This window comes from Pseudomonas sp. UBA7500 (assembly GCF_002478435.1).
GTDB classification, from domain to species: domain Bacteria; phylum Pseudomonadota; class Gammaproteobacteria; order Pseudomonadales; family Pseudomonadaceae; genus Aquipseudomonas; species Aquipseudomonas palmensis.
In genome coordinates, this window is the sequence record NZ_DLNW01000004.1 from 57,106 (window position 1) to 114,776 (window position 57,671).

General features: G+C 65.7%; 50 protein-coding genes (2 of these 50 only partly in view). 26 read left to right on the forward strand and 24 right to left on the reverse strand.

Annotation, left to right across the window (positions count from 1 at the left end; genetic code table 11):
• Together B4I46_RS04540 and B4I46_RS04545 are read right to left on the reverse strand one after the other, a co-directional pair.
• Positions 1-274: the start of an RNA ligase RtcB family protein gene (locus B4I46_RS04540; protein WP_286898798.1), read on the reverse strand. Its footprint begins 863 nt before the window's first position; only the first 274 of its 1,137 coding nucleotides appear in the window; the start codon lies at positions 272-274; the stop codon falls past the left edge of the window.
• Positions 275-673: 399 nt separating this feature from the next.
• On the reverse strand, positions 674-1,465 hold the full coding sequence (locus B4I46_RS04545) for an AraC family transcriptional regulator (RefSeq protein WP_043863700.1): 792 nt from the start codon (positions 1,463-1,465) through the stop codon (positions 674-676).
• Between the two features lie 87 nt (positions 1,466-1,552).
• On the opposite strand from B4I46_RS04545, the gene panB reads away from it, so the two are divergent.
• The 11 genes from panB (at position 1,553) to B4I46_RS04600 (ending at position 13,163) form a co-directional block, all read left to right on the forward strand.
• Positions 1,553-2,374, forward strand: a complete 822-nt coding sequence (gene panB, locus B4I46_RS04550; RefSeq protein WP_043863699.1) for a 3-methyl-2-oxobutanoate hydroxymethyltransferase — start codon at positions 1,553-1,555, stop codon at positions 2,372-2,374.
• A 77-nt stretch (positions 2,375-2,451) separates the two neighbouring features.
• Positions 2,452-2,910, forward strand: coding sequence for an Lrp/AsnC family transcriptional regulator (locus tag B4I46_RS04555; RefSeq protein WP_054915967.1), 459 nt, complete (start codon positions 2,452-2,454; stop codon positions 2,908-2,910).
• A 247-nt stretch (positions 2,911-3,157) separates the two neighbouring features.
• On the forward strand, positions 3,158-4,840 hold the full coding sequence (locus tag B4I46_RS04560) for a flavin monoamine oxidase family protein (protein ID WP_043863697.1): 1,683 nt from the start codon (positions 3,158-3,160) through the stop codon (positions 4,838-4,840).
• A 12-nt stretch (positions 4,841-4,852) separates the two neighbouring features.
• Positions 4,853-5,653, forward strand: coding sequence for a carbon-nitrogen hydrolase family protein (locus B4I46_RS04565; protein WP_054915968.1), 801 nt, complete (start codon positions 4,853-4,855; stop codon positions 5,651-5,653).
• Positions 5,654-5,695: 42 nt separating this feature from the next.
• Positions 5,696-8,032 carry a pyrroloquinoline quinone biosynthesis protein PqqF gene (gene pqqF, locus B4I46_RS04570; RefSeq protein ID WP_286898801.1) on the forward strand — a complete coding sequence of 779 codons (2,337 nt, stop codon included), beginning with the start codon at positions 5,696-5,698 and terminating at the stop codon, positions 8,030-8,032.
• Between the two features lie 120 nt (positions 8,033-8,152).
• On the forward strand, positions 8,153-8,224 hold the full coding sequence (gene pqqA / locus B4I46_RS04575; RefSeq protein ID WP_008365141.1) for a pyrroloquinoline quinone precursor peptide PqqA: 72 nt from the start codon (positions 8,153-8,155) through the stop codon (positions 8,222-8,224).
• A 67-nt stretch (positions 8,225-8,291) separates the two neighbouring features.
• Entirely contained in the window at positions 8,292-9,203 is a 912-nt protein-coding gene (gene pqqB / locus B4I46_RS04580) for a pyrroloquinoline quinone biosynthesis protein PqqB (protein ID WP_054915970.1), read from the forward strand.
• 8 nt (positions 9,204-9,211) lie between these two features.
• Complete coding sequence (gene pqqC / locus B4I46_RS04585) at positions 9,212-9,967, forward strand: pyrroloquinoline-quinone synthase PqqC (RefSeq protein ID WP_054915971.1); 756 nt, start codon at positions 9,212-9,214, stop codon at positions 9,965-9,967.
• Positions 9,964-10,239 (forward strand): pyrroloquinoline quinone biosynthesis peptide chaperone PqqD, encoded by a 276-nt coding sequence (gene pqqD, locus B4I46_RS04590; protein WP_043863692.1) that lies wholly within the window; start codon positions 9,964-9,966, stop codon positions 10,237-10,239. Before pqqC ends, pqqD begins: the two co-directional genes overlap by 4 nt.
• Positions 10,211-11,371, forward strand: a complete 1,161-nt coding sequence (gene pqqE, locus B4I46_RS04595; RefSeq protein WP_286898805.1) for a pyrroloquinoline quinone biosynthesis protein PqqE — start codon at positions 10,211-10,213, stop codon at positions 11,369-11,371. Before pqqD ends, pqqE begins: the two co-directional genes overlap by 29 nt.
• Positions 11,337-13,163 (forward strand): S9 family peptidase, encoded by a 1,827-nt coding sequence (locus B4I46_RS04600; protein WP_286898807.1) that lies wholly within the window; start codon positions 11,337-11,339, stop codon positions 13,161-13,163. Before pqqE ends, B4I46_RS04600 begins: the two co-directional genes overlap by 35 nt.
• Before the next feature lie 88 nt (positions 13,164-13,251).
• Here the strand turns inward: B4I46_RS04600 and B4I46_RS04605 are convergent, their stop codons facing one another.
• From B4I46_RS04605 to B4I46_RS04615, 3 genes are all read right to left on the reverse strand, one after another.
• Complete coding sequence (locus B4I46_RS04605) at positions 13,252-13,410, reverse strand: YqaE/Pmp3 family membrane protein (protein WP_011063854.1); 159 nt, start codon at positions 13,408-13,410, stop codon at positions 13,252-13,254.
• 163 nt (positions 13,411-13,573) lie between these two features.
• On the reverse strand, positions 13,574-14,845 hold the full coding sequence (locus tag B4I46_RS04610) for an aspartate aminotransferase family protein (protein WP_286898812.1): 1,272 nt from the start codon (positions 14,843-14,845) through the stop codon (positions 13,574-13,576).
• Entirely contained in the window at positions 14,842-15,540 is a 699-nt protein-coding gene (locus tag B4I46_RS04615) for an MOSC domain-containing protein (protein WP_043863688.1), read from the reverse strand. Before B4I46_RS04615 ends, B4I46_RS04610 begins: the two co-directional genes overlap by 4 nt.
• Positions 15,541-15,642: 102 nt before the next feature.
• Between B4I46_RS04615 and B4I46_RS04620 the strand changes: the two genes are divergently transcribed.
• On the forward strand, positions 15,643-16,563 hold the full coding sequence (locus B4I46_RS04620) for a LysR family transcriptional regulator (protein WP_043863687.1): 921 nt from the start codon (positions 15,643-15,645) through the stop codon (positions 16,561-16,563).
• 229 nt (positions 16,564-16,792) lie between these two features.
• Here B4I46_RS04620 and B4I46_RS04625 read toward each other — a convergent pair whose 3' ends face one another.
• The 9 genes from B4I46_RS04625 to bioB all read right to left on the reverse strand — a co-directional run bounded on the left by B4I46_RS04625 (position 16,793) and on the right by bioB (position 27,127).
• Positions 16,793-18,571, reverse strand: coding sequence for an acyl-CoA dehydrogenase C-terminal domain-containing protein (locus B4I46_RS04625; protein ID WP_100634783.1), 1,779 nt, complete (start codon positions 18,569-18,571; stop codon positions 16,793-16,795).
• A gap of 122 nt (positions 18,572-18,693) precedes the next feature.
• A complete protein-coding gene (locus B4I46_RS04630) occupies positions 18,694-19,977 on the reverse strand; it encodes a GGDEF domain-containing protein (RefSeq protein WP_043863685.1) in 1,284 nt (427 codons plus the stop codon).
• Positions 19,978-20,175: 198 nt separating this feature from the next.
• A complete protein-coding gene (locus B4I46_RS04635; protein ID WP_043863684.1) occupies positions 20,176-21,981 on the reverse strand; it encodes a phenylacyl-CoA dehydrogenase in 1,806 nt (601 codons plus the stop codon).
• A 268-nt stretch (positions 21,982-22,249) separates the two neighbouring features.
• On the reverse strand, positions 22,250-22,546 hold the full coding sequence (locus tag B4I46_RS04640) for a hypothetical protein (RefSeq protein WP_043863683.1): 297 nt from the start codon (positions 22,544-22,546) through the stop codon (positions 22,250-22,252).
• 119 nt (positions 22,547-22,665) lie between these two features.
• Positions 22,666-23,346: a dethiobiotin synthase gene (gene bioD, locus B4I46_RS04645; RefSeq protein ID WP_286898818.1), complete on the reverse strand. Its 681-nt coding sequence runs from the start codon at positions 23,344-23,346 to the stop codon at positions 22,666-22,668.
• 1 nt (position 23,347) lies between these two features.
• Positions 23,348-24,172, reverse strand: coding sequence for a malonyl-ACP O-methyltransferase BioC (bioC, locus tag B4I46_RS04650; protein WP_078480862.1), 825 nt, complete (start codon positions 24,170-24,172; stop codon positions 23,348-23,350).
• Positions 24,165-24,896, reverse strand: coding sequence for an alpha/beta fold hydrolase (locus tag B4I46_RS04655; RefSeq protein ID WP_196931977.1), 732 nt, complete (start codon positions 24,894-24,896; stop codon positions 24,165-24,167). Before B4I46_RS04655 ends, bioC begins: the two co-directional genes overlap by 8 nt.
• Positions 24,889-26,061, reverse strand: a complete 1,173-nt coding sequence (bioF, locus tag B4I46_RS04660) for an 8-amino-7-oxononanoate synthase (protein WP_286898821.1) — start codon at positions 26,059-26,061, stop codon at positions 24,889-24,891. The genes B4I46_RS04655 and bioF overlap by 8 nt, the downstream gene beginning before the upstream one ends.
• A gap of 7 nt (positions 26,062-26,068) precedes the next feature.
• A complete protein-coding gene (gene bioB, locus B4I46_RS04665) occupies positions 26,069-27,127 on the reverse strand; it encodes a biotin synthase BioB (protein WP_043863678.1) in 1,059 nt (352 codons plus the stop codon).
• 89 nt (positions 27,128-27,216) lie between these two features.
• Here bioB and B4I46_RS04670 point away from each other — a divergent pair, with 89 nt between their 5' ends.
• From B4I46_RS04670 to rarD, 4 genes are all read left to right on the forward strand, one after another.
• Positions 27,217-27,954 carry a ComF family protein gene (locus B4I46_RS04670; protein ID WP_286898822.1) on the forward strand — a complete coding sequence of 246 codons (738 nt, stop codon included), beginning with the start codon at positions 27,217-27,219 and terminating at the stop codon, positions 27,952-27,954.
• Between the two features lie 59 nt (positions 27,955-28,013).
• Positions 28,014-28,769, forward strand: a complete 756-nt coding sequence (locus B4I46_RS04675) for a TOBE domain-containing protein (protein WP_043863676.1) — start codon at positions 28,014-28,016, stop codon at positions 28,767-28,769.
• Positions 28,770-28,935: 166 nt separating this feature from the next.
• Entirely contained in the window at positions 28,936-29,910 is a 975-nt protein-coding gene (locus B4I46_RS04680) for a serine/threonine protein kinase (protein ID WP_054915980.1), read from the forward strand.
• A 63-nt stretch (positions 29,911-29,973) separates the two neighbouring features.
• A complete protein-coding gene (rarD, locus tag B4I46_RS04685; protein WP_286898824.1) occupies positions 29,974-30,861 on the forward strand; it encodes an EamA family transporter RarD in 888 nt (295 codons plus the stop codon).
• A gap of 15 nt (positions 30,862-30,876) precedes the next feature.
• On the opposite strand, the gene B4I46_RS04690 is transcribed toward rarD, so the two are convergent.
• Positions 30,877-31,401, reverse strand: a complete 525-nt coding sequence (locus tag B4I46_RS04690; RefSeq protein ID WP_058541817.1) for a glycine cleavage system protein R — start codon at positions 31,399-31,401, stop codon at positions 30,877-30,879.
• A 302-nt stretch (positions 31,402-31,703) separates the two neighbouring features.
• Here B4I46_RS04690 and B4I46_RS04695 point away from each other — a divergent pair, with 302 nt between their 5' ends.
• Positions 31,704-33,881 (forward strand): malate synthase G, encoded by a 2,178-nt coding sequence (locus tag B4I46_RS04695; RefSeq protein WP_043863672.1) that lies wholly within the window; start codon positions 31,704-31,706, stop codon positions 33,879-33,881.
• A 54-nt stretch (positions 33,882-33,935) separates the two neighbouring features.
• Here the strand turns inward: B4I46_RS04695 and B4I46_RS04700 are convergent, their stop codons facing one another.
• Positions 33,936-34,388, reverse strand: coding sequence for a response regulator (locus tag B4I46_RS04700; RefSeq protein ID WP_054915983.1), 453 nt, complete (start codon positions 34,386-34,388; stop codon positions 33,936-33,938).
• A gap of 202 nt (positions 34,389-34,590) precedes the next feature.
• Between B4I46_RS04700 and B4I46_RS04705 the strand changes: the two genes are divergently transcribed.
• The 7 genes from B4I46_RS04705 (at position 34,591) to B4I46_RS04735 (ending at position 42,698) form a co-directional block, all read left to right on the forward strand.
• Positions 34,591-36,525 (forward strand): DUF294 nucleotidyltransferase-like domain-containing protein, encoded by a 1,935-nt coding sequence (locus B4I46_RS04705; protein ID WP_043863670.1) that lies wholly within the window; start codon positions 34,591-34,593, stop codon positions 36,523-36,525.
• Positions 36,526-36,535: 10 nt separating this feature from the next.
• The gene (locus tag B4I46_RS04710; RefSeq protein ID WP_043863669.1) at positions 36,536-37,246 is read left to right on the forward strand and encodes a 3'-5' exonuclease; all 711 of its coding nucleotides are present in this window, start codon (positions 36,536-36,538) and stop codon (positions 37,244-37,246) included.
• A gap of 107 nt (positions 37,247-37,353) precedes the next feature.
• Complete coding sequence (locus B4I46_RS04715) at positions 37,354-37,872, forward strand: RNA polymerase sigma factor (RefSeq protein WP_043863668.1); 519 nt, start codon at positions 37,354-37,356, stop codon at positions 37,870-37,872.
• The gene (locus B4I46_RS04720) at positions 37,869-38,837 is read left to right on the forward strand and encodes a FecR domain-containing protein (protein ID WP_054915985.1); all 969 of its coding nucleotides are present in this window, start codon (positions 37,869-37,871) and stop codon (positions 38,835-38,837) included. The genes B4I46_RS04715 and B4I46_RS04720 overlap by 4 nt, the downstream gene beginning before the upstream one ends.
• A 144-nt stretch (positions 38,838-38,981) precedes the next feature.
• The gene (locus B4I46_RS04725) at positions 38,982-41,417 is read left to right on the forward strand and encodes a TonB-dependent siderophore receptor (protein WP_286898831.1); all 2,436 of its coding nucleotides are present in this window, start codon (positions 38,982-38,984) and stop codon (positions 41,415-41,417) included.
• A gap of 8 nt (positions 41,418-41,425) precedes the next feature.
• Positions 41,426-42,529 (forward strand): PepSY-associated TM helix domain-containing protein, encoded by a 1,104-nt coding sequence (locus tag B4I46_RS04730; RefSeq protein WP_286898833.1) that lies wholly within the window; start codon positions 41,426-41,428, stop codon positions 42,527-42,529.
• On the forward strand, positions 42,519-42,698 hold the full coding sequence (locus B4I46_RS04735) for a hypothetical protein (RefSeq protein WP_043863664.1): 180 nt from the start codon (positions 42,519-42,521) through the stop codon (positions 42,696-42,698). Before B4I46_RS04730 ends, B4I46_RS04735 begins: the two co-directional genes overlap by 11 nt.
• 75 nt (positions 42,699-42,773) lie before the next feature.
• Here B4I46_RS04735 and B4I46_RS04740 read toward each other — a convergent pair whose 3' ends face one another.
• The 8 genes from B4I46_RS04740 to glnE form a co-directional block, all read right to left on the reverse strand.
• Positions 42,774-44,216, reverse strand: coding sequence for a lipopolysaccharide kinase InaA family protein (locus B4I46_RS04740; protein ID WP_043863663.1), 1,443 nt, complete (start codon positions 44,214-44,216; stop codon positions 42,774-42,776).
• A complete protein-coding gene (locus tag B4I46_RS04745) occupies positions 44,216-44,968 on the reverse strand; it encodes a lipopolysaccharide kinase InaA family protein (protein WP_210014450.1) in 753 nt (250 codons plus the stop codon). The genes B4I46_RS04740 and B4I46_RS04745 overlap by 1 nt, the downstream gene beginning before the upstream one ends.
• The gene (locus B4I46_RS04750) at positions 44,965-45,699 is read right to left on the reverse strand and encodes a lipopolysaccharide kinase InaA family protein (protein ID WP_043863661.1); all 735 of its coding nucleotides are present in this window, start codon (positions 45,697-45,699) and stop codon (positions 44,965-44,967) included. The genes B4I46_RS04745 and B4I46_RS04750 overlap by 4 nt, the downstream gene beginning before the upstream one ends.
• A complete protein-coding gene (gene rfaP / locus B4I46_RS04755; RefSeq protein ID WP_058541815.1) occupies positions 45,699-46,505 on the reverse strand; it encodes a lipopolysaccharide core heptose(I) kinase RfaP in 807 nt (268 codons plus the stop codon). The genes B4I46_RS04750 and rfaP overlap by 1 nt, the downstream gene beginning before the upstream one ends.
• Complete coding sequence (locus tag B4I46_RS04760) at positions 46,502-47,626, reverse strand: glycosyltransferase family 4 protein (protein ID WP_286898839.1); 1,125 nt, start codon at positions 47,624-47,626, stop codon at positions 46,502-46,504. The genes rfaP and B4I46_RS04760 overlap by 4 nt, the downstream gene beginning before the upstream one ends.
• Positions 47,626-48,684 carry a lipopolysaccharide heptosyltransferase I gene (gene waaC, locus B4I46_RS04765; protein ID WP_286898841.1) on the reverse strand — a complete coding sequence of 353 codons (1,059 nt, stop codon included), beginning with the start codon at positions 48,682-48,684 and terminating at the stop codon, positions 47,626-47,628. The genes B4I46_RS04760 and waaC overlap by 1 nt, the downstream gene beginning before the upstream one ends.
• A 1-nt stretch (position 48,685) precedes the next feature.
• Positions 48,686-49,735 (reverse strand): lipopolysaccharide heptosyltransferase II, encoded by a 1,050-nt coding sequence (gene waaF, locus B4I46_RS04770; protein WP_043863657.1) that lies wholly within the window; start codon positions 49,733-49,735, stop codon positions 48,686-48,688.
• 163 nt (positions 49,736-49,898) lie between these two features.
• Entirely contained in the window at positions 49,899-52,835 is a 2,937-nt protein-coding gene (glnE, locus tag B4I46_RS04775; RefSeq protein ID WP_255001540.1) for a bifunctional [glutamate--ammonia ligase]-adenylyl-L-tyrosine phosphorylase/[glutamate--ammonia-ligase] adenylyltransferase, read from the reverse strand.
• A 383-nt stretch (positions 52,836-53,218) separates the two neighbouring features.
• Here glnE and aceE point away from each other — a divergent pair, with 383 nt between their 5' ends.
• Positions 53,219-55,864, forward strand: coding sequence for a pyruvate dehydrogenase (acetyl-transferring), homodimeric type (gene aceE / locus B4I46_RS04780; RefSeq protein WP_043863655.1), 2,646 nt, complete (start codon positions 53,219-53,221; stop codon positions 55,862-55,864).
• A 13-nt stretch (positions 55,865-55,877) separates the two neighbouring features.
• A protein-coding gene (gene lpdA, locus B4I46_RS04790) for a dihydrolipoyl dehydrogenase (RefSeq protein WP_349681937.1) crosses the window boundary here: on the forward strand, positions 55,878-57,671 show its 5' portion. Its footprint extends 306 nt past the window's final position; only the first 1,794 of its 2,100 coding nucleotides appear in the window; its start codon is at positions 55,878-55,880; the stop codon falls past the right edge of the window.

The following is a 57,671-nucleotide window of genomic DNA, read 5'->3' on the forward strand; positions in this document are numbered from 1 at the left end:
GCAGCTTGGCGGTCGGGATGTCCGTACGCCACAGCGCCATGCCACAGCCGATGTCATTGCCGACCAGCGCCGGGTACAAACGCCCCACGGAAAAGAATGCCGCGCCGACCGGATAGCCACGCCCCGGATGCAGGTCCGGCATGCCGGCCACCCGATGCATGCCCCCTAGGCGAGCGGTGGTTTCGAGTTGTTGGATCGCTTTTCCTTCGATCCAGGTGTCGTCCGCGGCGACCAATACGGCGCCGTCGGACAAATTGCGAATACAAGTGCCCATAGTCCAATCCTGATGGGTTGAAACAAAAAGATGTTCGGATTGGCAGGCCAGAGGCCGGGCGTTGCGGTACCGCTAACGAGTAGCGGCGAATGCGTTCAAGCCAGGCGCGACCTGCAAAGGGTGATCAACTGTTGCATGATGTACCTCCTTTGCTGTCGGGTGAGAGAAGGCGGGCATCTTAGGTGTGTAATTGCCACCCTGCAACAACCTTGATCACATTTTTACCAGGAGAACAACGTCATGGCCGCAAAACCTGACCGCTCCGCGGTACAAAAAACATACCCTGGCGGTACAGTGCCCAGCTTCCAACCATTTCGCCAATTACGCTAAACACTAGTCCGTGTGGGCCCACCATACTCAAAGCCGCGCATTGCGTTTCCGGCCCTCAGAACTTCACAATCACATCCCCAAACTGGCCGCATACACCCCCGGCGTCTTCCCATAGTGGCGCTGAAACAACCCGATGAACGCCGACACCGAGTCATACCCCAGTTCATTCGCCAGCCGAGTCACGCTCATGCCCTGCGCCAGCAACGGCAATGCGGCCAGCAAGCGCAGGCGCTGGCGCCATTCACGGAATGAAAGCTGGGTCTGCGCCTGAAACAGGCGCACCAGGGTGCGCCGCGATGCCCCCACCTGCTGCGCCCATTGCTCGAGGGTACGGTTGTCCCCAGGCTCGGCCTGCAGTGCATCGGTGATCCGGCGCAGGCGCGGGTCGCTGGGCAGCGGCAGGCTGAACGGTGCTTCGGCCAGCCCCTGCAACTCGTCCACCAGCACCTGCAGCAGGCGCGCCTGCGGCCCGTCGTCAGGGTAGTCGACGGGAAAGTGGCTGACCCGTTCGATCAGCTCGCGCACCAGCGGCGTCACCTGCAGTACCGCGCAGTCACGGCGAGCGCCCGGCAGCACCGCGGCATCCAGGTACAGCCCGCGAAACGCCAGCGCCTGCTCACTGAACGCCGTGTGCTGCACCCCTGGCGGAATCCACAACGCGCACTGCGGCGGCAGCAGATAGCTGTGGCGCTCGGTCAGCACCTGCATGATCCCGGCGCTGGCATAGGTGAACTGCACCCAGTCATGGCTGTGCATCTGCACTTCATAACCTGCCGGTATGCCGAACATGCGCCGCTGCACCGGGCGCGAAAGCGCCAGCGGTACGGGCGGCACCTGCGGTATCTGTCCCGCTTGCGGCATCAGCTGTCCCCTTTGCTCAAGTGAGCCAAAAGTGCCGATGGTAGCCTGCGCCGCGACCCGTTGCACAACCTGATCGGAGACTTGTCGATGAGCACCCATGTACGTCAAAACCGCCTGACCATTCCCGCCATCCAGCAGCGCAAGGGCGCCGGCAGCCTGGTGGTGCTGACCGCCTACAGCCTGCCCATGGCCCGCTGGGTGGATGCCCATGCCGACCTGATCATCGTCGGCGACTCGGTGGGCATGGTGCTGTACGGCATGCCCAGCACCCTGGGCGTGACCCTGGACATGATGATTGCCCATGGCCAGGCGGTGATGCGCGGGGCAGAGCGCGCCTGCGTGGTGGTCGACCTGCCGTTCGGCTGCTATCAGGCCTCGCCGGAGCAGGCATTTGTCAGCGCCGCCCGGGTGCTGCGCGAAACCGGTGCACAGGGCATCAAGCTCGAAGGTGGCGCCGAAATGGCCCACACCGTCGAATTTCTGGTGCGCCGTGGCATTCCGGTGATGGCGCACGTGGGCCTGATGCCGCAGCAGGTCAACAGCATGGGCGGCTTCAAGGCCCAGGGGCGGGATGAACAAAGCGCAACCAAGGTGCGCGACGATGCCTTGGCCATGCAGGCGGCGGGGGCGTTCTCGGTGGTGCTCGAGGGCATCGCCGAGCCGCTGGCCCGCAGCCTGAGCGAAGCGTTGCACATCCCCACCATCGGCATTGGCGCATCCCCTGCGTGCGATGGGCAGGTGCTGGTGACCGAGGACCTGCTGGGCCTGTTCGGCGAGTACCAGCCGCGCTTCGTCAAACGCTATGCCGAGCTGCAACCGCAGATCGAACAGGCACTGGAGCACTACGCCCGCGAGGTGCGCAGCGGGGAGTTCCCGGGGCTGGAGCACTGCTTCAAGGCCGCGCCCTGATAGCACCGGCGTGGACAGTGGGTCGATTAGCTGCCTTAATCGGCCCACTTCCCAAGCGAAAGAAACGATCCCTGTCCATGCCCACCCGCCCTGTCGCCCTCGATGAAATCGACCGTCAACTGATCGCCGCCCTGCAGATCAATGCCCGCGAAAGCGTGGCCATGCTTGCCCGGCAACTGGGCATTGCCCGCACCACCGTGACCTCGCGCCTGGCGCGCCTGGAGAAAACCAACGTCATCAGCGGTTACGGCGTGCGCCTTGGCCAACGTGTGATCGACGGCGGCCTGCAGGCCTATGTGGGCATCACCGTGCGCCCCCGCTCGGGCAAGGAGGTGGTACGCCGCCTGAGCGCCATGGGGCAGATCCAGCAGTTGTGTGCGGTCAGTGGTGAGTTCGACTATGTGGCGTGGCTGCGCAGCGATTCGCCCGAACAACTGGACCAGTTGCTCGACCAGATTGGCAGTGTCGAGGGCGTGGAAAAAACCACCACCTCGATCATCCTCAGCAGCAAGGTGGACCGCGGCCAACCAGTTTGACATGGGTTAGCGGGGAACAGATAGGGCCCTTCGCTGGCAAGCATGCTAACGGTGCTCGCAAACCTGTAGGAGCCGGCCTTGCCGGCGAAGGCATCACTCTGCTCAAGCATCCCGTCACAATGACAAAAATACCCACAAAACGACGACACTCTGCATCTTAATAACCAACACCCTCCCCTCGTAGAATGACCGCCAGCATTTCCTATACTCAAGCTCCGCTCCCCGCGCAGCCCTGGCAAGGTCTCCCATGAACAAGAACAATCGCCACCCCGCCGACGGCAAAAAACCGGTCACCATCTTCGGCCCGGACTTCCCCTTCGCCTTCGACGACTGGATCGAGCACCCGGCCGGCCTGGGCAGCATTCCCGCCGAGCGCCACGGTGAGGAGGTGGCCATCGTCGGTGCCGGCATCGCCGGCCTGGTGGCCGCCTACGAGCTGATGAAGCTGGGCCTCAAGCCGGTGGTGTACGAGGCGTCGAAAATGGGCGGGCGCCTGCGCTCGCAGACCTTCTCCGGCGCCGAAGGCATCGTCGCCGAGCTGGGTGGCATGCGCTTCCCGGTGTCTTCCACGGCCTTCTATCACTACGTCGACAAGCTGGGCCTGGAGACCAGACCCTTCCCCAACCCGCTGACCCCCGCCTCCGGCAGCACGGTGATCGACCTCGAGGGCCAGACCCACTACGCCGAAAAACTCAGCGACCTGCCGGCACTGTTCCAGGAAGTCGCCGACGCCTGGGCCGATGCGCTGGAGGATGGTGCACGCTTCGGCGACATCCAGCAGGCAATCCGCGATCGCGACGTGCCGCGCCTGAAGGCGCTGTGGAACACCCTGGTGCCGCTGTGGGACGACCGCACCTTCTACGACTTCGTCGCCACCTCCAAGGCCTTCGCCAAGCTCAGCTTCCTGCACCGCGAAGTGTTCGGCCAGGTGGGCTTTGGCACCGGCGGCTGGGACTCCGACTTCCCCAACTCGATGCTCGAGATCTTCCGCGTGGTGATGACTAACTGCGACGATCACCAGCACCTGGTGGTGGGCGGTGTCGAGCAGGTGCCCCTGGGCATCTGGCGGCATGTGCCGCAACGCTGCGCCCACTGGCCGCAAGGCACCAGCCTCAGCTCGTTGCACCGTGGCACGCCACATTCAGGGGTGAAAAGCATCGCGCGCGCCGACGATGGGCGCCTGGCCGTTACCGACACCTGGGGCGTCACCCGCCATTACGCCGCGGTGCTCACCACCTGTCAGAGCTGGCTGCTGACCACCCAGATCGAGTGCGAGGAGTCGCTGTTCTCGCAGAAGATGTGGATGGCCCTGGACCGCACCCGCTACATGCAGTCGTCCAAGACCTTCGTGATGGTCGACCGCCCGTTCTGGAAGGACAAGGACCCGCAGACCGGCCGCGACCTGATGAGCATGACCCTCACCGACCGCCTCACCCGCGGCACCTACCTGTTCGACAACGGCGACGACAGGCCGGGGGTGATCTGCCTGTCGTACTCGTGGATGAGCGATGCGCTCAAGATGCTGCCGCACCCGGTGGAAAAACGCGTGAAACTGGCGCTGGACGCCCTGAAGAAGATCTACCCCAAGGTCGATATCGCCGGGCACATCATCGGCGACCCGATCACCGTGTCGTGGGAAGCCGACCCGCATTTCCTGGGGGCGTTCAAGGGCGCCCTGCCCGGCCATTATCGTTACAATCAGCGCATGTACGCGCACTTCATGCAGCAGGACCTGCCTGCCGAGCAGCGCGGCATCTTTATCGCAGGCGACGACGTCTCCTGGACCCCGGCCTGGGTCGAAGGCGCGGTGCAGACTTCGCTCAACGCGGTATGGGGCATCATGAACCACTTCGGTGGCCGCACCCACGCCGACAACCCCGGCCCTGGCGATGTATTCAACGAGATCGGCCCGATCGCCCTGGCCGACTGAAAGGAGAGACCCATGCGCATAGCCCTGTACCAGGGCCAGCCCCACCCGATGGACGTGGCCGGCAACCTCGAGCGCCTGCACCAGCAGGCGCAGCTGGCGGCGGCACGCGGCGCCGAACTGCTGGTGTGCCCCGAGATGTTCCTCAGCGGCTACAACATCGGCAGCGAAGCGGTCGCACGCCTGGCCGAGCCGCAGGACGGCGCATCGGCCATGGCCGTGGTGGAAATTGCCCAGGCCAACCGCATCGCCATCGTCTACGGCTACCCCGAGCTTGGCGAGGACGGCCAGGTGTACAACAGCGTGCAGTTGATCGACGCCCACGGCAGCAGCCTGGCCAACTACCGCAAGACCCACCTGTTCGGCGGGCTGGACCGCGCCATGTTCAGCCCCGGCCCCGACCATTTCCCGGTGGTCACGCTCAATGGCTGGCAGCTGGGCCTGTTGATCTGCTACGACATCGAGTTCCCGGAAAACGCCCGCCGCCTGGCCCTGGCCGGGGCCGAGCTGATCGTGGTGCCGACAGCCAACATGCGGCCCTACGATTTCATCTGCCAGTTCACCGTGCGCGTACGCGCCCAGGAGAACCAGTGCTACCTGGTGTATGCCAACTACTGCGGCGCCGAGGAGCAGATCCACTATTGCGGCCAAAGCAGCATCATCGGCCCGGACGGCAGCCTGCTGGCCATGGCCGGGCATGAGCCCACGCTGCTGGTGGCCGACCTCGAGCTGCAACGGGTGCACGAAGGCCGCGCCAGCACACCGTACCTGCACGACCTGCGTGTGGAACTCCACGGCGGCCCGCGCAAGCACTGATTTATCCGCTAGCATGACGGTTCGCACGTTACCGGAGCCGTCATGTCCTGCGCCCACCTCACCCTGCCCAACGGCCTGCACGTCACCCTGCGCCATGCACCGCGGCTCAAGCGCTGTGCAGCGGCAGTGCGGGTTCGCGCCGGCAGCCACGATGCTCCCAGCGCCTGGCCGGGGCTGGCGCACTTTCTCGAACACCTGTTCTTTCTCGGCAACCCGCGCTTTGCCATCGACGACGCCCTGATGCGCTACGTGCAGCGCCAGGGCGGCCAGGTCAATGCCAGCACGCGGGAGCGCACCACCGACTTCTTCTTCGAAGTGCCGGCTGCCGCCTTCGAGGGGGGCATCGAGCGCTTGTGCGAAATGCTCGCCAACCCCCAGGCCGACCGTGCGCAACAGCTGCGCGAGCGCGAAGTGATCCATGCCGAGTTCATTGCCTGGGCGCGCAACCCCGAAGCGCAGCGTCAGCACGCACTGCTGCAGAGCGTGCCGGCGCAGCATCCGCTGAGCGGTTTTCACGCTGGCAACCGCTACAGCCTGCCGGTACCCGACGCGGCCTTCCAGAGCGCCCTGCAAGCCTTTCACCAACGCTACTATCAGGCCGGGCAGATGACCCTGAGCCTGGTCGGCCCACAGCCACTGGCCACCCTTGAAGCCCTGGCCATGCAGTACGGCGCCGTCTTCACACCCGGGCAGGCCATCGAACAAGGCCCGGCACCGGCGCTGCAGCTTCGCGCTGCGCGGGTTGAACAGCTGCCCGGGCAACGGGATGTGCTGCTCGGCTATGAACAGCTGCCCGCCGGCGCTGCCCAGGCGATCGCCTTTCTCGACACCTGGCTTTCGGACACCCGCCCGGGCGGGCTGCTGGCCGCTTTGCGCGAACGGCGCTGGCTGGAAGATTTCAGTTTTTCGGCATTGCATCAGTTCGCCGCACAGGCACTGCTGCACGCGCGCTTCAAGCTCAATGACGCGGCACCTGCCGACCAGGTCGAAGACCTGTTCCGGGACTGGCTGAGCTTCTTGCGCGATGCCGACCTGACGGCGCTGAACAGCGAATATGCACGTATCCAGCAGTCACGCGCGCTGGCCGCCGGCGCCCTGGAACTGGCGCGCCGCGACAGCAGCGGCCAGCCATTCAGTGCACTCGACGCCCAGGGCCTGGCGGCACTGCAAGGCCTGCTCGAACCCTTCACCGAGCAAGCCCGCCAGCCCTGGCGACTGCCACCTGCCGAGCCCTTGCTGGCCGTCGGGTTCAGCGATGCACCCGCCACGCCGACACCCGCCGGGGTTATCCACAGCCCGGCGCTGCCGGCCGTGCGGCAGTACGGCGTGATCTACCTGCGCTGGCAGGTGCGCTCGGCGTTGCGCGCGCGGCTGTGGCGCGTACTCGAAGGTGCCCTGCGCCCACTGGTCGAGCGCGCCACCCGCGCCTCGGTGGAGCTGCAATGGAGCGAGTGCGAGCACCTCTGGCAACTGCGCTGCGCCGGGTCACCGCCCGCCGTGGTCGCAGTCGTCGAGCAGGCATTGGCGCTGCTGCGCCTGCCTGCCGCCCAGGACTGGAGCGCAGGCCCAGGCACCGAGCCGGCGCTGATCCCGATCCGCCTGCTGCTAAAGCAGTTGCCGGGCTGTATCGTCGGGCGTGACCCGGGGCCATTGCCGGCCTGCCTGATCGCCCAGCCCGAGCTGGATGCGCTCTGGCAGCATGCCCGCTGGCAGGGCATGACCTGCGGCTTCACCGAAGCGGTGCAGCCGACGCTGAATGCGCTGCTGGCACAGGTACCGGGACAGCCGGGCATGGCCGAGCCGATCACCGGCGATGCCACAGGGCCCTGGCAGCATGTGCCGCTGCCCGAAGGCGAGCACGCACTGCTGGTGTTCTGCCCCGCCCCGCCCGGCAGCGAGGCGGTGTACCGGCTGCTGGCGCATCGACTGCAAGGGCCCTTCTACCAGCGCCTGCGGGTGGAGCTGCAACTGGGCTATGCAGTGTTCAGCGCATTGCGCCAGGTGCAGGGCCATACCGGCCTGCTGCTGGGCGTGCAGTCGCCCAAGGCCGACCCGGCACAGATCCTCGAGCACATGCGCTGCGTGGTCGCAGGCTTCACCCATGACCTGACCGATGATGCCGAGGCGCGTCAGGCCCTGGCGGCGCAGTACCACGAACCGGACATGGGCAATGCCGACGTCGCCGAATGGGCCTGGCAGGCCCGGCTGGCCGGCAGCGACGCCCCCAGCCTGGACACGCTGCGACAACAGCTGCTGGCCGTCACCGCACAGCAGCTCGAACACGCCGCCCGGCACCTGTTCGACAACGCCCTGTACCTGGCCAGCGCCGCACAGGGCGGATTGTTACCGGCAACGCAACAGCCTTTCTCGCAGGTTTAACCAAACTGTCCATTAATTTTAGTAAGATGGCGCTACCCGGGCCGTTGTAACCCCTTGTTTCAAAGGGGGGCCTAAATATGTAGCCACCCGCCCCCAGACCTATCCGGAAGGAGTACTCCCATGTGGACCAAACCTGCTTACACTGACCTGCGTATTGGCTTTGAAGTGACCATGTATTTCGCAAGTCGCTGAGTCTGCTTGCGGTACAACGCCTCGGTCAGCCGGGGCGTTTTCATTTTTGGACGCAGCAGGAGTGGCCATGTACATCCAGATTCTAGGTTCCGCCGCCGGCGGCGGTTTCCCGCAGTGGAACTGCAACTGCGACAACTGCAAGGGCTTTCGCGACGGCACCTTGCGCGCCAGCGCACGCACCCAGTCCTCGATCGCACTGTCCGACGACGGGGTGCACTGGGTGCTGTGCAACGCCTCGCCGGACATCCGCGCGCAGCTGCAAGGCTTCGCCCCCATGCAGCCGGCCCGCGCCCTGCGCGACACCGGGATCAACGCGATCATCCTGCTCGACAGCCAGATCGACCACACCACCGGCCTGCTCAGCCTGCGCGAAGGTTGCCCGCACCAGGTGTGGTGCACCGACATGGTCCACCAGGACCTGAGCACCGGCTTCCCTCTGTTCACCATGCTCAGCCACTGGAACGGTGGCCTGCAGTGGAACCGCATAGAGCTCGAAGGCAGCTTCGTGATCGAGGCGTGCCCGAACCTGCGCTTTACCCCGTTCCCGCTGCGCAGCGCCGCGCCGCCCTACTCGCCGCACCGCTTCGACCCGCACCCGGGCGACAACCTGGGGCTGATGGTCGAAGACCTGCGCACCGGCGGCAAGCTGTTCTACGCCCCGGGCCTTGGCCAGTTCGACGACAAGCTGCTGCAACTGATGCACGACGCCGATTGCCTGCTGGTCGACGGCACGCTGTGGGAGGATGATGAGATGCAGCGCCGCGGTGTCGGTACCCGCACGGGCCGCGAGATGGGTCACCTGGCACAGAATGGCCCCGGCGGCATGCTCGAGGTACTCGAAGGCTTCCCCGACCAGCGCAAGGTACTTATCCACATCAACAACACCAACCCGATTCTCGATGAAGACTCCGCCGAGCGCGCCGAACTGGCCCGCCGCAACGTCGAAGTGGCCTTCGACGGCATGAGCATCGAGCTGTAGGAGCCCCCATGAGCGAAGCCGTACCGCTTTCCCCCGCCGCGTTCGAGCAGGCCTTGCGCGCCAAGGGCGCCTACTACCACATCCATCACCCCTACCACGTGGCCATGTATGAAGGCCGCGCCAGCCGCGAGCAGATCCAGGGCTGGGTCGCCAACCGCTTCTACTACCAGGTCAACATCCCGATGAAGGATGCGGCGATCCTGGCCAACTGCCCGGACCGCGAGATCCGCCGTGAGTGGATCCAGCGCCTGCTCGACCACGACGGCGCCCCCGGCGAAGACGGCGGCATCGAAGCCTGGCTGCGCCTGGGCCAGGCCGTGGGCCTGGACCCCGACCAGCTACGCTCGCAGGAGCTGGTGCTGCCCGGCGTGCGCTTCGCGGTCGACGCCTACGTCAACTTCGCCCGCCGTGCCAGCTGGCAGGAAGCGGCCAGCAGCTCGCTGACCGAACTGTTCGCCCCGCAGATCCACCAGTCACGCCTGGACAGCTGGCCACAGCACTATCCCTGGATCGACCCGGCCGGCTACGAATACTTCCGCACCCGCCTGGGCCAGGCCCGGCGCGATGTGGAGCATGGCCTGAGCATCACCCTGCAGCACTACACCACGGTGCAGGGTCAACAACGCATGCTGGAGATTCTTCAGTTCAAGCTCGATATTCTGTGGAGCATGCTCGACGCCATGAGCATGGCCTATGAACTGAACCGCCCGCCCTACCACAGCGTCACCAGCGAGCGGGTGTGGCACAAGGGGATCACCTTATGAGTTTCGACCGTTCGAAGACGCCGCACTGGCGCCCCGGCTACCGCTTCCAGTACGAACCGGCGCAGAAGGGCCATGTGCTGCTCTACCCCGAAGGAATGATCAAGCTCAACGAAAGCGCCGCGCTGATCGGCGGGCTGATCGACGGCAAGCGCGATGTGGCCGCGATCATTGCCGAGCTGGACGTTCAATTCCCCGGTGTACCCGAACTCGGTGACGACATCGAGCAATTCATGGAGGTCGCCCGTGAGCAACACTGGATCGTCCTTGAGTGAGGTACCGGCCAAGCCCGCAGTCGGCCTGCCGCTGTGGCTGCTGGCCGAGCTGACCTACCGCTGCCCGCTGCAATGCCCGTACTGCTCCAACCCGCTGGACTTCGCCGAGCAGGGCAAGGAGTTGAGCACCGAGCAGTGGTTCAAGGTGATGGCCGAGGCGCGTGAAATGGGCGCCGCGCAACTGGGCTTTTCCGGCGGCGAGCCACTGGTGCGCCAGGACCTGGCCGAGCTGATCGGCGAGGGGCGCCGCCTGGGCTACTACACCAACCTGATCACCTCCGGCATCGGCCTGACCGAACAGAAGATCGCCGACTTCAAGCGCGCCGGGCTGGACCACATCCAGATCAGCTTCCAGGCCAGCGACGAACAGGTCAACAACCTGCTGGCCGGCTCGAAGAAAGCCTTCGCGCAGAAGCTGGAGATGGCCCGCGCGGTCAAGGCCCACGGCTACCCGATGGTGCTGAACTTCGTCACCCACCGGCACAACATCGACAAGATCGACCGCATCATCGAGCTGTGCATCGCCCTGGAAGCCGACTTCGTCGAGCTCGCTACGTGCCAGTTCTACGGCTGGGCCAAGCTCAACCGCGCCGGCCTGCTGCCCACCCGCGCGCAGCTGGAGCGCGCCGAACGCATCACCAACGAATACCGCGAGAAACTGCAGGCTGCGGGCAACCCATGCAAGCTGATCTTCGTCACCCCCGACTACTATGAAGAGCGGCCCAAGGGCTGCATGAACGGCTGGGGCAGCATCTTCCTCACCGTCACCCCGGACGGCACCGCACTGCCGTGCCATGGCGCACGCCAGTTGCCGGTACAATTCCCCAACGTGCGCGAACACAGCATGCAGCACATATGGTATGACTCGTTCGGCTTCAATCGTTTTCGCGGCTACGACTGGATGCCCGAGCCGTGCCGCTCCTGCGACGAGAAAGAAAAGGACTTCGGCGGCTGCCGCTGCCAGGCCTTCATGCTGACCGGCGACGCCAGCAATGCCGACCCGGTTTGCTCCAAATCGGCGGACCACGGGATCATCCTCGCTGCTCGGGAGGAGGCCGAAACCGCCACCCAGACCATCGACCAGATGACCTTCCGCAATGATCGAAACTCCCGTCTCATCGCCCGCGGCTGAGCGTTTCAGCGCACAACAGGCGGTTGCCGCCGGCACCGACTACGCCGAACTCAAGCGCAGCCCGCTGGGGCTGTTCTGGAACGAGTTTCGCCCCCAGGACGGCGGTTGCCGCATCTGGCAGTGGCGTGACGGCCAGGCCCGCTGCCTGACCCCCGACGGCTTCAGCGTGCGCAGCCGCGTCTACGAGTATGGCGGCGGCGGTTTCTGCCTGAGCGACGACGGGCTGGTGTTCGTCAACGAAGCCGACCAGCAGCTCTACAGCCAGGGGCTCGGCGGCGGGCAGCCGCAGCCGCTGACCCACGGCCCGTGCCGCTACGGTGACCTGCGCTGGGGCGCCGGCCAGGTGCTGGCGGTTGAAGAAGACGCCGATGTGCACCGGCTGGTATCGATCGCCGCCGGCACCCGCACGGTACTGGCCGAAGGCGCCGACTTCTATGCCGCTCCCACCTTCAGCGCCGACGGCCAGCGCCTGGCCTGGATCGAATGGAGCCGCCCGCACCAACCCTGGACTGCCACCCGCCTGCTGTGCGCCGAACGCCGCGATGCACACACCTGGGAAGCGCCGCGCTGCATCGCCGGCAGCGAGGCGCAACCGGAATCGCTGCAGCAGCCGCGCTTCGATGCCGACGGTCGCCTGTACTGCCTGTCGGATCGTGACGGCTACTGGCAACCCTGGGGCGAAACCCCGCAGGGCTGGGCAGCACTGCCGGCCGAGCGCGCCGACCATGCCGGCGCACCGTGGCAACTGGGCGCCAGCACCTGGCTGCCCCTGGACGGCGGCGGGTATCTGGCGAGCTGGTTCGAGGGCGGCTTCAGCCGCCTGGGCGTGCATCATGCCGATGGCACCCTGGAAGACTTCAGTGACGTCTACACCCGCTTTCGCTGCCTGGAGATCGACGACCGGTACCTGTATGCCATCGCCGCCTCTGCCGTCAGCACGCCCGCCGTCATCGCCATCGACCGCCACAGCCATACCGTTCAGGTGCTGGCCGGCGGTGCGATGCCCTTGCCCAGCGAACAGGTCAGCCAGCCGCGCAGCATCACCTACCCCAGCGGCGATGCCCAGGCGCACGCCTTCTTCTACCCGGCCATGAATGGTGTCGAGGCGCCGCCGCTGGTGGTGTTCGTGCATGGCGGACCGACCTCGGCGTGCTTCCCGGTGCTCGACCCGCGCATCCAGTACTGGACCCAGCGCGGCTTTGCCGTGGCCGACCTCAACTACCGTGGCAGCAGCGGCTATGGCCGCGCCTATCGCCAGGCCCTGCACCTGCGCTGGGGCGAAGTGGACGTGCAGGATGCCTGCGCAGTGGTCGACTTCCTGGCAGGGCAAGGGTTGATCGACCCGACGCAGGCGTTCATCCGCGGGGGCAGCGCCGGGGGCTACACCACGCTGTGTGCGCTGGCGTTCCAGAATGTGTTCCGTGGCGGGGCGAGCCTGTACGGGGTCAGCGACCCGCTGGCGCTGACGCGCGCCACGCACAAGTTCGAAGGCGATTACCTGGACTGGCTGATCGGCGACCCGCAGCAGGATGTGCAGCGTTATCAGGCGCGCGCGCCACTGCTGCATGCCGCGCAGATCAAGGTGCCGGTGATTTTCTTCCAGGGCGAACTGGATGCGGTGGTGGTGCCGGAGCAGACCCGTTCGATGCTGGCGGCGCTGAAGGCCAACGGGGTGCGTGCCGAAGGGCATTTCTACCCGACCGAGCGGCACGGGTTCCGGACGGCAGCGAACCTGGCGCATGCGCTGGAAGAAGAGTGGAAGTTCTACCGGGAAGTACTGGGCCAGTCTTGATGCCCCCATCGCGGGTCAAGCCCGCTCCCACAAAGGTCTCGATGATCCTTGTGGGAGCGGGCTGGACCCGCGATGGCCGCGACGCGGTCTAGCGCTTGGCGATGATGTACACCGCGTGCACGATCCCCGGAATGTAACCGCACAAGGTGAGCAGGATGTTCAGCCAGAAGGCGCCACCAAAACCCACCTGCAGGAACACGCCCAGCGGCGGCAACAGAATGGCGAAGATAATTCGGATCAGGTCCATCGGGCAGCTCCTTGTCTAAAGTCCTAACTACAGACTGCAAGCACCCCCCACTGGTTCAAATAGCCATCCCCCATAAAAAAACGCCCCAGGCCAAAAGGATCAGGCCCGGGGCGATGCGCAGGAACGCGAGACGGTTCGTTGAATTCGGTACGGCGCTACCGGGTCAGGCACGCCGCTGGTTGAGTTGCGCCGTGTGCACACGGGCAAAGGCACGCGCCAGGCGCAGCAGCATTTCGTCGATGTTGCCGCGGCTGACGGTCAGCGCCGGCGAAAAGCGCAGCACATTGGCCTGCGCCGCATTGAGCAGCAGCCCTTCCTGCAGCGCCGCCTTGACCAGGGCCGCGGCCGAGTCGTCGCTCAGCTCCAGGCCCCACAGCAAGCCCTGGCCGCGCACCTCGCCCTGGCCATAACGCCCCGCCAGGTGGCTCAGGCCATCACGCAGGTGCCGCCCCGACGCCTGCACCTGCTCCATGAAGCCCGGCTCCAGCACGGCATCGAGAATCGCCAGGCCCGCCGCACTCATCAGTGCATTGCCATGGTGACTGCCTTCCAGCTCGCCGGCCTCGGCGCAGCAGGCCGTACCCCGCGCCAGCAGGGCGGCCAGCGGCACACCGCCGCCCAGGCCCTTGCCCAGGGTGATGATGTCGGCGCGCACGCCGTAGGTCTGCTCGGCCAGCAGCGCGCCGCAACGGCCCACGCCGGTCTGCACCTCATCCAGGATCAGCAGGATGCCCAGTTCGCGGCACAGGCGCTCGACACCCTTGAGGTACTGCTGGGTGGCCGGGATCACCCCGGCCTCGCCCTGGATCGGCTCGAGCATGATCGCCACGGTACGCGAGTCCACTGCTGCATGCAGCGCGGCCAGATCGTTGAACGGCACCTTGCTGAAACCCGGCAGGCCGGGCTCGCAGCGGTTGCACGCCGACGGGTCGGAGGCCGACAGCGCCCCCAGGCTGCGCCCGTGGCAGCTCTGGCGCGCAGTGATGATGTGGTAGGCGCCATTGCGATGCAGCTGGCCCCACTTGCGCGCCAGCTTGATCGCACCTTCGCAGGCTTCGGCACCACTGTTGAGCAGGTAGGCCTGATCGCTGCCGGTGCTCTGGCACAGGCGGTTGACCAGGCTCAACAGGCCACGGTTATGAAAGCCGGTGCCGGGGTTGATCAATGCCTGGGCCTGGCTGCTCAGTGCCTGCACCAGCGCCTTGGGGCTGTGCCCGAGGCTGTTCACCGCGCAACCCTGGGTGAAATCCAGATAGGCGCGGCCTTCGTTGTCCCACAGCCACGAACCCTGGCCGCGCACGAACACCTGTGGCGCACGCTCGGTGGCCGGCATCAGGCATTCCCGCGACAGCTGCTCGGCCTGGGCCAGTGCCACCGGCGCCGGTGCCTGCTCGGCAGCGCGCGCCGCCTGGCGACGCAGATTGAACAGGTTCATGCACGCAGCCCTTCCAGCGGCAGGCCAAGCAGGCGCGCGGTCCAGTCCTCGACCTGGCCGCTGCGCAGGCGCTTGATCGCGATGTCGCGCCAGCGTGACGAGAGGGCCGGACAATCCACCAGCTTTTTCAAACCCGCATGCTCCAGAGGTTCACGGTAAAAAGTATGCAGTGCCCAGGCCACGGTCAGGCCCGGATAGCTGCGTTGTATCAGTTCGAACGGCTCGTCGGCGCTGACGAAGCCAGGCTTGAGCACCCGGTAGAACCAGCCGCAGCGCAGCGCGTCCTGCGCCTGTTGCGGCAGGTTCGGCAAGCCCCAGCGATGGCTCAGGCGGTAGCACGGCGAGCGCGGCTGACTGACCTGCAGCAGCGCCCCGCCCCAGCGGAACATGTCGCCCAGGCAGACGTGCTCTTCGGTAAGGCCGCGGGTCGAGAGGTTTTCGCCAAAACCCGGCGCGCACCAGTCGATCTGTGGATAACGTCGCCGCCACCAGGCGTAGTGCTCGGCCGGATAGTGGTGCAAGGCCCGCTCGGGGCCGGTATGGAAGCGCGGGTCGCCGTGTTCGTCGCTGCCCAGCCCCTGTGGCCATAACCACAGCCTTCTTGCAACCTGTTCCTTATCGATATCGGTGAGTAACCCATAACCGACATTTTTTGCCTTGCCTATGTAAACGCCATCCACATACACGGTATTCATCGCGCCTTCTGGCCCTGTAAACCTTGTGAATACGGGATAGACTAGGCTTCTCGCGGGCCTTCGGCCATTTCGTTTTTCGAGCTTTTTTGATAAGTATTGCTTATGGATTTTCGCCAACTGCGTTATTTCGTCGCGGTGTACGAAGAAGGCCATGTGGGCCGGGCCGCCGAACGCCTTTCACTGTCGCAGCCAGCGCTGTCGCAGCAGATCCGCCAGCTCGAGCACAGCCTCGATGTGAGCCTGTTCGAACGGGGCAACAAGCGCCTGTTGCCAACCCTGGCCGCACACACCCTGTACAACCACGCCCTACCCCTGCTCGACGGCCTGCAACGCGCCCGCGAGGCGTTGCGCAACTTCCGCGGGCAGGCCTTGCGTACCCTGGCCATCGGCGTGCTGCAGACGGTACGGCCGAGCCTGGTGCCGCAACTGCTCGACCGCCTGCGCAAGGCGCAACCACACCTGGTGGTGCAGATCTACGAACTGTCGGGGCTGGAGATCGAACGGCGCCTGCTCAACGGCACCCTGGACATCGGCATCAGCTACCTGCCGCCGCGCCAGCCGGGCCTTCACGGCCTGCTGCTGTACGAAGACGAGCTGCAACTGGTGATCCCGCACACGCACCCGCTGCGCGAATTCAAGAAGGTCTCGCTCAAGCAGGCCGCCGAACTGCCCATGCTGATGCTGGGCGAAGAGTTCCAGGTACGCCAGATCTGGCAGGCGCAACTGGCCAACCTCGGGCGCCGCCCGCAGGTGCAGGCCGAGATGAACAACATGGGCGGGATTCTCGACAGCCTGGCGCATACCTCGCTGGCAACCGTGTTGCCGGGGCGTGCGCGCGACGCCACGGACGATCCAGAGCTGCTCTGGAAGCCGCTGAGCGAGCCGCGGGTGCCACTGAAGGTAGGCCTGGTGTTTCGCGATGCGCAGCGCCAGCAGGCGTCGGTGGAGCTGCTGCGCAATCTGCTGGAGGAAGAGATCGACCCTCGCCAGATCGGCGGTTCACCTCTGGATGTGCTCGGCTAGAAAAAACCCGGGCAAAAGAAAACCCCGCCGAAGCGGGGTTTTGCAGACTGTTTCCCTGACATCCTTTTCGTCCCGCCGTCCTGGCAGGAAATCCTTCCGTGTCCCTGTTATGTACTGTGCGCATCCTGCGCGACGTCCATGAGGTGAAGATTAGCTGTGGATCCAATCTTACGGAAGAGGCCAAACGTCACCACGTCATGTAAGCAAATGCTTACATGACGCCGTCAGATCAAAACTGTTCCGCGTCGAGCAGGTACAACGACTCGCTGCCCGCCTTCACCGAAGCGCTGAGCGAGTGAATACGCGGCAGCAGGCGGGCGAAGTAGAAGCGCGCGGTGCCCAGCTTGCTGGCGTAGAAGTCGTCCTCACCCTGTTTGGCCAGGGCCGTGCGCGCCATCAGTGCCCACATGTAGGCATAGGCGGTGTAGCCGAAGGCGTGCAGGTACTCCACCGACGCCGCGCCGATTTCGTTGGGGTTCGCCTTGGCGCGGTCGAGCACCCAGGCGGTCAGTTCGTCGAGGCTGTCCAGCGCCGTCTCCAGCGGTTTGACGAACTCGCCCAGCGCCGTGTCGGCGGTGGCGATGAAATGGCGGATCTCGTCGGCGAACAGCTTGTAGAACGCCCCGCCGCTGCCCACCACCTTGCGGCCCATCAGGTCCAGGGCCTGGATGCCGTTGGTGCCTTCGTAGATCTGGGTGATGCGCACGTCGCGCACCAGTTGCTCCTGGCCCCACTCGCGAATGTAGCCATGGCCGCCGAACACCTGCTGGCCATGCACGGTCACTTCCAGGCCCAGATCGGTGAGAAACGCCTTGGACACCGGCGTCAGCAGCGCCACCAGGTCTTCGGCGCGCTTGCGGGCCTCGCGGTCTTCGCTGAACTTGGCGGTATCGAGCTGCATCGCAACATAGGTGGAGAAAGCCCGGCCGCCTTCGTTCAGTGCCTTCATGGTCAGCAGCATGCGCCGCACGTCGGGGTGCACGATGATCGGGTCGGCAGTCTTGTCCTTGGCCTGGGGCCCGGTAGGTGCACGGCTCTGCAGGCGGTCGCGGGCGTATTCGATGGCGTTCTGGTAGGAACGCTCGGCCGAGGCCAGGCCCTGGATGCCGACCCCCAGGCGCTCGTAGTTCATCATGGTGAACATCGCTGCCAGGCCCTTGTTCGGCTCGCCGACCAGGTAGCCCACGGCGCTGTCGAAGTTCATCACGCAGGTGGCCGAGGCCTGGATGCCCATCTTGTGCTCGATGGAGCCACAGGTGGCCGGGTTGCGCTCGCCCAGGCTGCCATCGGGGTTGACCAGGAACTTGGGCACCAGGAACAGCGAGATGCCCTTGGGCCCGGCCGGGGCGTCAGGCAGCTTGGCCAGCACCAGGTGGATGATGTTCTCGGTCAGGTCGTGTTCGCCGCCGGTGATGAAGATCTTGGTGCCGGTGACCTTGTAGCTGCCGTCGGCCTGCGGCTCGGCGCGGGTACGGATGATGCCAAGGTCGGTGCCGGCGTGGGGCTCGGTCAGGCACATGGAGCCGGCCCAGACCCCGGCGTACATGTTGGGCAGGTACCGCGTCTTGAGCTCTTCGCTGGCATGGGCGTTGATCGACAGGCAGGCACCGGCGGTCAGCATCGGGTACAGGCCGAAGGCCAGGCTCGAGGAGTTGACCATTTCTTCGACCTGGGCAGAGATCACCTTGGGCATGCCCATGCCGCCATAGGCAGGGTCGCCGCCCACGCCCACCCAGCCGCCATCGGCGTAGGTGCGGTAGGCATCGATGAAGCCGGCCGGGGTGCGCACGGCGCCGTTGTCCCAATGGCAGCCCTCTTCGTCGGCGCTGCGGCTCAGCGGAGCGATGCGCTGGCTGGTGACCTTGCCGGCTTCCTCGAGCACCGCCAGTGCGGTTTCTTCGTCGACCGCCTCGGCCAGCCCGGGCAGTTGTGCCCACAGCCGGGATACTTCGAAGACTTCGTTGAGGACGAAGCGCATATCGCGCAGGGGCGCTTTATAGTCAGCCATGGCAACCTCTCACACCTTGAGTCGGGACGGCCCCGCAGGGCCGCTACACAGTTGCGAGCCAGTGTAACCTAACAACTTTTGTGACACATAGGGTCATCTGGCGACCGCATAGTCACTTCTGGTCACGCCGTGCGCACCGCTCCACGCTTGCTCTGGTGGCCGTAGGTCATGGTGCAGTTACGCCCCGCTCCCTTGGCACTGTACAGCGCCTGGTCGGCCGACTTGAGCACCTCATCGGGGCTGCGGTGCTCGGGCAGGCGCTCGGCGGCACCAATACTGATGGTCACCGACACGCTGCTGGCCCCGGCCGCCCCACGGCGTTGTCGCCCCTGCTGGTCGTCCTGGGGGCGGCTGTCCTGGTTGCGCAGCTGGATATTGTAGTTGGCGATCACCTCGCGCACCGCCTCCAGGTGCGGCAGGCATTCCTCGATGGTCTTGGCCGCGAACACCAGGGCGAACTCCTCGCCGCCATAGCGGTAGGCGCGGCCCCCGCCGGTGACCTTGGACAGTTTGCTGGCCACCAGGCGCAGCACCTGGTCGCCGACGTCGTGCCCGTGGGTATCGTTGAATTTCTTGAAGTGGTCGACGTCGGTCATCGCCAGCACATAGTTGCGCCCCAGACGCTGCATGCGCTCGTTGAGCGCGCGGCGCCCCGGCAGGCCGGTGAGCTCGTCGCGAAACGCCATCTGGTAGGCCTCGTGGGAGACCGCGGCGGCGATCATCAGCATCACCTGGCTGCACATGATGTTCAGGGTGAAGGGCAGGATGAAGGTCTGCGGCAGCATCCAGAAGATCCCCATCAGACCGATCACCTGCGCCGCATGCAGCGGGCGCGGTTCGCGCAGGTACTGCACCACCAGCAGGATGAAGGCGAGCAGGAACACCGGGTAGGCCAGCTGGATCAGGCTCATCCACTGACCGTGCAGCGCCGGCCAGCGGATTTCCGCGAGCCAGTTGAGCAGCGCCTGCGGGTAGCTCTGCTCCAGCCCCAGCGCCGTGCTGCCGACCGCCAGCAGCACGGCAAAGCGCGCCACCATGTCCTGGAACAGGTGCGTGCGCTCCTGCCAGGCGCCGTACAGCGCAAACAGGATCGGCAGCAACAGGCACACCAGGTGGAACACCACGGCGGCGTCCTGGCGTACCACGCCATTGTCGCGGTAGTAGTCGGTCTGGGTGTCGAGCAGGAAGTAGGCGATATACACCGTGACCATCAGGAACAGTTCACGCTGACGGCGGTAGACCGTGCAGTAGGCCCCGCCCAGCAGCAGCACCAGGGTTGGCAGCACGTTGAACAGCGAGGTGAAGAAGACGTTGAGGTCTCTGACATAAGCAGCGGCGAGCCCAGACACCAGCAGGAACAGTGACGGCAGAAAATGGCTCAGTCGTACAGCGGATAAACGAAACAAGGGAATCTCCGACCCGGCAGATCAAGTAATGGCATTGTGCCTTTAATGTGTCGGCAGCGCACATGAATAGATGAATATGCCGGCAGCACTTGTAACGGCAGGGTGGGAGCAGGGCTTAGCACGTATTCGTATCAGGTTCTGACTGGCGCATAAAAAAACCCGCCGGTAAGGGCGGGCTTTCTTGCTTCAGGCGATGACTCAGTACGAGAGGCCGAAGTGCTCTTCGTTCATGTCCATCAGGTTGCTCGCGCCCGACAGCATGGTTTCCACATGCGTGCGGGTCCGCGGCAGGATGCGCTGGAAGTAGAAGCGCGCGGTCTGCAGCTTGGCGGTGTAGAACGCCTCTTCGCTGGTGCCGGCAGCCAGTTTCTCGGCGGCCAGGCGCGCCATGTCAGCCCAGAAGTAGGCCAGGCAGGCGTAACCGGAGTACATCAGGTAGTCCACCGAGGCGGCACCGACTTCTTCGCGGTCCTTCATCGCGGCCATGCCGACCTTCATGGTCAGTTCGCCCCACTCCTTGTTCAACTTGGCCAATGGCGCGACGAACTCGCTGATGGCCTCGTTGCCTTCGTTGTTCTGGACGAACTTGTGCACGATCTTGGTGAAGCCCTTGAGCGCCTCGCCCTGGGTCATCAGCACCTTGCGGCCCAGCAGGTCCAGCGCCTGGATGCCGGTGGTGCCTTCGTACAGCATCGAGATGCGGCTGTCGCGAACGTTCTGCTCCATGCCCCACTCGGCGATGAAGCCGTGGCCGCCGTAGATCTGCACGCCGTGGTTGGCCGACTCGAAGCCGACTTCGGTCATGAACGCCTTGGCGATCGGGGTCATGAAGGCCAGCAGTGCGTCGGCCTTCTTCTTCTCTTCTTCGTCCTGGCTGTACTTGACGATGTCGACCTGCTTGGCGGTGAAGTACACCATCGCGCGATTGCCTTCGGCGAAGGCTTTCATGGTCAGCAGCATGCGACGCACGTCCGGGTGGACGATGATCGGGTCAGCCGCCTTGTCCGGCGCCTTGGGGCCGGTCAGCGAACGCATCTGCAGGCGGTCGCGGGCATACTTCAGGCCACCCTGGAACGCCACTTCGGCGTGGGCCAGGCCTTGCAGCGCGGTACCCAGGCGAGCGGTGTTCATGAAGGTGAACATGCAGTTCAGGCCCTTGTTGGCCGGGCCGATCAGGTAGCCGGTGGCGGCGTCGAAGTTCATCACGCAGGTGGCGTTGCCGTGGATGCCCATCTTGTGTTCGATGGAGCCACAGGAAACGGCGTTGCGCTCGCCCACACCGCCTTCGGCGGTCGGCAGGAACTTGGGCACGATGAACAGCGAGATGCCTTTGGTGCCGGCCGGTGCATCGGGCAGGCGCGCCAGCACGATGTGCACGATGTTGTCGGCCATGTCGTGTTCACCGGCCGAGATGAAGATCTTGGTGCCGGTGACCTTGTAGGAACCGTCGGCCTGAGGTTCGGCCTTGGTGCGCAGCATGCCCAGGTCGGTACCGCAGTGCGGTTCGGTCAGGCACATGGTGCCGGTCCATTCGCCGGATACCAGCTTGGTCAGGTAGGTGTTCTGCTGCTCGGCGGTGCCGTGCTCGGAGATGGTGTTCATCGCGCCGTGCGACAGGCCTGGGTACATGCCCCACGACCAGTTCGACTCGCCGACCATTTCGCTGACCGCCAGGCCCAGCGACTCGGGCAGACCCTGGCCGCCGTGATCGACGTCATGGGCCAGGCTCGGCCAGCCGCCTTCGACGAACTGCTTGTAGGCTTCCTTGAAGCCGGTGGGGGTCTTAACGCCCGACTCGCTCCAGGTGCAGCCTTCCAGGTCGCCCACACGGTTCAGCGGGGCCAGTACCTGTTCACAAAACTTGGCGCCTTCCTCGAGGATCGCATCGACCATGTCGGGGGTGGCGTCCTGGCAAGCCGGCAGGCTCTGATAGTGCGCTTCGTAGCCCAGCAGTTCATCGCGAACGAAACGAATATCACGCAAGGGGGCTTTGTAATCAGGCATAGCGATGAACCTCTGCTGATGGATCCTTGAATAGGGAGACCGCGACATACACCGACCAGCTCTAGGCGGCTTTCGGTCAAACAGTTGTTTGAAACATACGTTTACGCCGAAATCTTGTCAAGCACCCCCATGAGGGCATTTCTGCCATGACAGGCTACGCTCCGGCCCCGCTCGCCAGAACGCAGGCACGACAAGACGCCCGGCCTTGGGCCAGGGCGTCGAGTCAGGATGGAGGGGTAAAACCGGGGAGGTGCGAGCGCCGGCTGGCTCAGGCGTAGGTATCGATCAGCGTGCCGAGCATTTCGTCGGAGGCCTTGGCCACTTTGACACCCAGTTCGACCTGATGCTTGCCCAGGGCAAGTTCGACGGTGCTGGTGGCCAGGTCCATCTGCTGGCTGCGGTCGACCGAGCGCAGGCGTTCGGCCTGGTAGTCGCTGGACTGGCTGGTGGCAGCACGTTCGACAGTGGTGTTGGCGATCTGGCTGGCGGCCTGATCGACGCGGTTCTGGCCGCTCTGAATGGCGCCCAGGCCGGCATAGAATGCGGAACTGCCCGAGATTTCCATTTCAAACTCTCCAGGTGACGGAAGGCACAGATGATATCAACGGCCCCTATTGAAGCAGACAACCCGGCAAAAGGCCCGTCAAAAACACTAATGGCACAGTGCCCTTCAATAGACTCAGCCTAGTCGAGCAAATCCAGCTGCAGGTATGCGGCCACCGCCTCGGCGCTGGCCACCTTGAGTTTTGGCACCCGGCCCAGGCAGGGGGCCGGCAGGCGTTCGGCAAGCGAAGCCAGGTTCTCCTCCAGGCGCGAGGTGCGCGGCTCGATGATGTTCGCCACCCAGCCGGCCAGTTGCAGGCCATCGCGGGCAATCGCCTCGGCACTGAGCAGCGCATGGTTGATGCAACCCAGGCGCACGCCTACCACCAGGATCACCGGCAGCTTGAGCGCAATCGCCAGGTCCGACAGATTGGCCTGATCGGACAACGGCACCCGCCAGCCACCCGCCCCTTCGATCAGGGTGAAATCGGCGTTGTGCGCCAGCACCGTGCGCATCGGCGCCAGCAACGCCTGCACGCTCAGCGCAACACCCGCCTCGCGGGCCGCCAGGTGCGGGGCGATGGCGGGCTCGAAGGCAAAAGGGTTGAGCTGCGCATAGGGCAGCGTGATGCTGCTTTGCGCGATCAGGGCCAGTGCATCGGCGTTGCGCAGGCCCTTGGGGGTCACCTCGCAGCCCGACGCTACCGGCTTGGCCCCAAGGGTACTCAGGCCGGCCAGACGTGCCGCATGCAGCAGGCCGGCGGCAATGGTGGTCTTGCCCACATCGGTATCGGTGCCGGCGATGAAATAGGCAGCATGCATCTCAATCCCCCTGGTGCTGCGGCTTGTGCAGTACCGCATAGACTACCTGATAGGTGGCGGGCAGTCCCTGCGGCTGGCGAAAGCGCTCGTAGGCCTGCAGCAGGCCCTGCATGCGTGCCCTGCCGGTCAGGCCGGCGGGGCGACCGGGGTTGAGGTTGTGTGCGCCCAGCGCCTTGAGCTCATGGGTCAGGCTGCGCACATCGGGGTAATGCAGTACATGGGGCCGGGCCTCCAGCCCGAGCACCTGCAGCCCGCTGTCGGCACACAGACGCTGGTAGTCCGCCAGAGGGCGGAAGCGATTGACGTGCACCAGCCCGTCCACCGCCTGCCAGCTTTCACGCAGCTCGAACAGCGTGCCCACGCACAGGCTGGCGAACGCCAGCACGCCCCCAGGCTGCAGAACCCGCTGCGCTTCACGCAGCACCGCAGCCAGGTCGGCGCACCACTGCACCGCCAGGCTGGAGAAGATCAGCCCGGCGCTGCCATCACGCAGCGGCAGACGCTCGGCATCGCCCGCCACATGGTAATGCGCGCCCCCCAGCTCACGGGCATGCAGCAGCATGCCTTCGGCGATATCCACCGCCACACCCAGCCCTTGCGGATAACGTTGCTGCAAGTGCCGGCTGAAATGCCCGGTGCCACTGCCCAGATCGATCCAGCAACGCGGTTGCAAATCGGCGGGCAGCTGCGCCAGCAGATGAGCGCCCACCGCCCGCTGCAACGCGGCGACACTGTCGTAGCTGGCCGCAGCACGGGAAAACGAGGCCGCCACCTGGCGCTTGTCGGGCAAGGCGCCGGGCAGCCTGGGCAGGGAAAGATCAGTCATCGCCACTCTCGTGCAGGAAGGTCTTGATAAAGGTCGCCAACGCCTGGGCGTGCTCCAGCAGGAAGGCGTGGGCGCTGTCCTCGACAATGCCCACCTCGACGTCCTGCAGCAGTTCGAACAGCGCCTTGGCCGCCTCGACCGGCACCAGCGCGTCGCTGCCTGCGAACAGGTGCAACTGCGGGCCGCCGAAGTTGCTCAGCGCAGCCCGGGTATCGAGTTGCCGCAATACCTCCAGGCCCGTGGCCAGGTACAGCGGGTCGGTTGCCGGCACCCCCACCTCCAGCAACCGCGCCAGGCTGCGCGGCGCCTGCGCGCCCTGGCTGCACAGCGACTTGAAGCGCTTGAGCGTCACTTGCGTATGGCTACGGCAACCGTCGAGAAAGGTATTGAAGGTGTCGGTCGGCATGCCATGGGGCCAGTCCGCACGGGCCACGAAGCTGGCGTTGCTGCCCAGCGTCACCAGCCCGCAGCAGTGATCGCCGCGTCGCGCCGCCAGCTCGGCGGCGAGCATGCCGCCCAGCGACCAGCCTCCCAGCCAGGTGTCGGTAGGCAACGTGCGGTCCAGGTGATCCAGCCATACAGGCACGTCACTGCCATCCAGCTCCGGCAGAGGCATCAGCTCCACGTGCAGCTTGGCATCCAGGGCGCGCAAGCTCGCGGCCAGCGGCTCCAGTGCAGCGGTACCCAGGCCCCAGCCCGGCAAAAGAATCAGTCGATCACGCATCAGCAGGCTCCAGCAGCGAATGACACTCGGCCAATGCATTCAACAATAGCTGTACCTGCGCGGCGCTGTGGGCGGCGGTCAGGGTCACGCGCAGCCGGGCACTGCCGGCCGGCACCGTCGGTGGACGGATCGCCGTGACCATCAGCCCGCGTTCGCGCAACATCGCCGACAGCCGCATGGCCCTTGCGGCATCGCCGATCAGAATCGGCTGGATCGGCGTGAAACTGTCCATCAGGTGCAGGCCGATCTGCTCGGCGCCCTGACGGAACTGGCGGATCAGCGCAGCCAGGTGCTCGCGGCGCCAGTGCTCGTCACGCAGCAGTTGCAGGCTCCTGAGCGTGGCGCAGGCCAGGGCCGGTGGCTGGCTGGTGGTATAGATGTACGGGCGGGCGAACTGGATCAGGCTCTCGATCAGTTCCTCACTGCCAGCGACGAACGCACCGGCGGTACCGAAGGCCTTGCCCAGGGTGCCGACCAGCACCGGTACCTGCCCCATGTCCAGGCCGAAATGCTCCACCACGCCACCGCCGTGGCGGCCCAGGGTGCCGAAGCCATGGGCATCATCGACCATCAGCCAGGCGCCCCTGGCCTGCGCCTGGGCAGCCAGCGCCGGCAGGTCGGCGATGTCGCCGTCCATGCTGAACACGCCATCGGTGACCACCAGCGCATTGCCGCTGGCCTTGTCCAGGCGCTTGCCGAGGCTGTCGGCATCGTTGTGCAGGTAGCGGCTGAAGCGCGCACCACTGAGCAACCCGCCATCCAGCAGCGAAGCATGGTTGAGGCGATCCTGCAGCACGCTGTCGCCCTGCCCCACCAGCGCGGTCAACGCACCCAGGTTGGCCAGGTAGCCGGTGGTGAACAGCAGCGCGCGCGGGCGACCGGTAAACTCGGCCAGGGCCAGTTCCAGTTCATGGTGCGGCGAGCTGTGGCCGATCACCAGGTGCGACGCCCCGCCGCCCACGCCCCAGCGCTCAGCGCCTGCACGCCAGGCGTCGATCACCTCGGGGTGGTTGGCCAGGCCCAGGTAGTCGTTGCTGCAAAACGCCAGCAACGGCGTGCCGTCCACCATCACCTGCGGCCCCTGCGGGCTCTGCAGCAGGGGTCGCTGGCGATACAGCGCCGCAGCGCGCCGTTGTTCCAGGCGCGCACTCAGATCAAAGCTCATGGGGACCTCAGGCGGAGGCGGCGTCGTAGAACAGCTCGCTGCTCTTCTGCTCGATCAGCGCCTGCTCGATGGCCGCCTGATGCACCTCGTCGGCGTGCTCTTCGCGCGCTTCAGGCTGGATGCCCAGGCGCGCGAACAGTTGCATGTCCTTGTCGGCCTGCGGGTTGGCGGTGGTCAGCAGCTTCTCGCCGTAGAAGATCGAGTTGGCCCCGGCGAAGAAGGCCAGTGCCTGCATCTGTTCGTTCATCGCCTCGCGCCCGGCCGACAGGCGCACATGGGACTGCGGCATGAGGATACGCGCCACTGCCAGCATGCGGATGAAGTCGAACGGGTCGACGTCTTCGGCATTCTCGAGCGGCGTGCCCGCCACCTTCACCAGCATGTTGATCGGCACCGATTCGGGGTGCTCCGGGAGGTTGGCCAGCTGGATCAGCAGCCCGGCGCGGTCGTCCAGCGATTCGCCCATGCCCAGGATCCCGCCCGAACAGATCTTCATCCCGGCATCGCGCACATAAGCCAGGGTCTGCAGGCGCTCGCCGTAGGTGCGGGTGGTGATGATGCTGCCGTAGAACTCAGGCGAGGTGTCCAGGTTGTGGTTGTAGTAGTCCAGGCCGGCCTGGGCCAGGGCCACGGTCTGCTCCTGGTCGAGCTTGCCCAGGGTCATGCAGGTTTCCAGGCCCAGCGCCTTGACCCCTTTGACCATCTGCAGCACGTAGGGCATGTCCTTGGCCGACGGGTGCTTCCACGCCGCGCCCATGCAGAAGCGCGTGGAGCCGATGGCCTTGGCCCGGGCGGCCTCCTCCAGCACCTTCTGCACCTCCATCAGCTTCTGTTTTTCCAGGCCGGTGTTGTAGTGACCGGACTGCGGACAATATTTGCAATCTTCCGGGCAGGCGCCGGTCTTGATCGACAGCAGGGTCGAGACCTGAACGCGGTTGGCGTCGAAATGCGCGCGGTGAACGGTCTGCGCCTGAAACAGCAGGTCGTTGAACGGTAGCTGGAACAGTGCTTTGACTTCGGCCAGGGACCAGTCGTGACGAAGCGTTGCAGTTGTGCTGGCGCTCATGGGTGTTTCCTTGTTTAGGCTTGTACTGGCGCCGGGACAGGAAAGCCCGCCAGCGCATCACGGATAGCTCGCATAGTTAAGGAAGCGCCATGCACTGTCAACCACGCCTTAAACAACTGGTTTACAACTGGCTAAATATCAACCAAACGTGTTTGCTGTGCGATGAACCTGCCCAGCAGTCACACCCCATTTGCGTGGCCTGCGAGGCCGAACTGCCCTGGCTGGAAGAATGCTGTCGAACCTGCGCGCTGCCCTTGCCGATGCGGGGCCTGACCTGCGGCCAGTGCAGCCGCCGCCCACCCGCCTTCACCCGGGTCGAGGCGCCCTGGCACTACGGCTTCCCCGTGGATGCACTGATCACCCGCTTCAAGCACCAGCGCCAGTGGCCGCTGGGCCGATTGCTGGCGCAACTGCTGGGCAACTGGCTTGCCTACCGCTTTGCCGAAGACCTGCCGCGGCCCGGCCTGCTGTTGCCGGTACCGCTGGCGCGCCGGCGCCTGCGCGAACGCGGCTTCAACCAGGCTGCGATGCTTGCCCAGTGGTTGGCCGGGCAGTTGGAGATCGCCTGCGAGCCACGTCTGCTCCAACGCCCGCAAGAAACGGCGGCCCAGCAGGGGCTGACGGCCAAGGCGCGCAAGGGCAACCTGCGCCACGCCTTTGCCCTGGCCGATTCGGCGGCGATCAGGGGGCAGCATGTGGCGATCGTCGACGATGTGCTCACCACCGGCGCCACTGCGCAGGCATTGGCCAGCCTGTTGCGGGCGGCGGGTGCCACGCGGGTGGACGTATACTGCCTGGCACGCACGCCCAAGCCCGGCGGCGCTTGACTTGCGCCGGGGCGGCGGGCACTTTCTGGGCCATCCCTGCCCCGACTGCGTGCCCGCCCATGTCCCTGCCTGCCCTGTTGACCCAACATATCGTCCGTCGCCCGCAACGCATCGCCCTGCTTGCCCACATCGCCGAGCAGGGGTCGATCACCCGGGCGGCCAAGAGCGCCGGCATCAGCTACAAGGCCGCGTGGGATGCCATCGACGAGCTCAACAACCTGGCCGCCAGCCCGCTGGTAGAACGCAGCGTGGGCGGGCGCGGGGGCGGTGGGGCGAAACTGTCGCTGGAGGGGCAGCGGGTGTTGCGCCTGTACCAGAAGCTGCAACTGTTGCAGGCGCAGGTGCTGGAAGCGGCCGAAGACTCCGACGATCTCGACCTGCTCGGGCGCCTGATGCTGCGCACCAGTGCGCGCAATCAGTTGCATGGGCGGGTCAGCGCCATTCGCGCGCAGGGCCGCATCGACACCGTGGAGCTGACCCTGGCCGGGGGGCTGCGCATCGAGGCACAGATCACCCATGACAGCACCTTGCGTCTGGAGCTGGAACCGGGCACGCCGGTGGTGGCGCTGATCAAGGCCGGCTGGCTGGAGGTGGCGATGCCCGGGCCGGCGCAGGTCAACCAGTTGAGCGCCGTGGTACAGGAACTGATCGATGACCCGCAAGGGACTACCGAGGTGCGCCTGAGCCTGAGCAACGGCCAGACGCTGTGCGCATTTGCCGAGCCGCAGTGGCTGCTGGACAACCGGGTGGCGGTAGGCAGTGAAGTGGCAGTGCGGTTCTCGCCGGCGTATGTGCTGCTGGGTACGCCGCTCTAGATTATTGGGGCTGCAGCACAGCCCATCGCGGGTCAAGCCCGCTCCCACAGGTTCAGCGATTTCCTTGTGGGAGCGGGCTTGACCCGCGATGGGGCATGCAGCGTCCCCGGGGTGCTGTACCATGGCTCTCATACGCCCGGCCACCCGTCGCGCTGCAGGAGTTCCCATGTCACACCCCTTCGATACCCTTACCCCCGACCTGGTCCTGGACGCTGTCGAAAGCATCGGCTTTCTCAGCGACGCTCGTGTTCTGGCACTCAACAGCTACGAGAACCGTGTCTACCAGGTGGGCATCGAAGACGCCGAACCGCTGATCGCCAAATTCTATCGCCCCGGCCGCTGGAGCAACGCGGCGATTCTCGAGGAGCACGCCTTCACCGCCGAACTGGCCGACTGCGAAGTCCCCGTGGTCGCCCCGCTGGTGCACAAGGGCCAGAGCCTGTTCGAGCATGCAGGCTTTCGCTTCACACTGTTCCCGCGCCGTGGCGGCCGCGCACCGGAGCCGGGCAACCTCGACCAGCTGTACCGCCTCGGCCAGTTGCTCGGTCGCCTGCACGCGGTCGGTGCCACGCGCCCGTTCGAACACCGTGAAGCGCTGGGCGTGGCCAACTTCGGTCACGCCTCCCTCGCCACCCTGCTCGAAGGCAACTTCGTGCCGCGCAGCCTGCTGCCGGCCTACGAGTCGGTGGCCCGCGACCTGCTCAAGCGCGTGGAGGACGCCTACGCCCGCACCCCATACAAGAGCATCCGCCTGCACGGCGACTGCCACCCCGGCAACATGATGTGCCGCGATGAGGTGTTCCACATCGTCGACCTGGACGACTGCCGCATGGGCCCCGCCGTGCAGGACCTGTGGATGATGCTCGCCGGCGATCGTCACGAGCGCCTGGGCCAGCTGGCCGAACTGATGGATGGCTACAACGAGTTCCATGATTTCGACCCCCGCGAACTGGCCCTGATCGAACCGCTGCGCGCCCTGCGCCAGCTGCACTACAGCGCCTGGCTGGCGCGCCGCTGGGACGACCCGGCGTTCCCGCGCAGCTTCCCGTGGTTTGGCAGCGAACGCTACTGGGGCGACCAGGTCCTGGCCCTGCGTGAGCAGACCGCCGCACTGGCCGAAGAGCCGCTGAAATTGTTCTAGAACCTGCTGCCAGTCTGTCTACAATAGCCGGGTTTTAGATAGCTGTCTAAGCAAGGAATCAGCATGCAAGCCGCCAACCCGCGCCGCGGGTACATACTGGGCCTGACCGCCTACATCATCTGGGGCCTGTTCCCCATCTATTTCAAAGCCCTGCAGAACGTGCCCGCCGTGGAAATCATCGTGCATCGGGTGCTGTGGTCGGCCCTGTTCGGCTCGATCCTGCTGCTGTTCTGGAAGCACCCGGGCTGGTGGCGCGAACTGCGCGACAACCCGCGACGCCTGGCAATCCTGGCCCTGAGCGGATCGCTGATCGCGGGCAACTGGCTGACCTATGTGTGGTCGGTGAACAACGGGCGCATGCTCGAGGCGAGCCTGGGTTACTACATCAACCCGCTGGTCAACGTGCTGCTGGGCATGTTGCTGCTGGGCGAGCGTCTGCGCCGCCTGCAGTGGGTGGCGGTAGGCCTGGCGGCAGTGGGGGTGGCGCAGCAGGTGTGGCAGGTGGGCAGCCTGCCATGGGTATCGCTGGTACTGGCGCTGAGCTTCGGCTTCTACGGGCTGATCCGCAAGCAGGCGCCGGTGGCGGCGTTGCCGGGGCTGGTGGTGGAAACCTGGATGCTGGTACCGCTGGCCATCGGCTGGCTGCTGCTCAACCCCATGGCCCACAGCGCCCAGGCCAGCTTCTACAGCACCAGCGACGCGCTGTGGCTGGCCGCCGCCGGGCCCGTCACGCTGATACCGCTGGTGTGCTTCAACGCCGCCGCGCGGCATCTGCCTTACACCACTCTGGGCTTTCTGCAGTACCTGGCGCCGACCCTGGTGCTGCTGCAGGCGGTGCTGCTGTTCGACGAATATCTGTCGAGCAGCACCCTGGTGGCGTTCATGTTCATCTGGGCCGGCCTGGCACTGTACAGCGTGGATGCCTGGCTGAGCATTCGCCGGCGCACCTGAGCGCTACGCCACCCCTTACGCCGACTCTTCGGGGCGCAGCTTGAGCTCCACCATCAGGTCGTCGGCCAGGGCCTCCAGGCGCTTTTGCAGGTCATCCAGCGACAGCGTCAGCGGCAGGGCCAGCAGCGCATCGGCGTGAAACAGCGGCTCGCTGCTCATCGGCGCGGGCCGCACGTCGGTACTGAAGCGCTCCAGGTTCACCCCCTGTTCGGCCAGCAGCCGGGTGATGTCGCGCACGATGCCGGGGCGATCGTTGCCCACCAGCTCCATCGCGATCGGCTTCCAGGTGCACGACGGCTCGATGCCGCTTTCGGCGATCAGCACGCGAATCCCGTGCTTGCCCAGCGCCTGCAACGCCTCCACCAGTTCGTCATAGGATTCGGCCGGTACCGCGACGCGCAGGATGCCGGCGAATTGCCCTGCCATGCGCGACATGCGACTCTCCAGCCAGTTGCCGTTATGCTCGGCGATGCATTCGGCCACCCGCTCCACCTGGCCGGCGCGGTCAGGGGCAATCACGGTCAAGACAAGATGATCCACGCGCCAGTCCTCTCTCCAGCCCCCGAATACCGGGGGCGCCGATCAAGTATAGGCAAGGCGCGGCAACCTGCCGCAGCGGGCTCGAACAACAAATCGTGTACTGTTTTTAGATTTATCTGGAACAATTCACTCGATTTTTGAGAACATGCCCGCTCCCAGAACGACGTTTTGCGACCAAATGGTCGCAAAACGGCGTATTTAGTCTGATTTTCCCAAGCGCAGCGCTTCATGTAGTATGCCGCGACGCGCACTACAAAAATGTTGAAACAAGAGCTGAATAGCTGAGCAGAGTGAGGCAAGCAATGACTGAACACGTTCAAGTCGGTGGCCTTCAGGTCGCCAAAGTCCTGTTCGACTTCGTGAACAACGAAGCCATTCCCGGAACCGGCGTCAACGCCGAGCAGTTCTGGATCGGGGCAGAGAAGATCATCAACGACCTCGCTCCAAAGAACAAAGCCCTGCTGGCCAAGCGTGACACCCTGCAGGCGCAGATCGACGCCTGGCACCAGGCGCGCAAGGGCCAGGCCCACGATGCTCCGGCTTACAAGGCCTTCCTCCAGGAGATCGGCTACCTGCTGCCAGAAGCGGCGGACTTCCAGGCCTCCACCCAGAATGTCGATGACGAGATCGCTCGCATGGCCGGCCCGCAGCTGGTAGTGCCGGTGATGAACGCACGCTTCGCCCTCAACGCCTCCAACGCCCGCTGGGGCTCGCTGTACGACGCGCTGTACGGCACCGACGCCATCAGCGAAGCCGGTGGCGCCGAGAAGGGCAAGGGCTACAACAAGGTACGCGGCGACAAGGTCATCGCCTTCGCCCGCGCCTTCCTCGACGAGTCTGCGCCACTGGCGGCCGGCTCCCACGTCGATGCCACCCGCTACAGCATTGCCGATGGCAAGCTGGTGGTCACCCTCAAGGGTGGCAGCAACAGCGGCCTGCGCGACGACGCGCAACTGGTCGGCTACCAGGGCGATGCCACGGCCCCTGTCGCCGTGCTGCTGAAAAACAACGGCCTGCACTTCGAGATCCAGATCGATGCCAGCACCCCGGTCGGCCAGACCGACGCCGCCGGGGTCAAGGACGTGCTGATGGAAGCCGCCCTGACCACCATCATGGACTGCGAAGACTCCGTGGCCGCGGTGGATGCCGACGACAAGGTGGTGATCTACCGCAACTGGCTGGGCCTGATGAAGGGCGACCTGGCCGAAAGCGTGAGCAAGGCCGGCCAGACCTTCACCCGCACCATGAACCCGGACCGCGAGTACACCGCGCCCAATGGCGGCTCGCTGAGCCTGCATGGCCGTTCGCTGCTGTTCGTGCGCAACGTCGGTCACCTGATGACCATCGACGCGATCCTCGACAAGGATGGCAACGAAGTGCCCGAAGGCATCCTCGATGCGCTGGTCACCAACCTGGCTGCGGTGCACAACCTCAACGGCAACACCACCCGCAAGAACAGCCGTACCGGCTCGGTGTACATCGTCAAGCCGAAGATGCACGGCCCTGAAGAAGCCGCCTTCACCAACGAGCTGTTCGGCCGCGTCGAAGACGTGCTGGGCCTCAAGCGCAACACCCTGAAGGTCGGCATCATGGACGAGGAGCGCCGTACCACGGTCAACCTCAAGGCTTGCATCCAGGCCGCCAGCGAGCGCGTGGTGTTCATCAACACCGGCTTCCTCGACCGTACCGGTGACGAGATCCACACCTCCATGGAAGCGGGCGCCGTGGTGCGCAAGGGCGCCATGAAAACCCAGAAGTGGATCGGTGCCTACGAGAACAACAACGTCGACGTGGGCCTTGCCACCGGCCTGCAGGGCCGCGCGCAGATCGGCAAGGGCATGTGGGCCATGCCTGATCTGATGGCCGACATGCTCGAGCAGAAGATCGCCCACCCACTGGCCGGTGCCAACACCGCCTGGGTGCCGTCGCCGACCGCCGCCGCGCTGCACGCGCTGCACTATCACAAGGTCGACGTGTTCGCCCGCCAGGCGGAGCTTGCCAAGCGTGCGCCGGCCTCGGTCGACGATATCCTGACCATTCCGCTGGCCACCGACACCAACTGGTCGGACGAAGAGATCCGCAACGAACTGGACAACAATGCCCAGGGCATTCTTGGCTATGTAGTGCGCTGGATCGACCAGGGCGTGGGTTGCTCTAAAGTGCCGGACATCAACGATGTGGGCCTGATGGAAGACCGCGCCACCCTGCGGATTTCCGCGCAGTTGCTGGCCAACTGGCTGCGTCACGGCATCATCAGCGAGGCTCAGGTGATCGAAGGCCTCAAGCGCATGGCGCCGGTGGTCGACAAGCAGAACGCCAACGACCCGCTGTACCGCCCGATGGCACCGGACTTCGACAGCAACATCGCCTTCCAGGCGGCGGTCGAGCTGGTGATCGAGGGTGCGAAGCAGCCGAACGGTTATACCGAGCCGGTACTGCATCGCCGTCGTCGCGAGTTCAAGGCGCGCAACGGGCTGTAAGCTCGTTACGGCGCTGCCTGACGCACCCCTTCGCTGGCAAGCCAGCGAAGGGGTTCAGCCGATGCCCAGCTCATGCCTCACCAGCTTCACCAGCTTTTCCAGCTTCTCCTGGTCGAGCGGCTTGAGCAGAAAGTCGACCACGCTCAGGTGCATTGCCGCAATCGCGTCCTGCACCTTGGCATCGCCCGACACGATGATGATCGGCAACGCGGCCTGGTCCGACTCACGAATCTGCTCGATGAACTCGATGCCCCCCACCGGCTGCATGCGCAGGTCGGTAATCAGCAGCCCGATCCTGGGTTCGCGCTTGAGGTAGTCGAACGCCACCGTGGTGTTTTCTGCGGCAAGGCAACGAATGCCATGGGCCTTCAAGTAACTCGCCAGCGCTTCGCGCGACCCTTTGTCGTCTTCGACGATCAGCACCTTGGGCAGCGCGGTCCCGCGCGCAGTCACGCTCGCCAGCGCCTTGCGCTCGGCTTCGCTCAGTATGTCGTCGGCTTCGGGCATGGCTGTTCCATCGTAAAAATATCCGTTGAATCAAGTTCAGACCGCAAACGCATGTGCCGCAACCCGCCTTTCGTCGGATAATTGACGCTTACCCACTTTAGACAAACGTCCAATGGGCACTGCGCACCCCGCGGCCGACCATGCAGCACGATAAAAACAAATGCTCGGCCCTCGGCGCCGACGCACAGATGCGGTAAAGCTCATGAGCAAGATGGACGCCTTCGACCAGGCCGGCAAAACCGCAGTACTGCAGAATATTCACGGCACCATGCAGTTCCTGCAACGCTTTCCTCCCTTCAACCAGATGGAAAACGCCCACCTGGCGTACCTGGTGGAACAATGCCAGCTGCGCTTCTACGCCAGCGGTGAGAGCATCATCAAGCCTGCCGACGGACCCGTCGAGCACTTCTACATCGTCAAGCAGGGACGCGTGGTGGGCGAGCGCAACCATGCCGCCACCGGCACCGAGACCACCTTCGAGATCACCGGAGGCGAGTGCTTCCCGCTGGCCGCCCTGCTGGGCGAGCGCGCCACCCGTACCGAACACCTGGCCGCCGAAGACACCTTCTGCCTGCAACTGAACAAGGCGGCGTTCATCCGCCTGTTCGCACTCTCAGAAGTGTTTCGGGATTTTGCCCTGCGGGGTGTCAGCAGCCTGCTCGACCAGGTCAACCAGCAGGTCCAGCGCCGCGCAGTTGAAACCCTCGGCAACCAGTATTCGCTCAATACCCGCCTGGGCGAGCTGGCCATGCGTCATCCGGTCACCTGCGCCCCAGATACGCCCGTACGCGAGGCCGTACGCCTGATGCACGAGCAGCAGGTGGGCAGCATCGTGATCGTCGACGAGCAGCGCGCACCGGTCGGCATCTTCACCCTGCGCGACCTGCGACAGGTGGTGGCCGATGCCAGTGCCGACTTCGCCGCGCCGATCGCCGCGCACATGACCGCCGCGCCTTTCTACCTCAGCCCCCAGGCCAGCGCCTTCGACGCCGCCATCGCGATGACCGAGCGCCATATCGCCCATGTGTGCCTGGTGCAGGACCAGCGCCTGTGCGGGGTGGTCTCCGAGCGCGACCTGTTCTCGCTGCAGCGGGTCGACCTGGTACACCTGGCGCGCACCATCCGTCACGCCGCGCGGGTCGAGAACCTGGTGTCGCTGCGCGGCGAGATCGGCCAGCTGGTCGAGCGCATGCTCGCCCATGGAGCCTCGTCCACCCAGATCACCCACATCATCACCCTGCTCAACGACCACACCGTGTGCCGGGTGATCGAACTGGCGATCCAGGACAAGGGCGACCCCGGCGTGCCGTTCAGCTGGCTGTGCTTCGGCAGCGAAGGCCGCCGCGAACAGACCCTGCACACCGACCAGGACAACGGCATCCTGTTCGAGGCACGCGACGCGGCCCAGGCTGCCGAAATTCGCGCCCGCCTGCTGCCGCTGGCGCAGCACATCAACCAGGGCCTAGCGCAGTGCGGCTTCACCCTGTGCAAGGGCAACATCATGGCCGGCAACCCCGAGCTGTGTCTGTCGAGGGCCGAGTGGGCACGGCGCTTTGCCGCGTTCATCCGCGAGGCCACCCCCGAGAACCTGCTGGCCTCGAGCATCTATTTCGACCTGCGCGTGGTGTGGGGCGACGAACAGGCGTGCGAACAACTGCGCCAGGGCATCCTCGACCAGGTCGCCGACAACCGCCTGTTCCAGCGCATGATGGCCGCCAACGCCCTGCGTCAGCGCCCGCCCGTGGGGCGCTTTCGCGAGTTCGTGCTGACCCGCAGCGGCAACGACAAGGCCGCCACCCTCGACCTCAAGGTGCAGGGCCTCACGCCCTTCGTCGACGGCGCGCGCCTGCTGGCGCTGGCCAATGGCGTGCACGCCAACAACACCCTGGAGCGCCTGCGCCAGCTGGTAGGCAAGGAAGTGATCGACCCGCTCGATGGCGGCGCCTATGAAGAGGCCTACCACTTCATCCAGCAGACCCGCATGCAGCAGCACCAGTTGCAGACCCGCCAGAACCTGCCCTACTCCAACCGCGTCGACCCCGACAGCCTCAACGACCTGGACCGGCGCATCCTGCGCGAATCGCTGCGCCAGGCCCAGCGTCTGCAAAGCAGCCTGGCCCTGCGCTACCAACTATGAGCGACCTGTCATGAGCCTGTTCGCCTGGCTGCGCCCCAGCCAACCCGCACTGGACGCCGCCCAGCAGCAGCGTCTGGCCCAACTGCCCGGCCCAGCCCCGCTGCAGGACCACACCCTGCGCGCCCAGCGCTGGGTGGTGCTGGACCTGGAAACCACCGGCCTGAACCTGAACCGCGACCAGGTGCTGTCGATTGGCGCGGTGGTGATCGAGGACGGCGCCATCGACTTCAGCCAGCAGTTCGAGCGCACCCTGCACCGGCATGACCACAAGCCGGGCCCCAGCGTGCTGATCCATGGCCTGGGGCCCAGTGCGATTGCCGCCGGCTGCGTGCCGGCCGATGCACTGCTCGACCTCATGGCGTTCATCGGCGACAGCCCGCTGCTGGCGTTCCACGCCGGCTTCGACCAGCGCATGCTCAGCCGCGCCCTGAAGGACAGCCTGGGCTACCGCCTGCAGCACCCATTCATCGACGTGGCCGAGCTGGCCCCGCTGCTCAACCCCGACGTGGTGTTGCGCGACGCCGGGCTCGACGACTGGACCGCACACTTCGGCCTGCAGGCCGGTGAACGCCACCACGCCAGCGCCGATGCACAGGTCACTGCCGAACTGGCACTGATCCTGTTCAGCCAGGCGCGACGCCAGCACATCGACAGCCCGCTGCTGCTGGAGCATCGCCTGCAAGGCTGGCGCCGGCGACGGCAACACAGCCACGGCTTCTGACAAGCCCCGGATACGTCATCCGATGAGCGTTAATTGCACAGTGCCAGCGGCTCTGACACAATCGCGAATAATTCTCGTTAGTTAACGCATCTATTCCGGGGAACACCTTGTCGTCAGTGCAAAGCCCACACGGTGAGCTGGTTGGTGCGCTGTACCGTGACCATCGCGGCTGGCTGCTGGGCTGGCTGCGGCGCAACGTCGCCTGTGCCGAGCGCGCCGAAGACCTGAGCCAGGACACCTTCGTGCGCCTGCTCGGGCGCGAGCAGCTGCCCGCACCACGCGAGCCGCGGGCGTTCCTGGCCGCGGTGGCGCGCGGCCTGCTGTTCGACCACTTTCGCCGGGCGGCACTGGAGCAGGCGTACCTCGCCGAACTGATGCTGATCCCCGAAGCCGAGCAGCCCTCACCGGAAGAACAGCACCTGATCCTCGAAGACCTCAAGGCCATCGACCGCCTGCTGGGCAAGCTGTCGAGCAAGGCGCGCGCCGCGTTCCTGTACAACCGCCTCGACGGCATGGGCCATGCCGAGATCGCCGAGCGCCTGGGCGTGTCGGTGTCGCGGGTGCGCCAGTACCTGGCCCAGGGCATGCGCCAGTGCTATGTGGCGCTGTACGGCGAGCCGACATGAACGGCTTCAGTAGCAGGCCGGTATCGGCCAAGGTGCTCGATGCCGCCATCGCCTGGCAGCTGTGCCTGGATGCGGGCAGCGCCGAGGAGCGTGCCGATTTCGAGCGCTGGCACGCGGCAGACGAAGAACATGCGCGGGCCTGGATGCAGCTGGGCATGCTCAACCAGCGCTTCGCCGCGGCGGCCGGCCCGGCGCGCAAGGCCCTGGGCGAAACCCGGGCCGGCCTGCGCCAGCGCGTGCGCAAGCTGGGCAGCGGGCTGGCCAGCATCGTGCTGGTGGGCGGCCTGCTCGGCTGGCTGAGTACCCACCAGAGCCTGGACTACTGGCTGGCCGACCAGCGCACGGCCACCGGCGAGCAGCGCAGCCTGCGTCTGGAGGACGGCACCCTGCTCAGCCTCAACACCCATTCGGCGGTGGATGTTCGCTTCGATGGCCAGCAGCGCCTGATCGTGCTGCGCGAAGGCGAGATTTCCATCGAGACCGGGCACAAGGATGACCGTCCGTTCATCGTCGCCACGGCCGACGGGCGCCTGCGCGCACTGGGCACACGCTTCCTGGTGCGCCTGGAAGACCAGGGCACGCGCCTGAGCGTGTTGCAGTCGGCGGTGGCAGCCAAGCCGCAGGACAGCGGCGACGAGCAGATCGTGCGCGAAGGCCAGCAGGTGATGATGAGTCACGACCAGCTGGGCAGCATCGATCCGCTGGCCCTGGGCGCCGACGCCTGGACCCACGGCATGCTGGTGGTCGACAACGTGCGCCTGGATGCGCTGGTGCAGGAGCTGGGGCGTTACCGCAGCGGCTACCTTGGGGTGTCGCCGGAGGTGGCCGGGTTGCGCATTACCGGCAGCTTCCCGCTGCACGACACCGACCTTGCGCTGCAGTCGCTGCTGCCGACCTTGCCGGTGCAGGTGCAAAAGCGCACGCCATGGTGGGTGACGATCGTGGCCAAGGGCGAGACCCCGTAAAACGCCTTCGCCTGCAACGCCCTCCTGCAGGAGCGGTCGTTGCCGGCGAAGGCCTCAACATTATTTTTTACCCACCCCCTGACACTTTTCCCTTTTCACTCGGCATGGAAGCTAGTTAGCACTATTGCGCCGAGGAACCGCTGCATGTCCCGTCCCCTTGAAAAGCTGTTGCGTCATTGCCTGCTGACCCTGGCCCTGACCAGCACCGCCGCCATCGCCGCCGAATCGAGCGCCGCGCGCAGCTACAGCCTGCCCGCCGGGCCGTTGTCGACCACCCTCAACCTGATCGCCAGCCAGGCCGGCATTGCCCTGACCCTGGACCCGAGCCTGGCCAGCGGACGCACCTCGGCGCCGGTCAGCGGCCAGTACGACGGCCTCGGCGCCCTGCAGGCCGCCCTGCGCGGCACCGGCCTGCAACTGCAGCAGAGCAGCGCCGGCACCTACAGCCTGATCGCCGCCCCCGAAGGTAGCCTGGCCCTGCCGGAAACCAGCATCAACGCTGCCGGCGACTACGAGAGCGCCTGGGGCCCGACCACCGGCTACGTCGCCACCCGCACCGCCGCCGGCACCAAGACCGACACTCCGATCGTCGAGGCGCCACGCTCGATGTCGGTGATCACCCGCGAACAGCTCGACCAGCGCCAGGTGCTCAACCTCAACGACGCGCTGCGTTACACCGCGGGCGTGCAAAGCAGCGGCTACGGCTCGGACTCGCGCGCCGACTGGCTGCGCGTGCGCGGCTTCGACCCCACCCAGTTTCTCGACGGCCTGCCGCTGCCCAAGGGTTCGTTCGCCAACCCCAAGGTTGAACCCTGGAACCTGGAACGCATCACCGTACTGCGCGGCCCGGCCTCTTCGGTGTATGGCCAGACCCCGCCCGGCGGCATGCTCGACATGCTCAGCCGACGCCCGCAGGCCGAAAGCGCGCACCAGATCGAAGCCCAGGTCGGCAGCAACGAACACCGGCAGATCAACTTCGACAGCACCGGCAAGATCGACGACGCCGGCCAGTTTCTGTACCGCGTCAGCGGCGTGGTACGCGACAGCAACGCACCGGTCGACCATATTCCCGACAAGCGCTACAACCTCGCCCCCAGCCTGACCTGGAACGTCGACGACGACACCAGCCTGACCTTCATCTCGCAGTTCACCCGCGACGATACCGGCATCACCGGGCAGTTTCTGCCCTTGCAGGGCACCCGGTTGGCCTCGCCTGCCGGGGCGAAGATTTCCCACCACAAGAACCTCGGTGAGCCGGGCTGGGACTTCTACGACCGCACCTATTACGCCCTGGGCTACGCCTTCGAGCACCGCCTCGACGACGTATGGCAGCTGCGCCAGAACCTGCGCTACACCAAGAGCGACCTGTCGTTTCGCGCGGTCAACGTGGCCACCTTCAATACCGTCGAACCCGACGGCACGGTCAACCGCGAGGCCGGCATCGTCAACGAAGACATCAGCCAGTTCGCTGTCGACAACAACCTGCAGGCCAACTTCAGCACCGGCGCGCTGGAGCACACCCTGCTGCTGGGCCTGGACCACCAGCGCTCCAACACCAACTACCAGTGGCTGTATGGCGGCTCGTACAACTACGACGCCAACGGCAACATCAGCGGCATCAACGTGCCGCCGATCAGCGTGATCCGGCCGGTGTATGGCGCAGACATGTCCAACGTGAACTATTTCGCGCTGCAGGACTACGGCCAGAAAACCCGCCAGACCGGCGTCTACGTGCAGGACCAGATCGCCCTGGACAACTGGCGCCTGACCCTGGGCGGGCGTGAGGACTGGATTCACACCGGCACCACCTTCCACAACAAGGGCGACGCCACCAGCACCCAGCGCGACAAGGCCTTCACCGGCAACGTGGGCCTGAGCTACGTGTTCGACAACGGCCTCACCCCGTACCTGTCCTATACCGAGTCGTTCCAGCCGACCACCGGCGCCAACGTGGATGCGGCGCAGTCGTTCAAGCCCACCGAAGGCCGCCAGTACGAAGTGGGCGTCAAGTTCCAGCCGGTGGGCAGCAACACCCTGCTGACCGCAGCCGCCTACGACCTGCGCCAGAGCAACGTGAAGGTCACCGAAGGCAGCATCTCTCGCAGTGTCGGTGAATTGCAGGTGCGCGGCATCGAGCTGGAAGCCACCAGCGCCGTCACCGACAACCTCAAACTGGTCGGCTCCTACACCTACACCGATACCGAGATCCGCAAGGGCGTGCCTGGCGAAGTCGGCAACCGCATGGCGCTGATCCCGCGCAACCAGGCCACCCTGTGGGCCGACTACACCTGGCACGCCGGCCCGCTGGACGGCTTCGGCATGGGCGCCGGGGTTCGCTATGTCGGCGATACCTACGGCAACACCGCCAACACCGAGGTGGCGCATGTAGGCTCCTACACCGTGTACGACGCTGCCGTGCACTACGACCTGAGTCGCCTGGACAGCAGCATGAAGGGGCTGAGCGTGGCGGTGGAAGCCAAGAACCTGTTCAACAAGGACTACCTGGCCAACTGCGACGGGTTCTGGTGCTACTACGGCGACCAGCGCAACGTGGTCGCCAGCGTGAACTACACGTTCTAGGGCCAACGATGAAGAGCCAAACCATACGTCGCTGGTCGTGGGTGCATACCTGGAGCAGCCTGGTGTGCACGCTGTTTCTGCTGTTGCTGGCGCTGACCGGGCTGCCGCTGATCTTCCACCACGAGATCGACCACCTGCTGGGCGATGCGCCCGAGCTCAAGGTAATGCCGGCCGACACACCCAGACTCGACCTGCAGGCCCTGGTGCTCAAGGCCCAGGCCCATCGCCCGGGCGAGGTGATGCAGTACTTCGGCTGGGACGAGGACGACAGCAACGGCGTGATCGCGATCATGGCCGCCACCGCCGGTACCGAGCCCAACTCGTCGCACACCTTCATGCTCGACGGGCGTACCGGCGAGGTGGTGGAGATGCCCTCGGCCAACGGCGGCTTCATGCTGACCATGCTGCGCCTGCATGTGGACATGTTCGCCGGCTTGCCGGGCAAGCTGCTGCTGGCCTTCATGGGCCTGCTGTTCGTGGTGGCGATCATCTCCGGGGTGGTGCTGTACGCGCCATTCATGCGCAGGCTGAAGTTCGCCACGGTACGCCACGACAAATCGCGGCGCCTGCGCTGGCTCGACCTGCACAACCTGATCGGCATCGTGACCCTGACCTGGGCGCTGGTGGTGGGCGTGACCGGGGTGATCAGCGCGCTGTCCGACCTGGTCATCGCCGCCTGGCGCAACGACAGCCTCAGCGCGATGATCGCACCGTACCGCGATGCACCGCCGCTGACCGCACTGGCCCCGGCCAGCCGTCTGCTGGACATTGCCGCCGAGGCGGTGCCGGGCATGCAGCCGGACTTCATCGCCTTCCCCGGCACGCGCTTTTCCAGCGAGCACCACTATGCGGTGTTCATGAAGGGCAGCACCCACCTGACCGCTCACCTGCTGACCCCGGTACTGATCGATGCCAGCACCCTGCAGGTGACGGCGATTGGCGAGCGGCCGTGGTACATGGACGCGATGGGCCTGTCGCAGCCGCTGCACTTTGGCGACTACGGCGGCCGGCCGATGCAGATTCTATGGGCGCTGCTGGATGTGCTGACGATCATCGTGCTCGGCAGCGGCGTGTATTTGTGGTGGGTGCGCAGGCGACGTGATGAAGCGTGAATCGAGGTTCTGGAAGGTGTTCGGCATGCCGGGCCTGATTGCCCTGCTGGGCGCAGTGGGGCTGTTCGCGGCGCTGCTGGGGGATGGCCCGTGGGATGTGCTGGCGTGGGTGGGGCTGGCCCTGCCGGTGGGGTACAGCCTGCGAGGTTTTTGGCCGGCCGCGCGATAGTCTTGGCCGGCAAGGCCGGCGCCTGCAAGGTTTCGCGTCGTCTGCAGGAGCCGGCCTTGTCGGCAAAGGCGCAGGTCAGTCAGCCAGTTTCGGCAGGCACTCATCCAGCCGCTGGTGCAACGCACTGTCCGCCGGCCAGTTGCGCAACAACCGCGCCCGGTCACGGGCGAAGGCCTTGGCGAAACTGAGCTGGGTGGCGTGCTGGCACATCGCATCAAGGTCGATCAGCGACCATTGACCGTCCTGCCAGAACAGGTTGTGGCCCTTAAGGTCGCCGTGGCTGATGCGTTCGCCCATCAGCTGCTGCAACAGGGTCTGCAGCGCTTGCAGCTGCTCCTCTGGCACCTCGGCGCTGTCGACGTAGGGCGCAAAGCTCTCGATCAGGTCCGGCCCGTCGGCATACTCGGTCACCAGGTACGCACGGCTGCGCAGCCCCAGCACGCGCTGCTCCAGCACCGCCAGCGGCCTGGGCGTGGCGATGCCGAGGAACTCCAGGCGATGCCCTTCGATCCACGAATGCCAGGCCCGGCTGGGGCGCCAGAAGCGCTTGAACCAGTGGGCGGTGTTCTTGATGTTGTAGCGCTTGAGCACCAGGCTGCGACCGCCCGCCTCGACCCGTGCCACGCTCGCCGCGCCGCCAGTCTTGTATAGGTGGCCCTGGTCGATTAGCGCGTCGGCCTGCTCCAGCACCGGCAGCATGGCCGCCACCTCCGATCGACGGATCGCGCGCAGGCCCGAGGCCCCGCGCTGCACGCTGAACAGCGTGCACTCGCGACCGGCCTTGTCCAGGTAGTCCTTCAGACGCCAGCTGCGCACCTTGTCGATCTGCTTCTGCAAGGCTTCCAGCGGCAGCGCATGCTCGCCGTTGACCAGCACGTAGTGCACCAGCAGTTCCTCGACGAAGGGCTCCAGGCGCTTGGGCAACTGCGCAAAGAACACCCCCAGGTTCTGCAGCACCTGCTGACGCGACAGCGGCTGGCCCGGGGTTTCGGCCTTCACCCCCGCGCCATCGATCAGGTACAGCTCCCCGCCATGGCGCAGCAGGTTGTCCAGGTGCAGGTCGGCCTGCCACAGGCCCTTGGCATGCATCTGCGCCACGGCGCGCAGGGCTTCGCCCAGCACTTCCTGCTGGGCATCGGCGAGCACCGGCAGGCCCTCGACCGCCGCCCAGGCATCCGCCAGGCTGTGGGCGTGCTCAAGAAATTCGAACAGCAGCCAGCCGCCCTCGCCTTCACGCAGGCCGTCGGCCAGCAGCAACGGCGTGGTCAGCCCCTGGCTGGCCAGCAGGCGCGCACCGTCCAGTTCGCGCTGGAAGTGGCGGGCGGCGCTGCTGCCCACCAGCAGCTTGGCCAGCACCGGCTTGCCACGCCAGATCCCGGCACCGACATACCGCTGCCCCGGCAGCACCCGCAGCAGGCTGAGCAGTTGCAGCTCGGCCGGCCCGGCGGCGTCGGCCAGGGCAATGCTCAATGGCAGTTGCGGGCTGCGCCCGGCGTCCTTGAGTTCAGACAAACGCATCAGCGGGCCTCTTTTTCACGACGGCGATGCAGCAGGCGCTGCAGCCAGGTATCCACCAGCGTACTGTCGGCCGGTTGCTCCAGGTAGGCGGCCAGCATCAGCCGTACATCGCTCTCGCTCCATGCGCCGGCACGACGCAGCAGCGGCTCCAGGTCCTTGAGACGATCACGCTGGCCCAGCAGCAGCGGCCGGGTTTTCTCCAGGTCGATCAACTGCGCCTGCCAGCCTTCGCTGCGCTCGCGCAAAAAGATGTGCTTGGGGTAGAAGCAGCCATGCACCTGCCCCGCCGCGTGCACCGTGCGGGCCAGTTCGCCACAGGCGCGCAGGATGCCCTGGCGTTGCTCCAGGGCCAGTTGCGGCCACTGCCCGAGCAGGTGGTCAAGATCGCTCCAGTCATCCAGCGCACGGGTCATCAGGATCGCGCGGCGCTCGCCGTCGACCCGGCGCTCGGCGTAGAACACCGCCTGCAAGGCCGGGATCTGCAGCTTCTGGTAGCGCTTGATGTTGCGAAACTCGCGGGCGAAGGTCGGCTCGCCGAAGGGGCTGTGCAGGGTGCGCGTGAGGTAGTCGCTCTGGCGCTTGAGGTAGAACCCCTTGCCCTCCAGCTCCAGGCGGTACACGCGGCTCCAGCCGCCGCGCCCGGTGTTGGGCTCGTCCACGGCGTCCAGCTGCAGCGCCCACAGCGCCTCGAAGCTGTTCAGGCCGTGGCGTTCAAGCAGTTCAGCTTCGGCACTGGCCAGGAAATCACTCATTCGCGCCCCTCGAAAAACGTCACGACGTGCCGCACGCGGCGCTTGTCCGACGCGTTCAGGCGATCGCGACGGCGATATTGCAGGTAGAACCGCAGGCGCTGGGTGGCCGACAGGTGATACTTGGCCACCTTGTCCAGGCAGGCCAGGTCCTTGGTGATGCGATAGCGCAGCATGAAGCCGACCCAGAACGCACCGGTCGGGCAGTCGATGAAGAACAGCATGCCCTTGTCATCGACCAGCAGGTTGCGCCACTTGAGGTCGTTGTGGGTGAAGTGATGGTCGTGCATCACCCGCGTGTGGCGGGCCAGCTGTCGGCTGACATGGTCGACCCAGCCGGCATCTGCCAGGCGCGGGTCGTTGCGCTTGGCCAGCGCCGAGAGGTCCTCGGTGCGCGGCAGCTCGCGGGTGATCATGGCGCCCCGGTGGAAGGCGAAGCCGCGCCGTTCCAGGCCGCAGGCCACCACCTCGGCGGTGGGGATGTCCCACTTGGCGAACTGCTTGAGGTTCTGCCACTCGGCCTTGATCCGCGGGCGCCCCAGGTAGCGGCGCAGGCCCTTGCCGGCGCCGGTGTAGCGCTTGACGTAGTAGTTCACCCCGCCGCGCTCCACGCGAATCACTTCGCTGAGCGGGTCGTGGGTGAGGCGTTCGCCCTTGAGCGCGAACACCGCGTCGATGCTGCCGAAATCCTGTGCCAGGGCCGCGTAGGCCGGCTCCAGTGTCCAACCCGCCATCAGAGCGCGTCCCCATACCGTTGTTTACGCTCGTAGAGCTTGTTTGCCTTGCCCTCCAGCCAGCGCAGCAAGGTGGCGTGCTCGGCCAGGATCTGGCGCAGCGGCTGCTGGAAGTAGCCGCGCAGAAAGCGCAGCTTGTCGCGTCGGGTCAGGCCGATGTCCAGCGCCGAGAAGTACAGCGCGGCCAGGTCCTTGTCGCGCCAGCGTCGGGAAATGCTGGCGCGGGTCTGGGCCCGGTGCAGGTCGATCACCGACAGCCTGAAGTCGTCCGGGGTTACCGGGCGGTCGGTGTGCAGCAGAAAGTGGCAGATGTAGCAGTCGCGGTGGTTGACCCCGGCGCGGTGCATCATGCCGGTCATGCGCGCCACCTCGGCGATCAGCGCGCGCTTGAGACGCGGCGCCGGCGGCGTCCTGACCCAGTCGAGGCTGAAGTCCTCGAGGCTGACGGTGGGCGCCAGCTCCTCGGTGACGATGAACGAATGCTGGGTCGCCGGGTTGCTGCCGCGTTCGCCGTAGGCCACCGCGGTCATGGTCGGCACCCCGACTTCGTGCAGGCGCTGGATGGCCTGCCATTCCTGGCCGGCACCGAGCACCGGCAGCTTGGCGGTGAACAGGTTCTTGAAGATCTCGCCCCAGCCGATGCCCCGGTGGATCTTGACGAAATAACCGTTGCCCTCGACCTCGGTGCGCAGCGTGCGCCGGCCTTCCAGCTCGCGGTACACCTCGCCTTGCAGGGCCTCGACGGCGTCGAAGGCATCGCGCCCGGCCCACAGGCGCTTGAAGGGTTCAGCCAGTATCAGTTTCATGCGCGCTCCTGCGCCAGGATCACGTCGGCCGCATGCTGCGGCATGCTGTACAGGTCGGCGGTGTCGGCGAATGCCAGGCCGTTGCGGCCCCAGTCGGCACGCGCCGTATCGTCTTCGAGCATACGTTGCAGGTAGCGGTTGAGTTGCTCCTGCTCGAACGGCTCGTCGAGCACCAGGCCGGCATCGGCCTCAGCGATGTAATGGGCATAGCCGCACACTGCCGAAACCAGTACCGGCAACCCGGCCACCACGGCTTCGAGCAGCACGGTGCCGGTGTTCTCGTTGTAGGCCGGGTGGATCAGTGCGTCGGCCCCGAGCAGAAAGCGCGGGATATCGCTGCGGCCCTTGAGGAACTGCACCTGCTCGGTCAGCCCCAGGGTCGCGCTCTGCAGCTGGAACACCTTGGGGTCGTCCTGGCCGATGACCATCAGCCGGGTGCGCTTGCGCAGGCTGTTGGGCAAGGCGGCCAGCGCCTTGAGGCTGCGGTCCACGCCCTTGGTCTTGAAGCCCGAGCCGATCTGCACCAGCAGGCGCTCGTCGTCCGCCAGGTTGAACTCGCGGCGAAACTCGGCGCGGATCTCGGCGGCATTGGCCGGCGCCCGGCGGTCCTGGCTGATGCCCGGAGGCAGCAGGTGGAAGCGCTCGGCGGGGGTGCCGTAGTGCTTGACGAACAGCGGCTGCTGGACCTCGGAGATCATCAGGATCTGGGTCTTGGCGTCCTTGCCGAACACCGCACGCTCGTACTCGGCAAAGTGGCGGTAGCGGCCCCAGCGGCGGTACAGCGAGTGGCGCAGGTTCTGCGCCTTGTCCTCGAAGCAGCCGTCGGCGGCGTAGTACACGTCCAGCCCCGGCATCTTGTTGAAGCCGATCAGGCGGTCGACCGGGCGCCTGGCCAGGTCGGCCTGCATCCAGTCGGTGAGCTTCTCGTTGCGCCGATGGTTGAACAGCGCCTTGACCGGCGCCACCAGCACTTCGAAGCCCTCGGGCACGTCGCCCTCCCAGATCAGGGTATACACCCGGATCTGGTGGCCACGGCGCTGGCACTCCAGGGCGATGCGCATGAAGTCACGCTGCAGGCCGCCGAAGGGGAAATACTTGTAGAGCACAAAGGCCAGTTGCATCAACGCACATCCTCTGCCCGCAGCAACGCGCTCAACTGGCTCGCCACACGCTCGGGGTTCAGGCGAGTGAAGCACAGCGGCCACTCGCGTTTGAGATCGAACCGGCGCCGGTCGTCGGCGCTCGGCTTGTAGGTGCACTTCTTCTGCAGGCACGGGGCGCAGGGGAAGTCACTGCCCAGGTGCACCTGGGCCTTGCCGTAGGCCCCGGTCAGGCCCGGGTTGGTAGGGCCGAACAGCGATAGGGTAGGCACATCGAGTGCCGCCGCCAGGTGCCCAAGGCCGGTGTCGACGGCCACGCAGGCCTTGGCGGCAGCCAGCACCCGGGCGACCCCGGCCAGGTTCAGCCTGGGCAGCACCTGGGTGTTCTTCAGGCCCTGGGCGATGCGCTCGGCGCGGGCCTTTTCGGCCGGGTTGCCCCATGGCAGGCAGATATGCAGGCCGGCACGCCCCAGGCGTTCGGCCAATTGGCGCCAGTACAGTTCGGGCCAGTGCTTGGTGTCCCAGGTGGTGCCATGCAGGAACACCACGTAGGGCTTGGTGGGTATCTCTTCCAGGCGCGAGCGATCCAGGCCGTAGTCACCCAGCCCCGAGGGCAGGTCGTAGCCCAGCGCCAGGGCGAACAGCTGGCGCACCCGCTCCACCGCATGCTGCCCGCGGGCCACCGACAGGCGCCGGTCGTAGAAGCGGCTGGCCAGCCCCTCGCGTGCCGAGTAGCGGTCCAGCCCGGCCACCGGCGCCTTGACGTAGCGGGTCAGCCAGGCGCTTTTCACCAGGCCCTGGGCGTCGATCACCAGGTCGTACTTGCGCTCGCGCAGGCGCTTCTTGAACTGGCGCCATTCGCCGTTCTTCAAGGTTTGCCAGAGGTTCTTGCGCCAGCGACGGATGGCCACCGGGATCACGTGATCGACCGCAGGGTGCCAGGTGGGGATTTCGGCGAAGCCTTCCTCGACCACCCAGTCGAAGCGGATGCCGGGAATGGCGTGCGCCGCGTCGGTCAGTGCCGGCAGCGCGTGGATGACATCCCCCAGCGAGGAGGTCTTGATCAGCAGTACCCGCAACTTAATCGACCTCGACCGTGACGTCGACCAGCGACGGACCGTTGAGCCGCTGCAACGCCGAGGCCACCGCCTCCGGTTCCAGCAGGCGCAGACAATTGTAGTGGCCGAAGCGGCAGGTGCGGTCGAAGCACGGGCTGCATTCCAGCCCCAGGCGCACCACCTCGACCTGGTCGGCCAGCGGTGGGGTGAAGCCCGGCGAGGTCGACCCGTACACCGCCACCAGCGGGCGATTGAGCGCTGCAGCCACGTGCATCAGCCCCGAATCGTTGGACACCACCGCATCGCTGCACGACAGCAGGTCGATCGCCTCGGCGAGCGAGGTCTCGCCGCTGAGGTTCACCGACTCTTCACGCAGGCCCGGGATCAGCCACTCGCGGATCGATTCACCTACCGCATGGTCGTTTTTGGAGCCGAACAGCCACACCTGCCAGCCTTCGCGAATCTTGATTTCCGCGACCTTGGCGTAATGCTCCGAGGGCCAGCGCTTGGCCTCGCCGAACTCGGCGCCGGGGCACAGCGCCAGCACCGGGCGGTCCAGGCTCAGGCCGAACTTGGCCAGCGCCGCATCGCGGCTGGCGGTCTCGATCTGCAGGCTGGGGCGCGGGTAGGGTTTGGGCAGCTCGGCACCGGCGGGGTAGCCCAGGGCCATGAAGCGCTCGATCATCAGCGGGTAGCGCGCCTTGTCGAGGGTGCGCACATCGTTGAGCAGGCCGTAGCGCAGCTCGCCACGCCAGCCGGTGCGCTGCGCGATACCGGCAAAGAACGGTACCAGCGCAGACTTGAGCGAATTGGGCAGCAGGATCGCCTGGTCGTACTGACCGGCCAGCGACTTGCCGATGCGCCGGCGCGTGGCCAGTTCCAGCGCGCCGTGGCCGAGCGGGAAGCTCAAGGCCTGGCGCACTTCGGGCATGCGCTCGAGGATCGGGCGGCTCCATTCGGGTGCCAGCACATCGATCACGCACGCAGGGTGACGCTGCTTCAGCACATGGAACAGCGTCTGCGCCATTACCATGTCGCCCACCCAACTGGGCCCAATGATCAAAATTCTCATGCTTTATCCAGAAACGATCAGGGAGGCTACAGCCTGTTTTCCAACAGCCTGGCCTCCCCTCTTTATAATCAGGCGTGGTGCGACCAGTGTACGCCACTCAGTGTAGGACGTGGTCGCCGCCGCTTCATTGCGCCGTATCGCCTGGTGGCTGTTCAGCCCGCGTTCAGGTCAACCCCAGCTCGCCCCAGATGCGCCGTACCTGCCGGCGCTCGTCGACGAACTGCCCGGCGTCGATCACCCCGGCCTGCTTCTGCAAGGCCTGGCGGTGCGCGGCGGAGCGGAAGGCCTTGTACACTTCACGCAACAAAATTGCATCGCTGGCCGGCATCAGCCCGACCTCCTCCAGCCCTTCGAGAATGCGGATGTTGTCGGTGTAGCGCAGCAGTGCCGGGTGCGTGTGGGACCAGGCCAGGGCCGCGTATTGCACCATAAATTCAATATCGACGATACCACCGGCATCCTGCTTGATATCGAAGGCAACCCCGCTGTCGAAGGCGTTGGGCCCAAGCCCGGCCTGGGTCGCCCGGGTGCCGAGGTTGTCGCGCATCTTGGCGCGCATGTCGCTGACTTCGGCCCGCAGCTTGTCCAGGTCGCGGGCCTGTCCCAGCACCTGCGCCCGCACCCCCTCGAAGGCCGCCCCCACCTGCGGGCAGCCCACCAGCACCCGCGCACGCACCAGTGCCTGGTGTTCCCAGGTCCAGGCCTCGTTGCGCTGGTAGCGCTCGAAGGCGCCCAGCGAACTCACCAGCAAACCCGAAGCGCCGGACGGGCGCAGGCGCATGTCCACGTCATACAGCTGGCCGGAGTTGGTCTGGGTGGTCAGCAGGTGAATGATGCGCTGACCCAGGCGGGTGAAGAACTGCGCACTGTCGATGGGCTTGGCGCCATCGGTCTCGGCCTGGGGGTCACCGTCGTGGATGAACACCAGGTCCAGGTCCGAGCCGTGGCCCAGCTCGATGCCGCCGACCTTGCCGTAGCCGACGATGATGAAGCCGGGGTCGCACAGGCTGCCATCGCTGCGCTTTGGCTGGCCATGACGCGCCACGGTCTGGCGCCACGCCAGGGCCAGCACCTGGTTGAGAATGGCTTCGGCCAGCCAGGTCAGGTAGTCGCTGACCTTCATCAGCGGCAGGTTGCCGGCGATTTCCGAGGCGGCCACGCGCAGGCTGTGGGCCAGCTTGAAGTGACGCAGCGCTTCCATCTGCTGTTCAAGGTCATCCTCGGGGATGCGCGTGAGACGCTCGCGCAGCTCGGCGGCTAGCTCCGGTGCTTGGGGCGGGCTGAACAGGCGGCCTTCGTTGAGCAGTTCATCGAGCAGCAGCGGGAAGCGCGTGATCTGCTCGGCGATCCACGGGCTGGCGGCGCACAGGGTCAGCAGGCGGCGCAACGCACCGGGGTTTTCGGTCAGCAGCACCAGGTAGGCCGAGCGCCGCGCCACGGCCTCCACCAGCGGCAGCACGCGTTCGAGCACCAGGTCCGGGTCGGCGTGCTCCACCGCCTGCGCCAGCAGGCGCGGTATAAAGGCATCGAGGCGTTCGCGGCCCAGGCGCTGCATGGCACGCAACTGCGGGCTGGCGCGCAGACTGGCCAGCTGCTTGAGCGCCCTGGCCGCATCGGCGAAGCCGGCGTCGGTCAACTGGCGGCAGGCGGCCTCTTCGTCCTGGGCTTCTTCCCACAGTGGCAGCCACTCGCCACCGACCACCACTTCGCCCTCTTCGCCTTCCTCTTCATCGGGGTCGGCGATCACCTGGCGGAAGTGCCAGTCGATGCGCCCGCGCCAGTGCATCAGTTGCGCGTGGAAGCTCGCCCAGTCGGCAAAACCGAGCATGAAGGCGATACGTGCGCGGTCCAGTTCGTCGTCGGGCAGCATCTGGGTCTGGCGGTCGGCGATGGCCTGGATGGCGTGTTCGGTATAACGCAGGAACTCATAGCCCTCGCGCAGCTCGCTCACCACCGCCGGCGGCAGGTAGCCCTGGCCTTCGAGTGTCGCCAGCACCTTGAGCAGCGGTCGCTGCTGCAGGCTCAGGTCGCGCCCGCCGTGGATCAGCTGGAACGCCTGGGCGATGAACTCCACCTCGCGGATGCCACCGGCGCCCAGCTTGATGTTCTCGGCCATGCCCTTGCGCCGCACCTCCTGCTGGATCAGCTGCTTCATGGTGCGCAGCGCCTCGATCGCCGAGAAGTCCAGGTAGCGCCGGTACACGAACGGGCGCAGCAGGTCCTGCAGCTGCGCGCCGGCCTGCTGGTCGCCGGCCACTACGCGGGCCTTGATCATGGCGTAGCGTTCCCAGTCGCGGCCCTGGTCCTGGTAGTACTGCTCCAGTGCATTGAAGCTGAGCACCAGCGCGCCGGACGAGCCGTAGGGGCGCAGGCGCATGTCGACGCGGAACACGAAGCCGTCGACGGTGATCGGGTCCAGTGCCTTGATCAGGCGCTGGCCCAGCCGGGTGAAGAACTCCTGGTTGTCCAGCGGGCGCTTAACGCCCACGGTTTCGCCGCCCTCGGGGTAGGCGAAGATCAGGTCGATGTCCGACGACAGGTTCAGTTCCACCGCCCCCAGCTTGCCCATGCCCAGCACCACCATCTGCTGGGGCAGGCCGCTGCGATTGCCGGTGGGGGTCCCGAACTGCGCGCACAGGCGCGGGTACAGCCATTGATACGCCTGGTCGATGGCGGCATCGGCCAGGTCGGACAGGTCGCGGCAGGTCTGCACCAGGTCGGCCTGGCGGGTCAGGTCGCGCCAGATGATGCGCACCTGCTGGCGGGTGCGCTGGCGGCGCAGGTTGCGCGCCAGTTCGTCTTCGCTGCCGGCGGCCTGCGCCGCACCGGCCACCTGGGCACACAACTCGCCGGCGGCGAAGGCGCGGTCGAGCTCGCCGCTGGCGGCCAGGGCCAGCAGCATCGCCGGGTCGCGCACGCTCTGTTCAAGCACGAAATCGCTGGCCGCCGCCACGCGGGCGAACTCGGTCCAGCGCTGCTCGTTCCAGTCGTCCAGGCTCAGCCCGTCGACGGCCGCGACGGCGTTGCGCAAAGAGGTGGCATTACGGCTGACCAGCGGTTGCAGGGCAGCGGGCAGTTCGGCCAGCAGGGGCAGGCTCATGGTCTATCCTTGATCGGCGTGAAAGGGTTGGTGGCACTTGGGCAAGGGAACTCGGCGTACGGTTCGACTGTCGTACAAAGGTCATAAATAGCTGAAAAACGTAATTCTTTGATAGAAATCATCGCAAACAACCGCATGCCGACCAGTTTTTAACCACCGGTATCGTTTTATCCCACAACCCGAACAGGGGCCACGAGCCTTATCCGTGTAGTTTTACTACTGCTTTTTTACTGTCAACGCATGTAATGAGGATCGATTTGTAGTAAAACTACACGCCGCCGGTACAACGCCCGGTAATCCAAGAATTTCATGTCGTCTGCCCAAAAGGCCAGTCGCAAACTCAGGCAACCGATTCTGGAAGCCTTTCCGCCCTGGAGCAAGCCATGCAAGACCTCGATCCCGTCGAAACCCAGGAATGGCTGGACGCCCTGGAGTCGGTTCTCGACAAAGAAGGCGAAGACCGCGCTCACTATCTGATGACCCGTATGGGCGAGCTGGCCACCCGTAGTGGCTCCCAGCTGCCGTATGCCATCACCACGCCATACCGCAACACGATTCCCGTCACCCACGAAGCACGCATGCCTGGCGACCTGTTCATGGAACGCCGCATTCGCTCGTTGGTCCGCTGGAACGCGCTGGCCATGGTAATGCGCACCAACCTGAAAGACTCGGACCTGGGCGGCCACATCTCCAGCTTCGCCTCCAGCGCCACGCTGTACGACATCGGCTTCAACTACTTCTTCCAGGCCCCGACCGACGAGCACGGCGGCGACCTGATCTACTTCCAGGGCCATGCCTCGCCGGGCGTCTACGCCCGTGCCTTCATGGAAGGCCGCATCAGCGAAGACCAGATGAACAACTTCCGTCAGGAAGTCGATGGTCAAGGCCTGTCGTCCTACCCGCACCCGTGGCTGATGCCTGACTTCTGGCAGTTCCCGACCGTGTCGATGGGCCTGGGCCCGATCCAGGCGATCTACCAGGCACGTTTCATGAAGTACATGGAAAGCCGCGGCTACATCCCTGCCGGCAAGCAGAAGATCTGGTGCTTCATGGGCGACGGCGAGTGCGACGAGCCGGAATCCCTGGGCGCGATCTCCCTCGCAGGCCGCGAGAAGCTGGACAACCTGATCTTCGTCATCAACTGCAACCTGCAGCGCCTCGACGGCCCGGTTCGCGGCAACGGCAAGATCATCCAGGAACTCGAAGGCGTGTTCCGTGGCGGTGGCTGGAACGTCAACAAGGTGGTCTGGGGCCGTTTCTGGGACCCACTGCTGGCCAAGGACGTCGACGGCATCCTGCAGCGCCGCATGGACGAAGTCATCGACGGCGAGTACCAGAACTACAAGGCCAAGGACGGCGCGTTCGTCCGTGAGCACTTCTTCAACACCCCTGAACTCAAGGCCATGGTCGCCGACCTGTCCGACGACGAGATCTGGAAGCTCAACCGTGGTGGCCACGACCCGTACAAGGTCTATGCAGCCTACCACCAGGCGGTCAACCACAAGGACCAGCCTACGGTCATCCTGGCCAAGACCATCAAGGGTTACGGCACCGGTGCTGGCGAAGCCAAGAACACCGCGCACAACACCAAGAAGGTCGACGTCGACAGCCTGCGTCACTTCCGCGATCGTTTCGACATCCCGGTCAAGGACGAAGACCTGGAGAACCTGCCGTTCTTCAAGCCTGAAGAAGGCAGCGCCGAAGCCCGTTACCTGAGCGAGCGCCGTTCTGCCCTGGGCGGTTTCGTGCCACAGCGCCGGGCCAAGAGCTTCAGCATCCCGACCCCGCCACTGGAAACCCTCAAGGCGATCCTGGACGGCTCGGGCGACCGTGAAATCTCCACCACCATGGCCTTCGTGCGCATCCTCGCGCAGCTGGTCAAGGACAAGGAAATCGGCCAGCGCATCGTCCCGATCATCCCGGACGAAGCGCGTACCTTCGGTATGGAAGGCATGTTCCGCCAGTTGGGCATCTACTCGTCCGTCGGTCAGCTCTACGAGCCCGTCGACAAGGACCAGGTGATGTTCTACCGCGAGGACAAGAAGGGCCAGATCCTCGAGGAAGGCATCAACGAAGCCGGCGCCATGTCGTCGTTCATCGCCGCCGGTACCTCGTACTCGAACCACAACCAGCCGATGCTGCCGTTCTACATCTTCTACTCGATGTTCGGCTTCCAGCGTATCGGCGACCTGGCCTGGGCCGCTGGCGACAGCCGCACCCGTGGCTTCCTGATCGGCGGTACTGCCGGGCGTACCACCCTCAACGGTGAAGGCCTGCAGCACGAAGACGGTCACAGCCACATGCTGGCCGCGACCATCCCGAACTGCCGCACCTATGATCCGACCTACGGCTACGAGCTGGCGGTGATCATCCAGGACGGCATGAAGAAGATGACCGAAGAGCAACAGGACGTCTTCTACTACATCACCGTGATGAACGAGTCCTACCAGCAGCCTGCCATTCCGGCCGGTGTCGAGGAAGGCATCATCAAGGGCATGTACCTGCTCGAGGAAGATACCAAGGACGCAGCGCACCACGTCCAGCTGATGGGCTCCGGCACCATCCTGCGCGAAGTGCGTGAAGCGGCGAAGATCCTGCGTGAAGAGTTCAACGTCGGTGCCGACGTGTGGAGCGTCACCAGCTTCAACGAACTGCGTCGCGACGGCCTGGCCGTGGAGCGCAGCAACCGCCTGCACCCTGGCCAGAAGCCCAAGCAGACCTACATCGAGGAGTGCCTGGGCGGCCGCAAGGGCCCGGTCATCGCCTCTACCGACTACATGAAGCTGTTCGCCGAGCAGATTCGTCAGTGGGTACCGAGCAAGGAATTCAAGGTCCTGGGTACCGATGGCTTCGGTCGCAGCGACAGCCGCAAGAAGCTGCGTCACTTCTTCGAAGTCGACCGTCACTTCGTGGTGCTGGCTGCCCTGGAAGCCCTGGCTGACCGTGGCGAGATCGAACCGAAGGTCGTGGCCGATGCCATCACCAAGTTCGGCATCGACCCGGACAAGCGCAACCCACTGGACTGCTGAGGAGTATTTTTAAGTGAGCGAACTCATTCGCGTACCTGACATCGGCAGCGGTGAAGGTGAAATCATCGAGCTGTTCGTCAAAGTCGGCGACCGTATCGAAGCCGACCAGAGCCTGCTGACCCTGGAGTCGGACAAGGCCTCCATGGAGATCCCGGCCCCCAAGGCCGGTGTGATCAAGGCCCTGAAGGTCAAGCTGGGCGACCGCCTGAAAGAAGGCGACGAACTGCTGGAACTGGAAGTCGAGGGCGCCGCTGCGGCGCCCGAGGCACCGGCTGACGCTGCGCCTGCCGCCGAACAAAAGCCTGCTGCCGCCCCGGCTGCAGAGGCTGCCCCGGCACCGGCCGCTGCACCTGCGGCTGCCACTGTGCAGGACATCCACGTGCCGGACATCGGCTCGTCGGGCAAGGCCAAGATCATCGAGCTGCTGGTCAAGGTCGGCGACAGCGTCGAAGCCGACCAGTCGCTGATTACCCTGGAGTCCGACAAGGCCTCGATGGAAATCCCCGCCTCCACGGGCGGCGTGGTCAAGTCCATCAACGTCAAGGTCGGCGACAAGGTCGCCGAAGGCTCGGTGGTCCTGGAAGTCGAGGCGTCCGACGCCGCACCGGCCGCCAAGCAAGCGCCCAAGGCCGATGCCCCCAAGGCCGAAGCCAAGCCGGCCGCCGCGGCCCCCGCCGCCGCGACCTTCAAGGGCTCGGCCGACGCCGAATACGACATGCTGGTGCTGGGCGCGGGCCCCGGCGGCTATTCGGCCGCCTTCCGCGCCGCCGACCTCGGCCTGTCCGTGGTGCTGGTCGAACGCTACGCCACGCTGGGCGGCGTCTGCCTGAACGTGGGCTGCATCCCGTCCAAGGCGCTGCTGCACAACGCCGCCATCATCGATGAGGCGCGCGAACTGGCCGCCCACGGCATCAGCTTCGGCGAACCCAAGATCGACCTGGACAAGCTGCGCGGCTACAAGGACAGCGTGGTCGCCAAGCTGACCGGCGGCCTGGCCGGCATGGCCAAGGCGCGCAAGGTGACCGTGGTGACGGGTGTGGGCGAATTCGCCGATGCCAACCACCTGGCGGTCAAGGGCGCCGACGGCAAGTCGCAGACCATCCGCTTCAAGCAGGCCATCATCGCCGCCGGCAGCCAGTCGGTGAAGCTGCCGTTCCTGCCGCAGGACGAGCGCATCGTCGATTCCACCGGCGCCTTGCTGCTGCGTGAAATCCCCAAGAAGATGCTGATCATCGGCGGCGGCATCATCGGCCTGGAAATGGGCACGGTGTATTCCACGCTGGGCGCGCGCCTGGACGTGGTGGAAATGCTGGACGGCCTGATGCAGGGCGCCGACCGCGACCTGGTCAAGGTCTGGCAGAAGAAGAACGCCGGCCGCTTCGACAACATCATGCTCAAGACCAAGACGGTCGGCGCGGAAGCCCGGAAAGACGGCATCTACGTCACGTTCGAGGGCGAGGGCGCGCCGAAGGAACCGCAGCGCTACGACCTGGTGCTCCAGGCCGTGGGCCGCAGCCCCAACGGCAAGAAGATCGGCGCCGAGAAGGCGGGCGTGGCCGTGACCGACCGCGGCTTCATCGAGGTCGATCGCCAGATGCGCACCAACGTGCCGCACATCTTCGCTATCGGCGACATCGTCGGCCAGCCGATGCTGGCGCACAAGGCGGTGCATGAAGGCCATGTGGCGGCCGAAGCCGCCGCCGGCCAGAAGTCGTTCTTCGACGCCCGCGTGATTCCGTCGGTGGCCTACACCGATCCGGAAGTGGCTTGGGTCGGCCTGACCGAAGACGAGGCCAAGAAGCAGGGC

Bases quoted from the DNA above. Each gene is read 5' to 3' on its own strand.
- B4I46_RS04545 (WP_043863700.1), bottom strand. From the start codon at position 1,465: ATGCCGCAAGCGGGACAGATACCGCAGGTGCCGCCCGTACCGCTGGCG.
- panB (WP_043863699.1), top strand. From the start codon at position 1,553: ATGAGCACCCATGTACGTCAAAACCGCCTGACCATTCCCGCCATCCAG.
- B4I46_RS04555 (WP_054915967.1), top strand. From the start codon at position 2,452: ATGCCCACCCGCCCTGTCGCCCTCGATGAAATCGACCGTCAACTGATC.
- B4I46_RS04560 (WP_043863697.1), top strand. From the start codon at position 3,158: ATGAACAAGAACAATCGCCACCCCGCCGACGGCAAAAAACCGGTCACC.
- B4I46_RS04565 (WP_054915968.1), top strand. From the start codon at position 4,853: ATGCGCATAGCCCTGTACCAGGGCCAGCCCCACCCGATGGACGTGGCC.
- pqqF (WP_286898801.1), top strand. From the start codon at position 5,696: ATGTCCTGCGCCCACCTCACCCTGCCCAACGGCCTGCACGTCACCCTG.
- pqqB (WP_054915970.1), top strand. From the start codon at position 8,292: ATGTACATCCAGATTCTAGGTTCCGCCGCCGGCGGCGGTTTCCCGCAG.
- pqqC (WP_054915971.1), top strand. From the start codon at position 9,212: ATGAGCGAAGCCGTACCGCTTTCCCCCGCCGCGTTCGAGCAGGCCTTG.
- pqqD (WP_043863692.1), top strand. From the start codon at position 9,964: ATGAGTTTCGACCGTTCGAAGACGCCGCACTGGCGCCCCGGCTACCGC.
- B4I46_RS04600 (WP_286898807.1), top strand. From the start codon at position 11,337: ATGATCGAAACTCCCGTCTCATCGCCCGCGGCTGAGCGTTTCAGCGCA.
- B4I46_RS04605 (WP_011063854.1), bottom strand. From the start codon at position 13,410: ATGGACCTGATCCGAATTATCTTCGCCATTCTGTTGCCGCCGCTGGGC.
- B4I46_RS04610 (WP_286898812.1), bottom strand. From the start codon at position 14,845: ATGAACCTGTTCAATCTGCGTCGCCAGGCGGCGCGCGCTGCCGAGCAG.
- B4I46_RS04615 (WP_043863688.1), bottom strand. From the start codon at position 15,540: ATGAATACCGTGTATGTGGATGGCGTTTACATAGGCAAGGCAAAAAAT.
- B4I46_RS04620 (WP_043863687.1), top strand. From the start codon at position 15,643: ATGGATTTTCGCCAACTGCGTTATTTCGTCGCGGTGTACGAAGAAGGC.
- B4I46_RS04625 (WP_100634783.1), bottom strand. From the start codon at position 18,571: ATGGCTGACTATAAAGCGCCCCTGCGCGATATGCGCTTCGTCCTCAAC.
- B4I46_RS04635 (WP_043863684.1), bottom strand. From the start codon at position 21,981: ATGCCTGATTACAAAGCCCCCTTGCGTGATATTCGTTTCGTTCGCGAT.
- B4I46_RS04640 (WP_043863683.1), bottom strand. From the start codon at position 22,546: ATGGAAATCTCGGGCAGTTCCGCATTCTATGCCGGCCTGGGCGCCATT.
- bioD (WP_286898818.1), bottom strand. From the start codon at position 23,346: ATGCATGCTGCCTATTTCATCGCCGGCACCGATACCGATGTGGGCAAG.
- bioC (WP_078480862.1), bottom strand. From the start codon at position 24,172: ATGACTGATCTTTCCCTGCCCAGGCTGCCCGGCGCCTTGCCCGACAAG.
- B4I46_RS04655 (WP_196931977.1), bottom strand. From the start codon at position 24,896: ATGCGTGATCGACTGATTCTTTTGCCGGGCTGGGGCCTGGGTACCGCT.
- bioF (WP_286898821.1), bottom strand. From the start codon at position 26,061: ATGAGCTTTGATCTGAGTGCGCGCCTGGAACAACGGCGCGCTGCGGCG.
- bioB (WP_043863678.1), bottom strand. From the start codon at position 27,127: ATGAGCGCCAGCACAACTGCAACGCTTCGTCACGACTGGTCCCTGGCC.
- B4I46_RS04670 (WP_286898822.1), top strand. From the start codon at position 27,217: ATGCACTGTCAACCACGCCTTAAACAACTGGTTTACAACTGGCTAAAT.
- B4I46_RS04675 (WP_043863676.1), top strand. From the start codon at position 28,014: ATGTCCCTGCCTGCCCTGTTGACCCAACATATCGTCCGTCGCCCGCAA.
- B4I46_RS04680 (WP_054915980.1), top strand. From the start codon at position 28,936: ATGTCACACCCCTTCGATACCCTTACCCCCGACCTGGTCCTGGACGCT.
- rarD (WP_286898824.1), top strand. From the start codon at position 29,974: ATGCAAGCCGCCAACCCGCGCCGCGGGTACATACTGGGCCTGACCGCC.
- B4I46_RS04695 (WP_043863672.1), top strand. From the start codon at position 31,704: ATGACTGAACACGTTCAAGTCGGTGGCCTTCAGGTCGCCAAAGTCCTG.
- B4I46_RS04700 (WP_054915983.1), bottom strand. From the start codon at position 34,388: ATGCCCGAAGCCGACGACATACTGAGCGAAGCCGAGCGCAAGGCGCTG.
- B4I46_RS04705 (WP_043863670.1), top strand. From the start codon at position 34,591: ATGAGCAAGATGGACGCCTTCGACCAGGCCGGCAAAACCGCAGTACTG.
- B4I46_RS04710 (WP_043863669.1), top strand. From the start codon at position 36,536: ATGAGCCTGTTCGCCTGGCTGCGCCCCAGCCAACCCGCACTGGACGCC.
- B4I46_RS04720 (WP_054915985.1), top strand. From the start codon at position 37,869: ATGAACGGCTTCAGTAGCAGGCCGGTATCGGCCAAGGTGCTCGATGCC.
- B4I46_RS04725 (WP_286898831.1), top strand. From the start codon at position 38,982: ATGTCCCGTCCCCTTGAAAAGCTGTTGCGTCATTGCCTGCTGACCCTG.
- B4I46_RS04730 (WP_286898833.1), top strand. From the start codon at position 41,426: ATGAAGAGCCAAACCATACGTCGCTGGTCGTGGGTGCATACCTGGAGC.
- B4I46_RS04735 (WP_043863664.1), top strand. From the start codon at position 42,519: ATGAAGCGTGAATCGAGGTTCTGGAAGGTGTTCGGCATGCCGGGCCTG.
- B4I46_RS04740 (WP_043863663.1), bottom strand. From the start codon at position 44,216: ATGCGTTTGTCTGAACTCAAGGACGCCGGGCGCAGCCCGCAACTGCCA.
- B4I46_RS04745 (WP_210014450.1), bottom strand. From the start codon at position 44,968: ATGAGTGATTTCCTGGCCAGTGCCGAAGCTGAACTGCTTGAACGCCAC.
- B4I46_RS04750 (WP_043863661.1), bottom strand. From the start codon at position 45,699: ATGGCGGGTTGGACACTGGAGCCGGCCTACGCGGCCCTGGCACAGGAT.
- rfaP (WP_058541815.1), bottom strand. From the start codon at position 46,505: ATGAAACTGATACTGGCTGAACCCTTCAAGCGCCTGTGGGCCGGGCGC.
- B4I46_RS04760 (WP_286898839.1), bottom strand. From the start codon at position 47,626: ATGCAACTGGCCTTTGTGCTCTACAAGTATTTCCCCTTCGGCGGCCTG.
- waaF (WP_043863657.1), bottom strand. From the start codon at position 49,735: ATGAGAATTTTGATCATTGGGCCCAGTTGGGTGGGCGACATGGTAATG.
- glnE (WP_255001540.1), bottom strand. From the start codon at position 52,835: ATGAGCCTGCCCCTGCTGGCCGAACTGCCCGCTGCCCTGCAACCGCTG.
- aceE (WP_043863655.1), top strand. From the start codon at position 53,219: ATGCAAGACCTCGATCCCGTCGAAACCCAGGAATGGCTGGACGCCCTG.